At 72.2% G+C, this 57671-nt stretch carries 48 protein-coding genes and 1 tRNA gene (2 of these 49 only partly in view); 12 read left to right on the forward strand and 37 right to left on the reverse strand.

Annotated features, from left to right (window positions below):
- Positions 1–70: the 3' portion of a type II toxin-antitoxin system PemK/MazF family toxin gene (locus tag AC0VYN_RS31005; RefSeq protein WP_475533641.1), read on the forward strand. 389 nt of this gene lie to the left of the window's left edge; 70 of the gene's 459 nt are visible here — the last part of the coding sequence; the start codon falls outside the window, past its left edge; the stop codon is at positions 68–70.
- A gap of 4 nt (positions 71–74) precedes the next feature.
- Here AC0VYN_RS31005 and AC0VYN_RS31010 read toward each other — a convergent pair whose 3' ends face one another.
- The 7 genes from AC0VYN_RS31010 to clpS all read right to left on the reverse strand — a co-directional run bounded on the left by AC0VYN_RS31010 (position 75) and on the right by clpS (position 4847).
- Positions 75–1025 carry a PLP-dependent cysteine synthase family protein gene (locus AC0VYN_RS31010; protein ID WP_475533642.1) on the reverse strand — a complete coding sequence of 317 codons (951 nt, stop codon included), beginning with the start codon at positions 1023–1025 and terminating at the stop codon, positions 75–77.
- A gap of 5 nt (positions 1026–1030) precedes the next feature.
- Positions 1031–1318, reverse strand: a complete 288-nt coding sequence (locus AC0VYN_RS31015; RefSeq protein WP_475533643.1) for a MoaD/ThiS family protein — start codon at positions 1316–1318, stop codon at positions 1031–1033.
- Between the two features lie 100 nt (positions 1319–1418).
- Complete coding sequence (locus tag AC0VYN_RS31020; protein ID WP_475533644.1) at positions 1419–1514, reverse strand: putative leader peptide; 96 nt, start codon at positions 1512–1514, stop codon at positions 1419–1421.
- A gap of 79 nt (positions 1515–1593) precedes the next feature.
- A complete protein-coding gene (locus tag AC0VYN_RS31025; protein ID WP_475533645.1) occupies positions 1594–2016 on the reverse strand; it encodes a M67 family metallopeptidase in 423 nt (140 codons plus the stop codon).
- Between the two features lie 83 nt (positions 2017–2099).
- Positions 2100–3527, reverse strand: a complete 1428-nt coding sequence (locus AC0VYN_RS31030; protein WP_475533646.1) for an amino acid permease — start codon at positions 3525–3527, stop codon at positions 2100–2102.
- Between the two features lie 352 nt (positions 3528–3879).
- A complete protein-coding gene (locus AC0VYN_RS31035; protein WP_475533647.1) occupies positions 3880–4488 on the reverse strand; it encodes a DUF2017 domain-containing protein in 609 nt (202 codons plus the stop codon).
- 41 nt (positions 4489–4529) lie between these two features.
- The gene (gene clpS, locus AC0VYN_RS31040; RefSeq protein ID WP_385461416.1) at positions 4530–4847 is read right to left on the reverse strand and encodes an ATP-dependent Clp protease adapter ClpS; all 318 of its coding nucleotides are present in this window, start codon (positions 4845–4847) and stop codon (positions 4530–4532) included.
- Positions 4848–5027: 180 nt separating this feature from the next.
- Here clpS and AC0VYN_RS31045 point away from each other — a divergent pair, with 180 nt between their 5' ends.
- A complete protein-coding gene (locus AC0VYN_RS31045; protein ID WP_475533648.1) occupies positions 5028–6374 on the forward strand; it encodes a nicotinate phosphoribosyltransferase in 1347 nt (448 codons plus the stop codon).
- 96 nt (positions 6375–6470) lie between these two features.
- The gene (locus AC0VYN_RS31050) at positions 6471–7058 is read left to right on the forward strand and encodes a nicotinamidase (protein WP_451688185.1); all 588 of its coding nucleotides are present in this window, start codon (positions 6471–6473) and stop codon (positions 7056–7058) included.
- Positions 7059–7068: 10 nt separating this feature from the next.
- On the opposite strand, the gene AC0VYN_RS31055 is transcribed toward AC0VYN_RS31050, so the two are convergent.
- Positions 7069–7392, reverse strand: coding sequence for a hypothetical protein (locus AC0VYN_RS31055; RefSeq protein WP_385461425.1), 324 nt, complete (start codon positions 7390–7392; stop codon positions 7069–7071).
- Positions 7393–7526: 134 nt separating this feature from the next.
- The gene (locus AC0VYN_RS31060; RefSeq protein WP_475533649.1) at positions 7527–9878 is read right to left on the reverse strand and encodes an immune inhibitor A domain-containing protein; all 2352 of its coding nucleotides are present in this window, start codon (positions 9876–9878) and stop codon (positions 7527–7529) included.
- A gap of 397 nt (positions 9879–10275) precedes the next feature.
- On the opposite strand from AC0VYN_RS31060, the gene AC0VYN_RS31065 reads away from it, so the two are divergent.
- Positions 10276–10557 carry a hypothetical protein gene (locus AC0VYN_RS31065; RefSeq protein WP_475533650.1) on the forward strand — a complete coding sequence of 94 codons (282 nt, stop codon included), beginning with the start codon at positions 10276–10278 and terminating at the stop codon, positions 10555–10557.
- A gap of 18 nt (positions 10558–10575) precedes the next feature.
- Here AC0VYN_RS31065 and AC0VYN_RS31070 read toward each other — a convergent pair whose 3' ends face one another.
- The 3 genes from AC0VYN_RS31070 to AC0VYN_RS31080 all read right to left on the reverse strand — a co-directional run bounded on the left by AC0VYN_RS31070 (position 10576) and on the right by AC0VYN_RS31080 (position 14800).
- Positions 10576–11265: an RDD family protein gene (locus AC0VYN_RS31070; protein ID WP_475533651.1), complete on the reverse strand. Its 690-nt coding sequence runs from the start codon at positions 11263–11265 to the stop codon at positions 10576–10578.
- Between the two features lie 260 nt (positions 11266–11525).
- Positions 11526–13187: an RDD family protein gene (locus AC0VYN_RS31075; RefSeq protein WP_475533652.1), complete on the reverse strand. Its 1662-nt coding sequence runs from the start codon at positions 13185–13187 to the stop codon at positions 11526–11528.
- A 137-nt stretch (positions 13188–13324) separates the two neighbouring features.
- Complete coding sequence (locus AC0VYN_RS31080; protein WP_475533653.1) at positions 13325–14800, reverse strand: FAD-binding oxidoreductase; 1476 nt, start codon at positions 14798–14800, stop codon at positions 13325–13327.
- Between the two features lie 92 nt (positions 14801–14892).
- Here AC0VYN_RS31080 and AC0VYN_RS31085 point away from each other — a divergent pair, with 92 nt between their 5' ends.
- Entirely contained in the window at positions 14893–16305 is a 1413-nt protein-coding gene (locus AC0VYN_RS31085) for a tetratricopeptide repeat protein (RefSeq protein ID WP_475533654.1), read from the forward strand.
- Between the two features lie 13 nt (positions 16306–16318).
- Here AC0VYN_RS31085 and hppD read toward each other — a convergent pair whose 3' ends face one another.
- Positions 16319–17464, reverse strand: a complete 1146-nt coding sequence (hppD, locus tag AC0VYN_RS31090) for a 4-hydroxyphenylpyruvate dioxygenase (protein ID WP_475533655.1) — start codon at positions 17462–17464, stop codon at positions 16319–16321.
- 126 nt (positions 17465–17590) lie between these two features.
- Here hppD and AC0VYN_RS31095 point away from each other — a divergent pair, with 126 nt between their 5' ends.
- From AC0VYN_RS31095 to AC0VYN_RS31115, 5 genes are read left to right on the forward strand one after another with little or no spacing between them, the layout of a single operon-like run.
- Entirely contained in the window at positions 17591–18076 is a 486-nt protein-coding gene (locus AC0VYN_RS31095) for an Lrp/AsnC family transcriptional regulator (protein ID WP_475533656.1), read from the forward strand.
- A 28-nt stretch (positions 18077–18104) separates the two neighbouring features.
- A complete protein-coding gene (locus tag AC0VYN_RS31100) occupies positions 18105–18752 on the forward strand; it encodes an ABC transporter permease (protein ID WP_475533657.1) in 648 nt (215 codons plus the stop codon).
- A complete protein-coding gene (locus AC0VYN_RS31105; protein WP_475533658.1) occupies positions 18745–20019 on the forward strand; it encodes an ABC transporter ATP-binding protein in 1275 nt (424 codons plus the stop codon). Before AC0VYN_RS31100 ends, AC0VYN_RS31105 begins: the two co-directional genes overlap by 8 nt.
- Positions 20016–20873: an ABC transporter permease gene (locus AC0VYN_RS31110; protein ID WP_475533659.1), complete on the forward strand. Its 858-nt coding sequence runs from the start codon at positions 20016–20018 to the stop codon at positions 20871–20873. The genes AC0VYN_RS31105 and AC0VYN_RS31110 overlap by 4 nt, the downstream gene beginning before the upstream one ends.
- Complete coding sequence (locus tag AC0VYN_RS31115) at positions 20870–21835, forward strand: glycine betaine ABC transporter substrate-binding protein (protein WP_475533660.1); 966 nt, start codon at positions 20870–20872, stop codon at positions 21833–21835. The genes AC0VYN_RS31110 and AC0VYN_RS31115 overlap by 4 nt, the downstream gene beginning before the upstream one ends.
- 7 nt (positions 21836–21842) lie before the next feature.
- Here AC0VYN_RS31115 and AC0VYN_RS31120 read toward each other — a convergent pair whose 3' ends face one another.
- The 4 genes from AC0VYN_RS31120 to AC0VYN_RS31135 form a co-directional block, all read right to left on the reverse strand.
- Positions 21843–22634, reverse strand: a complete 792-nt coding sequence (locus AC0VYN_RS31120) for a S16 family serine protease (protein WP_451688205.1) — start codon at positions 22632–22634, stop codon at positions 21843–21845.
- Between the two features lie 87 nt (positions 22635–22721).
- Positions 22722–23372 (reverse strand): IclR family transcriptional regulator, encoded by a 651-nt coding sequence (locus AC0VYN_RS31125; RefSeq protein WP_385461467.1) that lies wholly within the window; start codon positions 23370–23372, stop codon positions 22722–22724.
- Between the two features lie 302 nt (positions 23373–23674).
- Positions 23675–25471, reverse strand: coding sequence for a DEAD/DEAH box helicase (locus AC0VYN_RS31130; RefSeq protein ID WP_475533661.1), 1797 nt, complete (start codon positions 25469–25471; stop codon positions 23675–23677).
- A gap of 162 nt (positions 25472–25633) precedes the next feature.
- On the reverse strand, positions 25634–27091 hold the full coding sequence (locus AC0VYN_RS31135; RefSeq protein WP_475533662.1) for an MFS transporter: 1458 nt from the start codon (positions 27089–27091) through the stop codon (positions 25634–25636).
- Positions 27092–27298: 207 nt separating this feature from the next.
- Here AC0VYN_RS31135 and AC0VYN_RS31140 point away from each other — a divergent pair.
- Positions 27299–27373, forward strand: a tRNA-Cys gene (locus AC0VYN_RS31140).
- A gap of 82 nt (positions 27374–27455) precedes the next feature.
- Here the strand turns inward: AC0VYN_RS31140 and AC0VYN_RS31145 are convergent.
- The 9 genes from AC0VYN_RS31145 to AC0VYN_RS31185 form a co-directional block, all read right to left on the reverse strand.
- Positions 27456–29768, reverse strand: a complete 2313-nt coding sequence (locus AC0VYN_RS31145) for a xanthine dehydrogenase family protein molybdopterin-binding subunit (protein WP_475533663.1) — start codon at positions 29766–29768, stop codon at positions 27456–27458.
- On the reverse strand, positions 29765–31723 hold the full coding sequence (locus AC0VYN_RS31150; protein ID WP_475533664.1) for a (2Fe-2S)-binding protein: 1959 nt from the start codon (positions 31721–31723) through the stop codon (positions 29765–29767). The genes AC0VYN_RS31145 and AC0VYN_RS31150 overlap by 4 nt, the downstream gene beginning before the upstream one ends.
- A complete protein-coding gene (locus tag AC0VYN_RS31155; protein WP_475533665.1) occupies positions 31720–32613 on the reverse strand; it encodes an FAD binding domain-containing protein in 894 nt (297 codons plus the stop codon). The genes AC0VYN_RS31150 and AC0VYN_RS31155 overlap by 4 nt, the downstream gene beginning before the upstream one ends.
- Positions 32614–32845: 232 nt before the next feature.
- Positions 32846–34459 (reverse strand): beta-N-acetylhexosaminidase, encoded by a 1614-nt coding sequence (locus tag AC0VYN_RS31160; protein ID WP_475533666.1) that lies wholly within the window; start codon positions 34457–34459, stop codon positions 32846–32848.
- 1 nt (position 34460) lies between these two features.
- Positions 34461–35306 carry a carbohydrate ABC transporter permease gene (locus AC0VYN_RS31165; protein WP_386919928.1) on the reverse strand — a complete coding sequence of 282 codons (846 nt, stop codon included), beginning with the start codon at positions 35304–35306 and terminating at the stop codon, positions 34461–34463.
- A complete protein-coding gene (locus tag AC0VYN_RS31170) occupies positions 35303–36295 on the reverse strand; it encodes a carbohydrate ABC transporter permease (RefSeq protein ID WP_475533667.1) in 993 nt (330 codons plus the stop codon). Before AC0VYN_RS31170 ends, AC0VYN_RS31165 begins: the two co-directional genes overlap by 4 nt.
- Positions 36292–37590: an extracellular solute-binding protein gene (locus AC0VYN_RS31175; RefSeq protein ID WP_475533668.1), complete on the reverse strand. Its 1299-nt coding sequence runs from the start codon at positions 37588–37590 to the stop codon at positions 36292–36294. The genes AC0VYN_RS31170 and AC0VYN_RS31175 overlap by 4 nt, the downstream gene beginning before the upstream one ends.
- Positions 37591–37796: 206 nt before the next feature.
- Positions 37797–38081, reverse strand: a complete 285-nt coding sequence (locus AC0VYN_RS31180) for a DUF3039 domain-containing protein (RefSeq protein ID WP_171991040.1) — start codon at positions 38079–38081, stop codon at positions 37797–37799.
- 30 nt (positions 38082–38111) lie between these two features.
- A complete protein-coding gene (locus AC0VYN_RS31185; RefSeq protein ID WP_475533669.1) occupies positions 38112–38684 on the reverse strand; it encodes a YqgE/AlgH family protein in 573 nt (190 codons plus the stop codon).
- Positions 38685–38917: 233 nt separating this feature from the next.
- Here AC0VYN_RS31185 and murA point away from each other — a divergent pair, with 233 nt between their 5' ends.
- Entirely contained in the window at positions 38918–40264 is a 1347-nt protein-coding gene (gene murA / locus AC0VYN_RS31190) for a UDP-N-acetylglucosamine 1-carboxyvinyltransferase (RefSeq protein WP_475533670.1), read from the forward strand.
- Positions 40265–40480: 216 nt separating this feature from the next.
- On the opposite strand, the gene AC0VYN_RS31195 is transcribed toward murA, so the two are convergent.
- From AC0VYN_RS31195 to AC0VYN_RS31245, 11 genes are all read right to left on the reverse strand, one after another.
- Positions 40481–40762, reverse strand: a complete 282-nt coding sequence (locus AC0VYN_RS31195) for an HU family DNA-binding protein (protein WP_003950507.1) — start codon at positions 40760–40762, stop codon at positions 40481–40483.
- A 357-nt stretch (positions 40763–41119) separates the two neighbouring features.
- Complete coding sequence (locus AC0VYN_RS31200) at positions 41120–42535, reverse strand: NAD-dependent malic enzyme (RefSeq protein ID WP_451688221.1); 1416 nt, start codon at positions 42533–42535, stop codon at positions 41120–41122.
- Positions 42536–42950: 415 nt separating this feature from the next.
- On the reverse strand, positions 42951–45248 hold the full coding sequence (locus AC0VYN_RS31205) for a HelD family protein (RefSeq protein WP_475533671.1): 2298 nt from the start codon (positions 45246–45248) through the stop codon (positions 42951–42953).
- A gap of 80 nt (positions 45249–45328) precedes the next feature.
- Positions 45329–46099, reverse strand: coding sequence for an anti-sigma factor family protein (locus AC0VYN_RS31210; RefSeq protein WP_386919920.1), 771 nt, complete (start codon positions 46097–46099; stop codon positions 45329–45331).
- Positions 46100–46158: 59 nt separating this feature from the next.
- Positions 46159–46683: a sigma-70 family RNA polymerase sigma factor gene (locus tag AC0VYN_RS31215; protein ID WP_385470469.1), complete on the reverse strand. Its 525-nt coding sequence runs from the start codon at positions 46681–46683 to the stop codon at positions 46159–46161.
- A 209-nt stretch (positions 46684–46892) separates the two neighbouring features.
- Positions 46893–47492: a CGNR zinc finger domain-containing protein gene (locus AC0VYN_RS31220; RefSeq protein ID WP_385470461.1), complete on the reverse strand. Its 600-nt coding sequence runs from the start codon at positions 47490–47492 to the stop codon at positions 46893–46895.
- A 144-nt stretch (positions 47493–47636) separates the two neighbouring features.
- Positions 47637–48788, reverse strand: coding sequence for a uroporphyrinogen-III synthase (locus AC0VYN_RS31225; RefSeq protein WP_475533672.1), 1152 nt, complete (start codon positions 48786–48788; stop codon positions 47637–47639).
- A gap of 96 nt (positions 48789–48884) precedes the next feature.
- The gene (locus AC0VYN_RS31230) at positions 48885–50246 is read right to left on the reverse strand and encodes a nitrate/nitrite transporter (RefSeq protein WP_475533673.1); all 1362 of its coding nucleotides are present in this window, start codon (positions 50244–50246) and stop codon (positions 48885–48887) included.
- Between the two features lie 191 nt (positions 50247–50437).
- Positions 50438–50893 carry a hypothetical protein gene (locus AC0VYN_RS31235; RefSeq protein ID WP_475533674.1) on the reverse strand — a complete coding sequence of 152 codons (456 nt, stop codon included), beginning with the start codon at positions 50891–50893 and terminating at the stop codon, positions 50438–50440.
- Positions 50894–50899: 6 nt separating this feature from the next.
- Entirely contained in the window at positions 50900–57319 is a 6420-nt protein-coding gene (locus AC0VYN_RS31240) for an RHS repeat domain-containing protein (protein WP_475533675.1), read from the reverse strand.
- Between the two features lie 242 nt (positions 57320–57561).
- Positions 57562–57671: the final stretch of a laminin G domain-containing protein gene (locus AC0VYN_RS31245; protein WP_475533676.1), read on the reverse strand. It continues 3499 nt past the right edge of the window; the window shows 110 of its 3609 coding nt (coding positions 3500–3609); the start codon falls outside the window, past its right edge; its stop codon occupies positions 57562–57564.

Genomic DNA, 57671 nt, shown 5'->3' on the forward strand with positions numbered 1-57671 from the left:
GGACTTCCGGCGCCGGGTGGGCGAGGTGGACCCGGCCCTGTGGGACCAGGTGCGGCACCTCGCCCGGTGAGACGTCAGGCCCAGAGCTGGCCGTGGAGGGTCTCGATGGCCTCTTCGGTGGTGGCGGCGGTGTAGACGCCGGTGGAGAGGTACTTCCAGCCGCCGTCGGCGACGACGAACACGATGTCCGCGCTCTCCCCCGCCTTGACCGCCTTCCTGCCGACGCCGATGGCGGCGTGCAGGGCGGCACCGGTGGAGACGCCCGCGAAGATGCCCTCCTGCTGGAGGAGTTCGCGGGTGCGGGTGACCGCGTCGGCCGAGCCCACCGAGAAGCGGGTGGTGAGCACGGAGGCGTCGTACAGCTCGGGCACGAAGCCCTCGTCGAGGTTGCGCAGGCCGTAGACCAGGTCGTCGTAGCGCGGTTCGGCGGCGACGATCCTGACGTCGGGCTTGTGCTCGCGCAGGTAGCGGCCGACGCCCATGAGGGTGCCGGTGGTGCCGAGGCCGGCCACGAAGTGGGTGATCGACGGCAGGTCGGCGAGGATCTCGGGGCCGGTGCCGGCGTAGTGGGCGCCGGCGTTGTCCGGGTTGCCGTACTGGTAGAGCATCACCCAGTCGGGGTGCTCGGCGGAGAGTTCCTTGGCGACCCGCACGGCGGTGTTGGAGCCGCCCGCGGCCGGGGAGGAGATGATCTCCGCGCCCCACATGGCGAGGAGGTCCCGGCGCTCCTGCGAGGTGTTCTCGGGCATCACGCAGACGATGCGGTAGCCCTTGAGCCTGGCGGCCATGGCCAGCGAGATGCCGGTGTTGCCGGAGGTGGGCTCGAGGATGGTACACCCGGGGGTGAGACGGCCGTCCTTCTCCGCCTGCTCGATCATGTGCAGGGCGGGGCGGTCCTTGATCGAACCGGTCGGGTTGCGGTCCTCCAGCTTGGCCCAGATGCGGACGTCGTCGGACGGCGAGAGCCGCGGCAGGCGCACCAGGGGGGTGTTGCCCACCGCGGCCAGCGGGGAGTCGTACCGCATCCCGATCAGGCCATACCGCCGGCGACGGCCGGCAGGATCGTGATGCTGTCGCCGTCGGCGAGCTTGGTGTTGACGCCGTCGAGGAAGCGGACGTCCTCGTCGTTCAGGTAGACGTTGACGAAGCGGCGCAGCTGGTCGCCGTTCGCCTTGTCGATGAGTCGGTCCTGAATGCCCGTGTGCCGGGTCTCGAGGTCGGCGAAGAGCTCGGTGAGGGTGTCCCCGTTGCCCTCCACCGCCTTCTGGCCGTCGGTGTACTGGCGGAGGATGGTCGGGATACGGACCTCGATGGCCATGGCTGAGGGCTCCTGTCGGAAGGTGTCGTGGGTTCGGTGGGGCGCGCTGCGGCACGCGGCGGCCCGCCGCGGCTCACGGCCGGACGGCGGCAGCGGACGATCAACAGATGGCGCTGTTCAGCCTGCACAGGTCGACGTGCAGCCGCGCCACGAGCAGCGTGCCCGGCGGCTTTTCGCTCACGTCGAGAAGAACCATGAACTCATCGTATCGATTCCCGGTCCGGCCCCCGGAGTGTGATCTCATCCTCCGGACGTTTTTCATCCGCGATACGAGATCAGTACGCCTCCACCACCTTGACCTCCTCCTCCGTGACCTCCCCTTCCAGGATCCGGAACGAGCGGAACTGGAAGTCGCCCGCGCCGTCGGTGTCCGCGGTGGAGACGAGGACGTAGTGGGCGCCGGGTTCGTTGGCGTAGGTGATGTCGGTGCGGGAGGGGTACGCCTCGGTGGCCGTGTGGGAGTGGTAGATGACCACCGGCTCCTCGTCGCGGTCGTCCATCTCCCGGTAGAGCTTGAGCAGGTCCTGCGAGTCGAACTCGTAGAAGGTGGGCGAGCGGGCGGCGTTGAGCATGGGGATGAACCGCTCCGCGCGGCCGGCGCCCACGGGACCGGCCACCACGCCGCACGCCTCGTCGGGGTGGTCCTCGCGCGCGTGGGCGACGATCTGGTCGTACAGGGCCTGGGTGATGGTCAGCATGCGGCCAGCATAAGCAGAAGGGCCGATCCGTACCGGTGGGTGGTACGGATCGGCCCATATGCCGGACATCCGGGGAGGAGAGGTCAGCCGATCTTCTCAAACTCCGGCTCGCCGCGGCGGTCGGTGATCCGCGGGTTGCGGGCCTTGAGCACGAACCAGCCGATGCCCAGGGCGGCGGCCCAGCCCGCCATCACGTACAGGCAGATCCGCGAGTCGGCGTCGTAGGCGATCAGGCCGGTGACGAAGAGCAGGAAGGCGATGGCGACGTAGGAGAAGACCGAGCCGCCCGGTGCCGGGAAGGAGGAGGCGGGCAGCCGCCCCGCGACCACGTGGCGGCGGTAGAGGACGTGGCTGACCAGGATCATCAGCCAGGTCCAGATGCCGGCGGCGGTGGCGACGGAGGTGACGTAGCCGAAGGCCTTCTCCGGGACGATGTAGTTCAGCACCACGCCGATGCCCATGAAGAAGACGGAGACCGTGATGCCGAACGCCGGGGTCTTGGTCGACGACAGCCGGCTGAAGACCCTGGGCGCCTCGCCGTTGTCCGCGAGGGTGCGCAGCATCCGGCCCGTGGAGTACATGCCGGAGTTGCAGGAGGACAGGGCGGCGGTGAGCACGACGAAGTTGACGATGCCTGCGCCGGCCGGGATGCCGATGACCGCGAACGCCTTGACGAAGGGGCTGACACCCTCGGCGAACTCGGTCCACTTCACGACGGCCAGGATGACGGTGAGGGCGCCGACGTAGAACAGCGCGATGCGCCACGGCAGGGTGTTGATCGCCTTGGGCAGGGTCTTCTCGGGGTTCTCCGACTCACCGGCGGTGACGCCGACCAGCTCGACGGCGAGGTAGGCGAACATGACGCCCTGGAGGGTCATCAGGGACGAGCCGATGCCCTTGGGGAAGAAGCCGTCGAACTCCCACAGGTTGGAGACGGCGGCGGTGTCGCCGGCCTGGCTGAAGCCGAGGGTGAGCACGCCGACGCCGATCACGATCATGCCGATGATCGCGGTGACCTTCACCATCGAGAACCAGAACTCGATCTCGCCGAAGAGCTTCACCGAGATCAGGTTGGCCGCGAACAGCACGACCAGGAAGACCAGGGCGGAGACCCACTGCGGGATGTCCGGGAACCAGTAGTGGATGTAGATGGCGGCGGCGGTGAGCTCCGCCATGCCGGTGACCACCCACATCAGCCAGTACGTCCAGCCGGTGAAGTAGCCGAAGAAGGGGCCGAGGAACTCGCGCGAGTACTCGGCGAAGGAGCCCGAGACGGGTCGGTAGAGCAGGAGCTCGCCGAGCGCCCGCATGATGAAGAAGATGACCACGCCCGCGATGGCGTACATGAGGATGATGCTGGGGCCGGCCTTGGCGATGTTGGCCCCGGCTCCCAGGAAGAGGCCGACGCCGATGGCGCCGCCGATGGCGATCATCTGGACCTGACGGCTGCCGAGCCCGCGCTCGTATCCCTCTTCGGGGGCCTTCTCCGTGTCGACCTGCGCAGAGGTCATGTGTGGTGCGCCTTTCTCCATGCCGACCCGGGCCTGTCGTCGGCCGCGGATCGGGTCTCGATCCCCCCGGATGATGGAGCTGAGCGGGCCTCGCGTACCGCTCGTGCCTGGCCGGCGGTCCGCCGGCTCGGTGGCGCACCCGGCCGAACATTCGGGTGGTGTTCGCCGGGCGGTCGTGAAGATTTACCACGGCCGCAGCACTGATCACAGGGGGCGCCTGTGACGTGTCCCACAGGCAGAAGCGGACAAAAGGACGCCGGAGGGTGCAAAGAAGGGCGCGGGTTTGACGCGATCGTTATCCGGATTTGAGGCTCCGCTGAGCGGACAGATGAGCCTCACCGACCGGGACGGATCAGGGCATAAGGGTCGCGACGAGCGTCTCCTGGAGCCCGCCGAGCCACAGGTACGCCATGACCATCGGCTTGCGCGGGTCCTCGTCGGGGAGCCGGAAGAGGAGGTCGGAGTCGTCCTCGTCGGCGATCTCCAGCCGGGAGCCGATCGCCAGGCGCAGGTCGTTCAGGGCACCCAGCCACTGCCGGGACTCGTCCGGCGACAGCTTCAGCACCGCGCCGTCCTCGCCCGCCGACTCGGACGCCAGGGCGTCCAGGGCGCGGATCACCGCCAGCGCGTTCTCACGCTTGCCGGCGCGCAGGTCGTTCTCGGTGTAGCGGCGGAACTCGGCGGAGTGCGCCCGCCGCTCCTCGGCCTCCCGGGCCTGCGGCGTCTCCTCGGGATCCCCGTAGGCGTCCGGGAACAGGCGGCGCAGCACCGGGTCGGAGGGCGGCTCGCTGGGGCCCTCGGCGAAGAGCTCCGCGAGCGGGTCGTCGGAGGCGTTCTCGGCGGGGCCGGGGCCGATCAGCTCCAGGAGCTGGACCGCCAGCGAACGGATGATGGAGATCTCGACGTCGTCGAGGGCGACGGCCGCGCCGCCGCCGGGGAGCGGTTCGAACTGTCCGGGCATGGAGGTGATTCAGCTGCTTCCGTCCTGCGGGCGGGCGTCGGTCATTTCCGGTCCTGCTGGAGAGTGGCCCACAGGCCGTAGCCGTGCATGGCCTGCACGTCCCGTTCCATCTCCTCGCGGCTGCCGCTGGAGACGACCGCCCGGCCCTTGTGGTGGACGTCGAGCATGAGCTTGGTGGCCTTGTCCTTCGAATAGCCGAAGTACGCCTGGAAGACGTAGGTCACATAGCTCATGAGGTTGACGGGGTCGTTGTGCACGATCGTCACCCAGGGCACGTCGGGCTCGGGTACGGCGAAGACCTCCTCCGCCGGCTCGGTCTTCTCGATCTCCATGGGTGCGGCTGCCGTCACAGAGCCCATGCTGCCACCACAGGGGGGCACCCGCACAAACGGGCCCGCGGGCCGCGCCGCGCGACCCCAAATCGTCAGACTGACGAAATGGGGGTAGCATCTGTCGTCGTACTGAAACCCGCCCGGGGACCTTCCCCGGAGCCCCGGCCTGCCCGGGGACGCCCGGAAAGTCACAGCTAGGAGAGTTCGGTGGACGTAGGGGACCTTGGGCTGCCGGTGGACGTGCCCTCCACGGCGCTCTTCACGGACCAGTACGAGCTGACCATGCTCCGGGCCGCCCTGGAGGCGGGCACGGCGGGGCGGCGGAGCGTGTTCGAGGTCTTCACCAGGCGACTGCCGAACGGGCGCCGCTACGGCGTCGTGGCGGGCACCGGCCGGGTGCTGGACGCGGTGGAGAACTTCCGCTTCGACGCCGGTGTCCTGCGCTTCCTGCGCGAGAAGGACATCGTCGACGACGCGACCCTGGACTGGCTCGCCGACTACCGCTTCAGCGGCGACATCTGGGGCTACCCGGAGGGCGAGGTGTACTTCCCCGGCTCGCCGATCATGCGGGTCGAGGGCACCTTCGGCGAGTGCGTGCTGCTGGAGACGGTGCTCCTGTCCATCCTCAACCACGACTCGGCGATCGCCGCCGCCGCCTCCCGCATGGCCTCGGCCGCCGGTGACCGGCCGCTGATCGAGATGGGCGCCCGCCGCACCCACGAGCTGGCCGCGGTGGCCGCCGCCCGCTCCGCCTACGTCGGCGGTTTCGCGACCACCTCCGACCTGGCCGCCGGCTTCCGCTACAACATCCCCACCGTCGGCACCTCCGCCCACGCCTTCACCCTGCTGCACGACACCGAGCGCGACGCCTTCCGGGCACAGGTGGACGCCCTCGGCGGTGACACCACGCTGCTCGTGGACACCTACGACGTCGCCGAGGCCGTCCGCACGGCCGTGGAGGTGGCCGGGCCCGGACTGGGCGCCGTGCGCATCGACTCGGGCGACCTGCTGCTGGTCGCGCACCGGGTGCGGCAGCAGCTCGACGAGCTGGGCGCCACCGGGACGAAGATCGTCGTCACCTCCGACCTGGACGAGTACGCCATCGCCTCGCTGGCGGCGGCGCCCGTGGACGCCTACGGCGTCGGCACCCAGCTCGTGACCGGGTCCGGGCACCCCACGGCCTCCATGGTCTACAAGCTGGTCGCCCGTGCGGAGTCCGGCGACGCCGGGGCGCCGCTGGTGCCGGTGGCCAAGAAGTCCAGCGGCGGCAAGACCTCGATCGGCGGCCGCAAGTGGGCCGCCCGGCGCCTGGACTCCGCCGGCCACGCCGAGGCCGAGGTCGTCGGCACCGGTCCGGTCCCCGCCGGCCTGGCCGACCGGCAGCTGCTGGTCCAGCTCGTCAAGGGCGGCGAGGTCGTCGCCCGCGAGCCGCTGGACGTCGCCCGGGACCGGCACGCCGCCGCGCGCGCCAACCTGCCGCTGTCCGCCACTCAGCTCTCCCGGGGGGAACCGGTCATTCCGACGGAGTACGTCCACGAGGGCTCGGGTAGCTAATGCTGGTGCGACGCGACAAGGCCCGCACCACCCGTCCGACCACGTCCCCCCTGCCCCCGCCGACCCCGTAGTCGACCCAGTCGAAGGACACCGCCCATGCGCCGCGCCCTGATCGTCGTAGACGTGCAGAACGACTTCTGCGAGGGAGGCAGTCTCGCGGTGACCGGCGGTGCCGACGTGGCCGCCGCCATCACCGAGCTGATCGGGCAGGCGCCCGCCGGCTACCGCCACGTCGTGGCCACCCGGGACCACCACATAGCGCCCGGCGGCCACTTCGCCGACAACCCCGACTACGTCCACTCCTGGCCGGCGCACTGCGTCGCCGGCACCGAGGGCGTGGGCTTCCACCCGAACTTCGCCCCCGCCGTCGCGTCCGGCGCCATCGACGCCGTCTTCGACAAGGGGGCGTACTCGGCGGCCTACAGCGGCTTCGAGGGCGCCGACGAGAACGGCACGTCGCTCGCCGACTGGCTGCGGGACCGGCAGATCGATGAGGTCGACGTCGTCGGCATCGCCACGGACCACTGCGTCCGGGCCACCGCCCTGGACGCCGCCCGGGAGGGCTTCCGTACGCAGGTGCTGCTCGACCTGACCGCCGGAGTCGCCCCGCGGACGACCGAGCGGGCGCTGGAGGAGCTGCGGGCGGCGGGCGTGGAGCTGTCGGGGAAGCCGGTCGTCCAGTAGGCCGCCCGTCCTAGGTCTGTGCCGCCGGGCGCCCGAGCAGGGCCCGGATCGGGTGCCACAGCTCCTGGACGAGGGCCCCGCCGACGGGGGCCGTGCGCCATATGAGGCCGTCGGGGTGGTGCAGGACCGCCGTGATCTCGTCCGGGGTGGGCGGTGCCGCGTTGCCCCGCAGGTAGACCGCGCGCAGCCCCAGATTGCGCAGCCTGGTCAGGGCGCGCGCCCGGTTGCGGGCGTGGACGAGGACGCGGACGTTGCCCTCGGCGGCGGGGCTGGGCAGGTTCAGCGCCACCACCACGGTGCCGTTCGGCAGCTTGCAGAAGCCTCCTGCGGCCATGCGGTCATACCCCCGTGTCGGTCGGTGCGGGTTCCGGTGTCAATAAGCGAGCCACAGGACGCACCTAAACACGGATCGGCGACGACCCGCCAGGGGGTCGCCGCCGATCACGCGCTGACCTGCGCAGATGCTACTTACCTACCTGCGGAGCCCACCTCGAGCTCGATCGTCGAGCCGTCCTTGGCCTCCTTGAGGATCTTGACCTGCGTGTTGGTGTCAGTGATCTTGACACCGCCGGTCGGGTTCGCCGGGTCGTAGTAGGTGTTCTTGCGGTCGTTGAAGACCGAGACGCCCTTCGAGCCCGGGAAGTACTTCGCCACGTCCGCCTTGTGCAGCGTGATGGCGTCCGTGCGGTACAGGCTGAACGGCGAGTCGTACGCCTGGATGCGGTTGCGCATCAGGGTGCCGTCCTTCCACTTCATCGCGGTCGGGTGCGAGTCGATGGGCAGGACCAGGCCGGTACCGGGGTGCTGGCTGGTGTTGTTGTCCGCCTGGGAGGTGTCCCACTTCCAGATCAGCAGGCCGTTCTGGTACGGGTAGTGCTCCACCCAGTCCGGACGCTCCGTGAAGCCGAAGTTGTACGGACCGGTCTGCAGCGTCTTGTCGTACGACACGTACTGCCGGTTCTCGGCGATGTAGTACTGCGCGTAGTCCTTGGTGAAGGACGCGCCCTGCCGGGTGAAGCCGTTGGCGGTCCACGCGGCGTCCGCCGTCTCGACGTCGTCCGTGAAGACGACGGCGCCGTCGGCCGTCAGCGTGATCTCGTCGGCGGCGAAGCCCTTCATCGCCAGACCACCGTCGGTCTGGTAGCGGAAGCGCAGGTCGAACTTCTTGCCGGCGTACGCGTCCAGCGGGTAGACGAGCTTGCCGTAGGCGTCGACGGAGGCGCTCAGCGCGGGCTTGTCACTGCCGTCGCGCTCGATCGGCCGGCCGTCGAACGTGCCGTCGAGGGCCGTCCAGTTGGCGCCGCCGTCGGTGGACACCTCGGCGTAGAGGTAGTCGTAGTTGGCCTCGATGTCGTACCAGGCGTCGAGGGACAGGGCGGCCGACGTCTTGCCGGTCAGGTCGACGCTGCGGGTCAGCGTGTTCTTGAGGTCGTCACCGCTGCCGCTCCACCACTGGGTCTGGCCCTGGGCGGGGGGAACGATCTCGGTGGTGACCGCCTTCTTCGGCAGCTCGACGACCAGGCCCTGCTTGTGCTTGGTGTTGTACTCGGCCAGGCCCAGCTTGTGCCAGGAGTTGACGCCCGCCTTGGCGGTGTCGTAGTTCAGCCAGCCCAGCTGGAGCTTGTCCCAGGCGTTCATGTCGCCGGGCAGGTCGCCGATCTCGTTGCGGCCGGTGCCGAGCCACGAGCCGGACGACATCAGCGTCCAGAAGCCGGTGGAGTTGTCGCCGCCGGCGGTGTCGTAGAGGTCCGGCAGACCGAGGTCGTGGCCGTACTCGTGGGCGTAGACGCCGAGTCCGCCGTTCTCCGGCTGGATGGTGTAGTCGCCGACCCAGATGCCGGTGCTGCCGATCTGGGCGCCGCCGAGCCGGTTCTGCGCCGGGCCGGTGGCGCCGGCGTCGGTGCCGAAGGCGTACCAGCGGTGGGCCCAGATCGCGTCGGTGCCCTGGACGCCGCCGCCCGCGGACTCGTCCTCGCCGGCGTGCACGATCTGGAAGTGGTCGATGTAGCCGTCGGGCTCGTTGAAGTCGCCGTCGCCGTCGAAGTCGTAACGGTCCCACTGGTCGAAGCGGGCGACGTCGGCCTGGATCTGGGCGTCGGTGCGGCCGGCCGCCTTCTGCTGGGCGACCCAGGCGTTCAGACCGTCGCTGACGACGTTCCACACGCTCGGGCAGTTGGTGTCGCCGCAGGCGTTGTTGCCGTACCGGGCCTCGTTGTACGGGACCTTGACCCAGTCGGACACCTCGCCGTCGACCGAGTAGCGGCCCGAGGACTGCTTCTCGTAGTACGTCTTGACGGAGTTGACGCCGCTGCCGGAACCGAAGTACAGGTCCTGGTAGTGCTGCTGGTCGTAGTCCTCCTGCCAGGCCGTGGAGTTGTCCTTCTTGCGGTTCGGCTTGGCTATCTGGTTGTGCAGCGGGCCGGCGTCGCCGCCGTAGCGGCTGTCGACCTTGTCGCCGAACTCGACCAGGATGGTGAAGATCTTGTCGGTCTTCTCCCGGCCCAGCTCGACGTACTTGGCGTCGCCCTTCTTGCTCTTGAGCTGGACGACATTGGAGCCGTCCTTCTTCCTGACCGAGGCCTTGCCCGCGATGACCTGGTTCAGCGCCTCCTGACGCTGCGCCTCCTGGGTCTTGCTGAGCGGGCCGTCGAGGTCGTGCGAGTCCACGCCCGTGGCCGGGTGCGGGTCGTTGCCCTCCGAGGCCGCCGGGCGGACGGGTACGTCCGCGTACGCCACGGTGGCGGTGGAGAGCGTGGCGCCCGCCGCAGCGAGCGCGACGGCGGTGGCCGCCGTTCTGAACGTCCAGGATCTACTGGTCACTTGAGTTCCTCCCCCGCGTCCACGCGCGCGGATCGGGGGACCAGGGCATGGCAAAGTCCGCGCACACGTGCTCAACGCGTGTATTCAAGTGACGACATTTGACTAGAGGTTCGCGGGAAAAGACAGACCTTGACTTGAGCAGAACAAGTGCACTATGCGGAGTCGCCGTTCGCTTTGCGGACACCGGCCACGGCCCGCGGGCGCGTGGGAGGGGTCCCGTGTCCGACACCATGAATCCGTGCGCCCCCCGTGCATCTGCCCTGTCGGTTAGGTCACGCTTACTATTTGTTCCACTCGGGCACACAGCCCGTTAGAGTCGTCTGGCGGAACGCCCGGAGGTCGGCGGAAAACCAGGCTGACAGCCGGTTCTACCCACAGATTGCCTTCCGAGGACACGATGGCCATGCCCCGTCCGACCGCCGCCCAGTTCGCCTACGGTTCGTGCACCGTGATCGTCTCGACGCTCGCCATGCTGCTGCTGTCACGGACTAGTTCGGGTCCGGGAGTCGCCGTCGTCGCCGTCGCCGCCCTCGCCCTCGGGTTGCTGGTCGCCATGACGGTCCCGCAGCCGAGGACCCGCCCGGTGGCCGCCGTACGGCCCGCCGCGACCGGCGAACCGGCGCGGACCGCCTCCAGGATCCACGCGACGGCCGGCGAGTCGCGGGGCCGGGCCGCCTGACCACGGGCCCGGCGTCCCTCAACGGGCGCTGACCACCACGGTCTTGGCCGCCTTGTCGTGCAGGCCCTGTTTGTAGGGCTTGTCGAAGAAGCTCCAGCCGCCCGCGATGATCGTCCACACACAGGCGCAGCAGAACGCGAACGGGATCCACAGCACGAGCGCGCGGATCAGCGACGTCTGCACGGAGGGCGTGGCGCCGTTGTCCAGGTTGGCCACCCGCATCCCGAGCCACCTCTTGCCGAGCGTCTGGCCGGTGCGGGAGATCCAGTAGGTGTCGTAGGCGACGTAGAGCACGGCGGCGATCAGGGACTGCCCGAAGGATTTGCCGACCGAGGCGTCGTCGCCGTTGACCTGGTACTCCTGGACGTTGAAGGCCCAGCTCAGCAGCCAGACCACGATGCCCACGAGGATCATGTCGATGATGCGGGCGAGCGTACGCCGGCCGCTGTCCGCGAGCGGCGGCATGCCGGCCAGCGGGTCGGAGGGGTAGGAGCCGCCGCCGTACGGGTCACCGCCGTAGGGACCGCCGCCGCCGTAAGGTCCGCCTCCACCGGAGGGCGGCGGCTCGCCGCCCCCGTACGGCGGCGGGTTGTCGTACGGCGAGCCCGCGCCCGGACCCTGGCCCGGTCCGTGGGGCGGGGGAGGCTTCCTGAACGGGTCGTCCTCGGGCGGCTGCCCGCCGGGGCCGTGGGGCGGTTCGCTGCTCATGTCCCGAGTGGACCTCGGACCCTTTTACGGCGCATCCGCCGAGGGGCCGTCCGGTGGACGGGGGTGCGACGTTCGGTGGACGGGGGTGCGGGTTTCGTCGGCGGTGCGGGTGGTGTGTGGCTGGTCGCGCAGTTCCCCGCGCCCCTTTCAGGGGCCGTTCAGTGGACGTGCCCCGAAGGGGCGCGGGGAACTGCGCGAGCAACCACAACGCACCCGCACCCGACCGCGAGACGGGAGCCCCACGGCCTCCGCCCGGCAAGCTAGCCCGCGACGAACGTGCCGGCCGCCTTGTCGTGCCAGCACTGGTGCCACGGACGGTCGAAGAGGCACCACGCGACGCCCACCACTCCGACCACCAGGAGGCCGGGGACCCCGTAGACCAGCCAGCGGCGCAGCGCGGCCCCGAAGGACGGGGGCTCGTGGGCCTCGATGTCCCGCACCTCGAGGCCCAGCAGCTTCTTGCCCAGGGTGCGGCCCCACTTGGCGGTGGGCAGCGCCTCGTAGACGACGCCGAGGAGCAGCAGGACGGCCAGCACGATGCCCAGGTACGTGGCCGTCGTGCCGTCGAGCAGCCACACGGTGACGGTCTCGCCGGAGAGCTTGGCCGCGTCGATCTTGTCGTTGACGTGGTCCAGCGCCTTGGTGCCGAGGGGTACGGCGGCCACGGCGGTCACGCCCGCCAGGAGGACGGTGTCGATCAGCCGGGCGGCCAGCCGCTTGCCGAGCCCGGCGGGGCGGGCCGATGCCTGGCGCCGGGCCGCCGCCTGGAACACGTCGTCGACCGGCGGCTTCCAGGGCGCGACGGGCCCCTCGTCCCCGCCGGCGCCGGCGAGCCGGTGCACCTGCTGCGGCCAGGAGGACTGCCCGCCCCCGGGGCCGACGGCGACCGGGGGCGAGGCGGCGTACTGAGGCTGGGCGGGCTGCTGGGCGGGCTGGGGCGCGGCGGTCTGCCGGGGGACGCCGGGCCCGGCCGGCCCTCCGGCCCGCTGCGGTCCGGAGGGGGCCGTCGGGGCGGCCGTGGGGGCCGGCTGCGGGTCCGCCGTGCCCTGGACGGCGGCCCGGGCGGCGGCGGCCCTTCCGGCGGCGAAGCCAAGACCGCCCGTGGCGGGTGAGGCGCCGGGGGCGTCCGGGGTGCCGGGCGCCGCCGGGCGCGGGGTGACCGCGCGGAAGGTGATGGTGCCCTCGTCGCCCCCCGGCGCGTCGGCAGCCGGTGCGGCCTGCGGCCCGGCCACCGGGCGGCGGAAGACGAAGGTGCTGCCCGCGTCGACGGGTGCGGACGGGGCGTCGGAACGGCCGTCGGCGGAGCCGTCGCCGGCGGGCCGGCGGGCGTCCGGGACGCCGTACGCCGCGGCGGCCGAAGCCCCGTCGGCCGCCGCGGCAGCCGGGTCCCCGTACCCGGCTCCGGCGCCGGCCGGTCCGGCCTGTGCCCCGGGCGCCGGACCGGTGGGCGTCGATGCGGCGGGCGTCGTCGCGCCGGGCCCGGCGGGTGCGGGACCGGAGCCGTCGCCGGCGGGCCCCGTGGCCGCGTCTCCGCCGGTGCGCGCGTGCGGCACCCTCGGGTCGGCTCCCTGTGCGTGGGGCCACGCGACGCTCCCGCTTCCCGGCCCCGCCGCGGGGTCGGCGCCCCAGGCCGAGGCGGGCTCCGGACGGCTGCCGTGCTGCGACGCGGCGGCGGGCGGCTCCTCGACCGGGTCCTCGTCGAAGAAGTGCGGCCCGGTCTCCTCCACGGAGGCCGCCGCGGGCGCCGCGGGCCGCACGCCGGGCGGCGGCGCGAGCGGCTCGCCGTCCTTGGGCGCCGGCCGGCTGGTGCCGGCCACCCAGGAGGCACCGTTCCAGTACCGGACGTATCCAGGAATGGACGGGTCCGGGTAATACCCTTCGCGGGGCCTGTCGTCGCCGGGGGCCGGGGTTGGGGCGCTCATGTCCGTCGTCCCGTATCTGCTCGGGGGTTGATTTGCGGGCCTCCACATCTATCAGACGGGCGCAACCCGCACGGCCGGTCCCGCCGTACCGGCCCCTTTCCGGGCAATCCCGTGCGCGGACCTTCACACGGAGGAGGTCAGAAGAGCTTGCCCGGGTTGAGGATGCCGAGCGGGTCGAAGACCTGCTTGACGGCCCGCTGCATCTCCAGTCCCACCGGGCCGATCTCGCGGGCCAGCCACTCCTTCTTCAGGACGCCCACGCCGTGCTCGCCGGTGATGGTGCCGCCGAGCTCCAGGCCGAGGGCCATGATCTCGTCGAAGGACTCGCGGGCGCGCCGGGACTCGTCGGGGTCCCGCGCGTCGAAGCAGACCGTGGGGTGGGTGTTGCCGTCGCCCGCGTGGGCGCAGACCCCGATGGTCAGGCCGTACTTGGCGGCGACGCGCTCGATGCCCTCCAGCATGTCGCCGAGCCGGGAGCGCGGCACGCACACGTCGTCGATCATGGTCGTGCCCTTCACCGCCTCCAGGGCCGTGAGGGACAGGCGCCGGGCCTGGAGGAGGAGTTCGGACTCGGCCGCGTCGTCGGCGAGGACCACCTGGGTGGCACCGGCGGCCTCGCACAGCGCGCCGACGGCGGCGAGGTCGGCGGCCGGGTCGGCGGTGTCGAAGGCGGCGAGCAGGAGCGCCTCGGTCGTCTCCGGCAGACCCATGTGGGCGAGATCGTTGACCGCCTTGACGGTCGTACGGTCCATCAGTTCGAGGAGCGACGGAACGTGCCCGCCCTCCCGTCGCCCGCCACCACCCTTCCGCGGATGCGCTGCGCGCCCTTCTGTTCTCATGATCCGGCAGATCGCGTCGCAGGCGGCGGACGCGGAGGGGAACTCGGCGGCCAGCACCAGCTGCTCGGGCGGCTTGGGCCGCAGCGCGAGGACGGCCCGTACGACGATGCCGAGGGAGCCCTCGGAGCCGACGAACAGGCGGGTGAGGTCGTACCCGGCGACGCCCTTGGCCGTGCGGCGGCCGGTGGACATCAGGCGGCCGTCGGCGAGGACGACGTCCAGGCCGAGGACGTACTCGGCGGTCACCCCGTACTTGACGCAGCACAGGCCGCCGGAGGCGGTGCCGATGTTGCCGCCGATCGTGCACGTCTCCCAGCTGGAGGGGTCGGGCGGGTAGTACAGCCCGTGCTCTCCGACCGCGCGCGACAGCGCCGCGTTGACGACGCCCGGTTCGACGACGGCGACGCGGTCGACGGGGTTGATCTCCAGGATGGCGTCCATCCTGGTCAGCGAGAGGACCACGCAGCCGTCGGTGGCGTTGGCCCCGCCGGACAGGCCGGTGCGGGCGCCCTGGGGGACGACGGGGACGCGCAGCGCGGTGGCGGTGCGCATGACGTGCTGGACGTGCTCCACGGTGCGCGGCAGGACGACCACGGCGGGGGCGCCGGCCGGGCAGAAGCTCGCCATGTCGTTGGCGTACGAGGCGGTGACGTCGGGGTCGGTGAGGACGGCCTCGGCGGGCAGCCCGGCGAGCAGCCGGTCGACGAGGGTGCCGGAGACCGCCGTGGCTGCGTCGTCTTCGTCGCGAGGCGCTTCGATACGGCTCATGATCACAGCGTCGCACCCGGGGCCATCGGTGTGAACCCCGTCGACGGCACCCTTCGCCTGCCCGGGTGTGCTCGTCGTACTGACGCACAGTGAGCGCCATGGACATCCAGACGTCGAGCGCCCGGCCGGGCCCGCGGGGGTGGCGCGCGCACCGGGTGCTGATCGCCTCGGCCGCGGGCTGCGCGGTCCTCGGCGGGGCGCTGGTGCTGCTGCCGGACGGACGGGGCTCCGCTCCCCCACCCGCGCCGGGCCCGGCGGCGCTGGCGCGGGGCGCGGTCACCGGTGGGACGCCGGCATCGCTGGGGGACCTGGCGGCGCTGATCGGCGACCGGGAGAGGCATCTGCGGGCGCATCCCCTGGACGGGCCGTCGTGGGCGGTGCTGGGCGCGGCTTACGTGGAGCGGGGCCGACGGACCGCGGACGCCGCGAACTGGCCGAAGGCCGAGGAGGCGCTGCGTACCTCGCTGCGGGTGGGGGCGCGCGGCAACGCGCAGGCCCTGGAGTCGCTGGCGGCGCTCGCGGTGGAGCGGCGGGACTTCCCCGCGGCGAGGAAGTGGGGCGAGAGCGCGGTGGGGCTGGCGCCGAAGCGGTGGACGGCGCACGCGGTGCTGGTCGAGGCGTACACCGGGCTCGGCGACCACGAGGCCGTGGGGCGGGCCCTGGACCGGATGCGGAGGCTGCGCCCGGGCCTGCCCGCCGTGCGGGCGCGGGCCGCCGCCGTCTACCGGGACCGGGGCTGGCGGGAGGACGCGGCGGCGCAGGTCTCCGACGCGGCGGCCGCGGCCACGGCGCCGGCTGAGCGGGCGGCGTACCTGGAGCAGGCCGGCCGGCTGGCGTTCGAGCGCGGGGACCGCGAAGAGGCGCTGCGGTACTTCCGGGAGGCGCTGCGCACCGACCCCGGCGAGCGGGCCGCGCGGGCCGGCGAGGCCAGGGCGCTGGCGGCGCTGGGGCGGACGACGGAGGCGCTGGCCGCCTACCGGACGGCGCTGGCCGAGCGGCCGTGCCCGCGGTACGCGCTGGAGCTGGGCGAGCTGTACCAGTCGCTGGGGCTGACGCGGGCGGCACGGGAGCGGTACGGCCTGCTGCGGGAGCGGGTGCGGGACGCCGAGGAGGCCGGGGCGGACGAGGAGCTGGTGGTGGGCCGGTTCGAGGCGGACCACGGGGACCCGGAGGCGGCGGTGGAGGGGCTGCGGGCCGAGTGGCGGCGGCAGCCGGGGATCGCGGTCGCCGACGCGCTGGGCTGGGCGCTGTACCGGACCGGTGGGCACGACGAGGCGCTGCGGTTCGCGGAGATCGCGACGGACGGCGAGCAGGGCGGCGGGGTACGCAGCGCCCCGCACATGTTCCACCGGGGGATGATCGAGCGGGCGCTGGAGCAGTACGGTCCCGCGCGGCGGCACCTCCGGGAGGCGCTGATGATCAATCCGTACTTCTCCCCGCTGGGCGCTCCCGAGGCGCGGCGGGCGCTGGCGGACCTGGGCGAGCCCTCCCTGGAGGACCCGCCCGGGTAGCCGCTCGCGGCCGTCAGAGGTTGCCGCGCTTCTCCTGCTCGCGCTCGATCGCCTCGAACAGGGCCTTGAAGTTGCCCTTGCCGAAGCCCATCGAGCCGTGCCGCTCGATCATCTCGAAGAAGACCGTCGGACGGTCCTGGACGGGCTTGGTGAAGATCTGCAGCAGGTAGCCGTCCTCGTCGCGGTCGACGAGGATCTTCAGTTCCCGGAGGATCTCGACGGGGACGCGGGTCTCGCCGGCCCACTCGCCGAGCGTGTCGTAGTACGAGTCGGGGGTGTCCAGGAACTCGACGCCGGCCGCCTTCATCGTGCGCACGGACTGCACGATGTCGTTGGTGTTCAGCGCGATGTGCTGGACGCCGGCGCCGCCGTAGAACTCCAGGTACTCGTCGATCTGGGACTTCTTCTTGGCGACGGCGGGCTCGTTGATCGGGAACTTGACCTTGAGCGTGCCGTCGGCGACGACCTTGGACATCAGCGCGCTGTACTCGGTGGCGATGTCGTCGCCCACGAACTCCTTCATGTTCGTGAAGCCCATGACCTTGTTGTAGAAGCCGACCCACTCGTTCATGCGGCCGAGTTCCACGTTGCCGACGCAGTGGTCGACGGCCTGGAAGGTGCGCTGCGCGGGCGGCTCGACCATCGGCGCGGCGGCGGCGTAGCCGGGCAGGTAGGGGCCGTCGTAGCCGGTGCGCTCGACCAGCGTGTGGCGGGTCTCGCCGTAGGTGGCGATGGCGGCGAGGACGACGGTGCCGTGCTCGTCCTTGACCTCGTACGGCTCGGCGACCGAGCGGGCGCCGTGCTCGACGGCGTAGGCGTGGGCGGCGCGGGCGTCCGGGACCTCGATGGCGAGGTCGACGACGCCGTCGCCGTGCTCGGCCACGTGCTGGGCGAGGAAGCGGCCCCACTCGGTGGAGGGCTTGATCACCGAGGTGAACACGAAACGGGCGGAGCCGTTCTCCAGGACGTAAGCAGCGGTCTCGCGGCTGCCGTTCTCCGGTCCGGAGTAGGCGACCAGCCGCATGCCGAAGGCGGTGGAGTAGTAGTGCGCCGCCTGCTTGGCGTTGCCCACGGCGAAGACGACCGCGTCCATTCCCTTGACCGGGAAGGGGTCGGCCTGCCGGGCGGTGTCGGGAGTGTGGTGTGTGGTCTGCGTCATAGCCGCAGGGTCTCCCGCGTCCGCAAGGTGCGCAATAGTTTGCGTCTTCACTGGACATCCTGCCCAGTGGAACACCGGTCGTGGCGGGCGATCCGTACAGGATGACCAGCCGGGAGGGTCGCGGGGATGGGGATAGATCGTCTGGACGGGCGGATCATCGGGCTGCTGGCGCGGGAGCCCCGGATCGGGGTGCTGGAGATGTCCCGGCGGCTGGGGGTGGCACGCGGCACGGCGCAGGCGCGGCTGGACCGGCTTCAGTCGAACGGAGTCATCCGCGGATTCGGGCCCGAGGTGGACCCGGCGGCGCTCGGCTACCCGGTGACGGCCTTCGCGACGCTGGAGATCCGGCAGGGTCAAGGGGCCGACGTCCGGGCGCACTTGGCGAGCGTGCCGGAGGTACTGGAGCTGCACACCACGACCGGCACCGGGGACATGCTGTGCCGGCTGGTGGCCCGCTCGAACGCCGATCTCCAGCGGGTGATCGACCGGGTTGTCGGTTTTGATGGCATCGTCCGGGCCGCCACGGCGATCGTGATGGAGAACCCGGTTCCGCTGCGGATCATCCCGCTGGTGGAGCAGGCGGCCGAGGACCACGACCGACGACGTGAGTGAGACCGCCCGAACCCGGAGGTGAGCCGACGTGGACTTCTGGGAGTTCGTCGGCAGCCGCCACCAGCAACTGCTCGCCGACGCCTACCAGCACGCCAGCGCCGTCTTCCAGTGCATGGTGGTGGCCACGCTGCTCGGGGTGCTGATCGGCGTCGCCACCTATCGCAGCGAGTGGGCGGGGAACCTGGCGACGCTCAGCACCGCCACCATCCTGACCATTCCGTCCCTGGCCATGATCGGCCTGCTGATCCCGCTCGTCGGGCTGGGCGTCCCGCCGACGGTGATCGCGCTGACCCTGTACGGGCTGCTGCCCATCGTGCGCAACGCGATCGTCGGGCTGCGCGGGGTGGACCCGGCGCTGGTGGAGGCGGCCCGGGGCATCGGGATGTCGCGGACGGCGCGGCTGCTGAGGGTGGAGCTGCCGCTGGCCTGGCCGCCGATCCTGACCGGCATCCGGGTGTCGACGCAGATGCTGATGGGCATCGCGGCGATCGCCGCCTTCGCCTCCGGGCCCGGCCTCGGCAACGAGATCTTCCGCGGGATCGCCTCGCTGGGCAGCAAGAACGCGCTCAACCTGGTCCTCTCGGGCACGCTCGGCATCATCGTCCTGGCCCTGCTGTTCGACGCCGCCTACGTCCTGCTGGGCCGGCTGACCATCTCCCGGGGGATCCGTGTCTGAGACGCCCGAGACCACCTCCGCCGACCCGACGGGCACCGCGGGTGCCACGGGCGCGACCATCGAGTTGGAGAACCTGACCAAGCGCTATCCCGGCAGCCCCCTGCCCGCCGTGGACAACGTCTCCATGGAGATCGGGGCGGGCGAGACGGTGATCCTCGTCGGCCCCTCGGGCTGCGGGAAGTCCACCACCCTGAAGATGATCAACCGGCTGATCGAGCCGAGCGGCGGACGCATCCGCATCGGCGGCGAGGACGTCACCGACATCGACCCGGTGAAGCTGCGCCGGAAGGTCGGGTACGCGATCCAGTCCTCCGGGCTCTTCCCGCACATGACGGTCGCCGACAACATCGCGCTGGTGCCCCGCATGACCGGCTGGCCGAAGGCGCGGATCCGGTCCCGGGTGGAGGAAATGCTCGACCTGGTCGGCCTGGACCCCGGGGAGTTCCGCGACCGGTATCCCCGCCAGCTCTCCGGCGGCCAGCAGCAGCGGGTCGGCGTGGCCCGGGCGCTGGCGGCGGATCCGCCGGTCCTGCTGATGGACGAGCCGTTCGGCGCGGTCGACCCGATCACCCGCGACCACCTCCAGGACGAGCTGATCCGCCTCCAGCGCGAGCTGCACAAGACCATCGTCTTCGTCACGCACGACTTCGACGAGGCGATCAAGCTGGGCGACCGGATCGCCGTGCTGCGCGAGCAGTCCCACATCGCGCAGTTCGACACCCCGGAGGCGATCCTCACCAACCCGGCCGACGACTTCGTCTCCGGTTTCGTGGGCGCCGGGGCCGCGCTGAAGCGGCTGAACCTGACCCGGGTGCGGGACGTGGAGATCACCGACTACCCGACGGCGACCGTGGACGACCCGCTCCAGCACATCTTCGACCGGCTGCGGACCGGCGGCACCAACGAGATCCTGCTGCTGGACCGGCGCGGCCGCCCGTACAAGTGGCTGCGACGCGGCGACCTGATGCTGGCCAGGACCTCGCTCGCGCGGGCCGGGACGCTGGTCAGCGACACGGTGACCCGGGACGCGACCCTGCGCGACGCCCTGGAGGCGGTGCTGACCGACAACGCCGGGCGGGTCGCGGTCACCGGGCGGCGGGGCGAATACACGGGCGTCGTCGACATGGAGACGCTGATGACCTCCGTGCAGGAGCTGCTGGAGGCGGACCGGCTGGACGCGCTGGAGCACCGGCACGACCTGGAGGAGGCCCGGGCCGAGCGGACCCATTCCGAGCAGGAGGGCTTCGGAGGGGCGGCGAAGGCGTGACGTCACCGACGGGCCGCCGCGACGAGGACGGGCACGGCGGCGGCGAGGCGCCCACCGCCCCGGACGAGGCCGGCGGGGAGCAGGGGCCGCGCCCGCCGGGGCCCGCCCGGACCGCACGGCGGATCAGCTGGCAGAAGCTGACCGTCCTGCCCGCGGTGCTCGTGGTGGTGCTGCTGGTGACCTGGCTGTGGTTCCGGCAGGCCGAGCTGGACGCGCTCAGCGAGAACGCCCTCGCGGGCGGTGCCGTCACCAAGGCCCTGTGGCAGCACATCCAGCTCACCGTGATCTCGACCTTCTTCGTGCTGATCATCGCCATCCCGCTGGGGATCCTCCTGACCCGCCGGATGTTCCGGAAGGCCACCCCGGTGGCGATGGCGTTCGCCAACATGGGCCAGGCGACGCCGGCGCTGGGTCTGCTGGCCCTGCTGGTGATCTGGCTCGGCATCGGCCGCCGGTCGGCCCTGATCGGCATCATCGTCTACGCCATCCTGCCGGTGCTCTCGAACACCATCGCGGGCCTGAAGGCCAACGACCCGACGCTGCTGGAGGCGGCCCGCGGGATCGGCATGTCCCCGACGGGCGTGCTCACCCGGGTGGAACTGCCGCTGGCGGTCCCGCTGATCCTGGCCGGGGTGCGCACCGCCCTCGTGCTGAACGTCGGCACGGCGACGCTGGCCGTGTTCGGGGGCGGCGGCGGCCTGGGCGTCCTGATCACCACCGGCATCACCAGCCAGCGCATGCCGGTGCTGGTGCTGGGCTCGATCCTCACCGTCGCCCTGGCACTGCTGGTGGACTGGCTGGCCTCGCTCGCCGAAGTGCTGCTGCGCCCCCGCGGCCTGGAGGTCGGCACATGAGGCGGCGTACCGGCCTGCTGGCCGCGGCGGTGCTGGTGGCGGCCTCCGGCTGCGGCCTGACCAGCGGCTCCCCCATGGTGGACGACGTCGATCCCGGCACGATCGGGCGGGGCCTGCCCCTGGAGGGCGCCGACCTCACCGTCGTCTCCAAGGAGTTCACCGAGCAGCTGATCCTCGGCGCGATCATGGGCATCGCCTTCGAGGCGGCCGGCGCGAACGTACTGGACCGCACCGGCATCCAGGGCTCCGTCGGCACCCGCGCGGCGGTGGAGAACGGCGACGGGGACGCGACCTACGAGTACACGGGCACCGCCTGGATCACGTACCTCGGCAACAGCAAGCCGATCCCGGATCCGCGGCGGCAGTGGGAGGCGGTGCGGGACGCGGACGCGAAGAAGGGGCTGACGTGGCTGCCGCCGGCACCGATGAACAACACCTACGCGCTGGCGATGAACCAGGCCAACTACCGCAAGTACCGCACCCGGACGATGTCGCAGGTGGCCGGGCTGGCCGAGAAGGACCCCGGCGCCGTGACGCTGTGCGTGGAGGGCGAGTTCGCCAACCGCGCGGACGGCCTGCCGGGTCTGGAGCGGGCGTACGGGATGAGCATCCCGCAGCGCAACATCACCCAGATGGACACCGGCATCATCTACACGCAGACCGCGAAGGGCACCTGCACCTACGGCGAGGTGTTCACCACCGACGGGCGGATCAAGTCGATGAACCTGGTGGTGATGGCGGACGACAGGAAGTTCTTCCCGAACTACAACGCGGCGCCCATGGTCAGGACCTCCACCCTGAAGAAGTGGCCGGCCATCGCCTCCGTCCTCGCCCCCGTCACCAGGGCCCTGAACAACGACGTCGCGCAGACCCTGAACGCGAAGGTCGACGTCGACGGGCAGGACCCGCACCAGGTGGCGCTGGACTGGATGAAGGAGAAGGGCTTCGTGAAGGGGGGCTGAGCGCCGCTCAGCAGGAGGGGACCCGTCCCTGGCCCGTGCTCAGGGCCCGCAGCGCGTCGACCGCGCCCTTCAGGGAGGTCACCGGGACCAGCCGCAGTCCCTGGGGGAGCTCGGCCTGCGCGTCCGAGCACTCCGCCTCCGGCACCAGGAAGACGGTGGCACCGTCCCGCCGGGCGGCCTGCGTCTTCAGCGGCACGCCGCCGACCGCGCCGACCTTGCCGCCGGCGCTGATCGTGCCGGTGCCGGCGATGTTCCGGCCGCCGGTCAGGTCGCCCCCGTGGCCGTCGCCCTTCAGCTTGTCGACGATGCCGAGGGAGAGCATCAGGCCGGCGCTGGGTCCGCCGACGTCCCCCAGATCCAGCTTGACGTCGATGCCGGACGCGTCGAGGTTCAGGTAGTCCAGCGCGGCCGTCGTCGCCGTGTCCTGGGACTCCCGCATCTGGTCCAGGTTGTACTTCTCGATCTCCTTGACGTCGTCGCCCTCGGGGTAGACGGCGTCCAGGGGCATGACGGCCCGGTCGGTGTCGAACCAGTTGCCCAGCACGTCGCCGAGCGAGACCCGGGTGTCGGGGCCGGTCGCCACGATCGTCGTCATCCGCAGCTGGCCCTCGGTGTCCCGGGTGGGCGCGCCCGAGATCGTGATCACCTCGTCGCCCTGGTACTCCTTCAGCACGTTCGCCGTCGAACCCGGCTGGGCGACGGCGAAGGGCAGGGGGGCGAACACCGCGGTGGCGAACAGCGCCACGACGGGCAGGGCGCAGACGGTCACAGCCTTGGGCCGCGTGAGACGAGAGAGCACGAGGCAAATCTAACGTGCCCCCACCCCCACCTCCGCTGCGGGCAGCCGGGTGCCCGACGGCCACGCCCAGCCGGCGGCCATGTCACGTCACCGCAGTGCCTCCGCCACCTCCCGCGCCGCCTCCATCACCCGCGTCCCCACCCGCTCCGGCACCACGTCGGACAGCATCACGACCCCCACACTGCCCTCCACTCCCGTCACCCCGAGCAGCGGCGCCGCGGCCCCGCACGCCCCCGCCTCCAGCTCCCCGTGCGTCAGCGTGTACCCGGGTCCCGGCTCCGCCACGGCGACCTGCTGCCGGGCCGACAGGATCGCCTTCCCCGCGGCCCCCCGCTCCAGCGGGTGCCGGAACCCGGCCCGGTAGGCCACGTGGTAGTCCGTCCAGGTCGGCTCGACGACGGCCACGGCGAGCGCCTCCGCGCCGTCCACCAGCGTCAGATGGGCCGTCGCCCCGATGTCCTCGGCCAGCGACCGCAGCGCCGGCATCGCCGCCTCGCGCACCAGCGGGTGCACCTGGCGGCCCAGCCCCAGCACCCCCAGCCCGACGCGGGCCCGTCCGCCCAGGTCACGGCGTACGAGCGCGTGCTGCTCCAGCGTGGCGAGCAACCGGTACACGACGGTCCGGTTGACGCCCAGTTTGTGGGACAGCTCGGTGACGGTCAGCCCGTGGTCCGTATCGGCCAGCAGTTTGAGGACCCGCAGTCCCCGGTCGAGCGTCTGAGAGGTCTCCGCGGTCACGACGCCCACTCCTTAGTGGTGAGGTCGACGGCCCCCTCGCGGCGGATGCGTCACCGAGTCCCGTCGGTCACGCGCTTCAGAGGCCGCCGATCGGCTGACGGCCCGGCCTTGTGCCCGGGCCCAGTCGCTTCACGGCTGCGCTCCGCGGCGGCGCTGCCACGGGGCGTGTGCGTAGCGGGACAGTAGCGAGCCGGTCCGCTCAGCGGAAGGCTCCGTCCAGAATCCGGTCAGCAATCCGCGGAGACCGACCGTGTTTGTCCCGATACGTACAGCACACGCCGTGGCTCCCTCGCGCCACCGTGTCACTTCATGCGCGTGGCCCACTCCTGCACCTTGGCGATGCGCTGGCGGAGCTGCCCGACGGTGGCCTCGGCGCTGGGCGGGCCGCCGCACACGCGGCGCAGTTCGGTGTGGATGACACCGTGCGGCTTGCCGCTCTGGTGGACGTAGGCACCGACCATGGTGTTGAGCTGCTTGCGCAGCTCCATCATCTCCTTGTGCGAGACGACCGGGCGCCGCTCGGCGGGCAGTTCGAGCAGGTCGGCCTCGTCGTCGGGCTTCTTGCGGCTGTGCGCGATCTGCCGGGCCTGCCGCTTCTGGAGCAGCAGCTGCACCTGGTCGGGCTCCAGCAGTCCGGGGATGCCGAGGTAGTCCTGCTCCTCCTCGCTCCCCGGGTGGGCCTGCATGCCGAACTCGGCGCCGTTGTACATGACCCGGTCGAAGACCGCGTCGGACTCCAGCGCCTCGAAGGGCAGCTGGTCCTGGTCGCCGGTGTCCTCGTCCTGCTCCCGGTTCGCCTCGTCCATCTCCTTCTCGGACTCGGCGTACGGGTCCTCCTCGCCCTCCTTCTTGGGCTTGTCGAGGACGTGGTCGCGCTCGCGCTCCATCTCGCCTGCGAAGGTGAGCAGGTCGGGCACGGTCGGCAGGAACACGGAGGCGGTCTCGCCGCGCCGCCGGGACCGTACGAAGCGGCCGACGGCCTGCGCGAAGAACAGCGGCGTGGAGATCGTCGTGGCGTAGACGCCGACCGCGAGGCGGGGCACGTCGACGCCCTCGGACACCATGCGGACGGCGACCATCCACCGGTCGGTGCCGGCGCTGAACGTGTCGATGTTCTTCGAGGCGCCGGTGTCGTCGGAGAGCACGACGGTGGCCTTGCTGCCGGTGATCTCCCGGATCAGCTTGGCGTAGGCGCGGGCGGAGTCCTGGTCGGCGGCGATGACGAGGGCGCCGGCGTCCGGGATGGCCTTCCTGACCTCGGTCAGCCGCTGGTCGGCGGCGCGCAGCACGGCGGGCATCCACTCGCCGCGCGGGTCCAGCGCGGTGCGCCAGGCCTGGCTGACGGCGTCCTTGGTCATGGGCTCGCCGAGCCGGGCGGCGATCTCGTCGCCGGCCTTGGTGCGCCAGCGCATGTTGCCGCTGTAGCTCATGAAGATGACGGGGCGCACGACGCCGTCGGCGAGCGCGGAGCCGTAGCCGTAGGTGTAGTCGGCGGCGGAGCGGCGGATGCCGTCGTTGCCCTCCTCGTACGTGACGAAGGGGATCGGGTTGGTGTCGGACCGGAACGGCGTACCGGTCAGCGCGAGCCGCCGCGTGGCCGGCTCGAAGGCCTCCAGGCAGGCCTCGCCCCAGGACTTCGAGTCACCTGCGTGGTGGATCTCGTCCAGGATCACGAGGGTCTTGCGCTGCTCGACCCGGTTGCGGTGCAGCATGGGCCGGACGCCGACACCGGCGTACGTGATGGCGATGCCCTGGTACTCGCGGCTGAGCGGGCCCGCGCTGTACTCCGGGTCCAGCCTGATGCCTATCCGGGCCGCGGCCTCCGCCCACTGCTTCTTCAGGTGCTCGGTGGGCGCGACCACGGTCACCTGCTGGACGACGTGGTGGTGCAGCAGCCAGGACGCCAGCGTCAGCGCGAACGTCGTCTTTCCGGCCCCCGGAGTGGCGACCGCCAGGAAGTCCCGGGGCTGCTCCTGGAGGTACTTCTCCATCGCCCCCTGCTGCCAGGCCCGCAGCTTGTTGGCGGTGCCCCACGGGGCACGGCCGGGGAAGGCCGGGGAGAGGTGGTGCGAGGTGCTGGGGCTGGCGGTGGTAGTCACGGTCTCCGAAGGGGTTGGAACGGCTCGGCCACGTATGACAACCGGGCCACCCTACCGGCGGGCCACCGCGATCGACGCGCGCACCGGGTCGGGTCACCCCCGGGTGGGATGGACGTCACAGCCGGCCCGATCGTCCCGCCGCCCCCTCGGGCCGCTCGCGGATCAGCGCTCCCGCAGGCGCGTCGTCACCCATGCTCCCGCCAGGGCCACGGCGGCCATCGGGAGGAAGACCGCGGCGAAGGCCGCCGGGTGGGAGCCGGTGGTCTCCGTCGCCGCGTGGGTCACCGTGCCGCCGCCGAGGGCCGCGAAGGCCGCTCCGCCGGCGGCCAGCAGGATCACGTTGGACAGGCCGTCGGAGATCTGGAGGGCGGCCGAGTTGGCGCCGGCCTCCTCGGGGGCGGAGAGCTGGAGCAGCAGGACACTGGTGGAGGAGATCACCAGGCCCATGCCGAGGCAGCCGAAGCCCCAGGCCACGGCCACCGTCCAGGCGGGCACGGCGTCGATCAGCACGCTCGGGGCGGTGGCGATGGCCGCCGCGACCAGCACCATGCCCAGCGTCATCAGCCGGTCCCGGTACGGCTCCGTGCGGGGCCGGGACTGGATCCAGGAGCCCGCCGCCCAGGTCGCGCCGCCCGCCGCCAGCGAGAGCCCGGCCAGCGTCGGGCTGAGTCCCCGCTGCGTGACCAGCATCAGCGGCACGAACGACTCGGCCGCGATGAAGGACCCGGCGGCGACGCCGCGCAGCAGGACCACGGAGGGCAGGCCGCGCGCCGCCCGGTAGGTACCGCGCGGGAGCAGCCCGAGGACGGCCGGGACGAGCAGCGCCACGCCCGCCGCGCCGGGCAGCAGCGAGATCCAGCGCAGGTCCTGGGCGGCGTACTGGAGCAGTCCGGCGCCCAGGGAGATGCCCAGGGCGAGGCGGATGCGGCGCCGGTCGAAGGAGGCCGGCGCCTCCCCGCCCCCCACCGGGCCGGACGCCTGGCTGCGTATCCGGGGCAGCGCGAGTGCCAGCGGGAACACCACCAGCACCGGTATGCCGACGAACACCCACCGCCAGCCGAGGTGCTCGGTGACGGCGCCGGAGGCCAGCGGCCCGACGACGGACGGCACGACCCAGCCCGCCGCGAACGCCGCCATGATCGCGGGCCGCAGCCGCTCCGGGTAGGCCCGCCCGACGACGACGTACAGCGCGACGATCACGAGCCCGCCGCCGAACCCCTGCACGGCCCGCCCGAGGATGAACAGCCACATCGCGCCCGCCGTCCCGGACAGCAGCAGCCCGGCCGCGAAGGCGGCGATCCCGCAGGTCAGCGGGGACAGCGGGCCCCGCCGGTCCGACCACTGACCGGACAGCACCATGCCGAACAGGCTGGTCGTGAAGTACGCCGAGAACGCGAACGCGTACAGCGACACCCCGTCCAGTTCCCGGGCCGCGACCGGCATCGCCGTGCCGACCGCCGTCGCCTCGAAGGCGATCAGCACGACGACGGAGACGATGCCGATGCTCAGCGCCCGGTAGGCGCGGCCCAGCACGGTGTCGGCGGGAACGGCGAACTCGGTGGCCGGGGCGGGGCCGGCGGGATCCGCGACATCGGTGTCGCGCGGGTCAGGGACGGTCATGGAGGCCAGAGTAAGGTCCGCAGCACACTTTGACCCCTGTCGGGAGGCGGTACGGGACCGGGACCTTGGTCGTACGACCGCGCCCCGTTCGTGAACGGCGTGTGGCAGTCGCGTTGCGGCCCCTGCGGATCCCTTGAGCCCCTCTCCCGCCCCGCCGTACGGTCGGTTCACCGAGTTCGGCACGGACACCGACGGAGTCCGGAACACGGCCGTGTGCCCGAGTGGCCCAGGGGCTCGCCTGCAAAGCGAGTTACACGGGTTCGAATCCCGTCACGGCCTCCACTGCCTGACGAGGCAGAACGAAGGGCGGCGCCCCCGCGAGGGTGCCGCCCTTCGTGTCGTCCGTGCCGTCCCCGCCGTCCGCTCAGCCGGTGACCACCGCGGCCTGGGGGCGGATCGGGAGGCGGTTGACCGGGCGGCCCGTGGCCGCGCGCACGGCGGAGGCGACGGCCGCCGGAGAGGCCACCACCGGCACCGCGCTGACCGCCTTCGCGCCGAAGGGCGCGACCACGTCCCGCTCCTCGACAAGCTTCACGATCCGGATGTCCGGGGCGTCGAGCGCCGTCGGCAGGGCGTAGCCGGTCAGGTCGGGGTGGCGGATCAGGCCGCGCGGGGTGCGCAGGTTCTCCGTCAGCGCGATGCCGACGCCCTGGGTGACGCCCGCCTCGATCCGCGCGGCCAGCTGGGCCGGGTTCAGCACCCGACCCACGTCCTGCGCGACGGCCAGCTCCACCACCCGTACGGAACCGATCTCGATGTCGACGTCCACCACCGCGCGGATCGCGCAGAAGGACATGCCGACGAACGCGTCGCCCTGGCCCGCCTCGTCCAGCGGCTCGGTCGGGTGCGGGCGGCACTGGGCGGTGGCCCACAGCTCCTTGCCGTCCAGCGCCTCCGCGACGGGGGTCGACAGCACGCCGTCGTACGAGGTGATCCGGCCGTCGGCGATCTGGAGCAGTTCGGTCGACATCCCGAACTGGTGGGCCAGGGGCTGGAGGAGCTGGGTGCGGACCATCTTGGCCGCCCGTTCCACGGCGCCGCCCGACACCCAGGTGTGGCGGCCCCGGCAGCCCGCGCCGGCCGGGGGCTGGTCGGTGTCGACGGGCGCGACGTGCACCTCCTCGACGCCGAGCGTCTCCTGCACGATCTGCCGGGCCAGCGTGGTGAAGCCCTGGCCGGTCTCGACGGCCGCGCACAGCACCGTCGCCACGCCGTCCTGGACCTTCACGGTGGCCGTGGAGACCTCGTCGGCGCCCTCGGCGCCCAGCATGTGCACCATGCCGATGCCGTAGCCGACGCCCCGGCGCACCGCGCCCGGTTCTCCCGCGCCCTCGGGTCCGCCCGGCAGCAGCCACTCGTCCTCGGGGGTGTCCTTGGGCAGGGCGGGCAGCGGCACGTCCCGTACCGCCTGGAGGAGTTCGGCGACCGGCGCCGGGCAGGTCACCGTCTGGCCGGTGGGCAGCACGTCGCCGGTGGCCAGTACGTTGCGCATCCGCACCTCGGCCGGGTCCAGGCCGAGCTTCTTGGCGATCTTGTCCATCTGCGCCTCGTACGCGGCGCAGACCTGCATGGCGCCCTCGCCCCGGACGTGGCCGGAGGGCGGGTTGTTGGTGCGCACGGCCCAGCCCTCGATGAAGGCGTTCGGGACGACGTACGGGCCGCAGGCGAACGCCACCGCGGCGGCCAGGGCCTCGGAGGAGGTGTCGGCGTAGGCGCCCGCGTCGAGCAGGATCTGCGCCTCGACCTTGACCACGCGGCCCTCGGCGTCCGCGTGGTGGCGGTAGCGCAGGAGGGTGGGGTGGCGGTGGGCGTGGCCGAGGAAGGACTCCTCGCGCGTGGCGGTCAGCTTGACGGGGCAGCCGGTCCGCAGCGCCAGCAGGCCGAGCGGAAGCTGGAAGCCCTGGTCCTCGCGGTCGGCGGTGGCGCCGGGCACACCGGTGACGACGATCTTCACCCGTTCGGGCTCGAGGCCGTAGCACGCGGCGGCCGTGTCCCGGTCGCCGTGCGGGTCGGTGGAGGCCAGGTACAGCTCCACTCCCCCGTCGGGCCGCGGCACCGCGAGGCCCGCCTCGGCGCCGATCGGGGCCGGGTCCTGGCGGCCGATGCGGTACAGGCCCTCGACGACGATCTCGCCCGCCGCCTCCGGGTCGCCGTGCCGCAGCGGGATGTGCCGGATCAGGTTGCCGTCGGGGTGCAGCGGCTCGGCCTCGAAGGCCTGCTCGGGGTCGGTCACCGGGTCGAGCACCTCGTACTCGACGATGACGGCGGCGGCGGCCATCCGCGCGGTGTCCGGGTGGTCCGCGGCGACGGCGGCGATGGGCTCGCCGTGGTGGCGCACGACGTCGGAGGCGAACACCGGGCGGTCGGCCCGGCCGCGGCCGTGCAGCGGGCTGCCGGGCACGTCCTCGTGCGTGACGACGGCGCGCACGCCGGGCATCTCGCGCGCGTGAGTGGTGTCGATGGACACGATGCGCGCGTGCGGGTGCGGTGAGCGCAGGACGGCCGCCCACAGCAGGCCCTCGGCCCACAGGTCGGCGGCGTACGGGAACGTGCCCTCCGTCTTGGCGCGGGCGTCGGCGGCCGGCAGGGAGACGCCGAGGCCGTGCGGGACCGGCTCGGGGGCGGGGGCGGCCTCCGCCGTCCCCGCGGCCTCGGCGGTGGCGGCTTCGTTGCTCACGCGTGGCCTCCGTCCTGGCCGTGGGGCCGGTCCCCGTAGGGCTGGTCGCCGTAGGGCTGGTCCTCGTAGGGCTGATCCTCGTAGGGCTGGTCGCCGTAGGGCTGATCCTCGTAGGGCTGGTCGCCGTAGGGCTGATCACCGTAGGAGCGGTCGTCGTGGGGCCCGTCGTGCGGTGCGTCCGGTGTACCGGGCGGACCCGGGGACTCGAACGCCGAGGCGTGGACGCCACCGGCGCCCGGGCCCGCCTGGTGCGGGATGCGGGGCTCGTCGGCGGCCGCCTCGGCCGCGTCGGCGGCGTGGGCCCCGCGCTCGGCGACGACCTCCCTGACCGCCTCCAGGACGCCCCGGTAGCCCGAGCAGCGGCACAGGTTGCCGCACAGGGCCTGCCGGGCCTCCAGGTCGGTCGGCGCGGGGTTGCCCTCCAGGAGGTTGTGCACGGTCATCGCCATGCCGGGCACGCAGAAACCGCACTGCACCGCCCCGCACCGGGCGAGCGCCCGCTGCACGTCCGAGGGCTGCCCGTCGGCGGCCAGGCCCTCGACGGTGCGCACCTCGCTGCCGGCGGAGGTGACGGCCGGGACCAGGCAGGAGGCGACGAGCCGTCCGTCGACCTGGACGTTGCAGGCCCCGCACTCCCCCTGCGAGCAGCCGTCCTTGGCGCCCGCGAGGCCGAGGCGCTCGCGCAGCACGTACAGCAGGGACTCGCCGATCCAGGCGTCGGTGACGGGGCGGTCGGCGCCGTTGACGCGGAGCACGTACGAGGCGAGGGGATGCTCCTCGTGCGGGCCGACGGGGTCCGCCGGGGGCTCCGGGCGCGGCTCGTCCTCCGCCGCGGGCGCGGCCACCGGGTCCGCGTGCGTGAGGGCGCCCTCGGGGGCCTCGGCGCCGGGTTCCGTCTCCTCGTCCCCGGCGGGCGCCGCGGAGGGCTCAGCGGGGCCCTCAGGGGCCTCCTCGGCCTCCGGCGCCTCACCGGTCACAGCGGTCACGGTCTCGTCGGCCGCCTCCTCGCCGGAGGGCGCCCCGTCGGGGTGCGTCTCGTCGAGGTGCGACTCGTCGGCGGCCGTCCCGTCGGGGCCCGTCCCGTCGAGGTCCGTCCCGTCGGTCGCCTCATCGCCGGTCGCGTCGGCGCCGGTCGCCGCCTCGTCCCGCGCGGAAGCCGGCGGCCCGGTCACGGCGGTGGGATCCTCGGGCGCATCCGGGTACGCCGCCGTGGCGGGCGCGGGCTCGGCGGCGCGGCCGTCGCCGGTCCCGTCCGGCTCGGCCGGCCCCTGGGCCCACGGCTGGGAGGCCCAGGGCGCCGGGGCGCCGCCGGGGAGCGTGGCCGGTGCGGTGCCGCCCCACTGCTCGGCCAGCGCCGACGCGGTGAACTCGCCCGACTCGTCCGGGAGGTCGCCGCCGGCCACGGGGATGGACCACTGCCCGGTGACGTCCTGGCCGGGCGCCTCGTGCCCCGGTCCGGCAGACGCCGCCGCGTCGTCCTGGGCGGCGTCGGGGAACGCCCACTGCCCGGTGGCACCCGGGTGGTACGTGAACCGGTCGTCGTGTCCCGCGCCGTACCCCGCGGCCTGGCCGTAGGGGTCCTGCTGGGCATACCCGGCGTGCTCCTGGTGTCCCGGGTGCTGCTGCGGGTCGTGCCCGTGGGCGCCGTGCTGCTCCCCGGCGGCGTCCGGGGTGTGCCACTGCGCGCCGTCGGCGGGGGCGGCCGGCATTGTCCAGCTGCCGGTGACGGCCGGGTCGGTCCCGGCCGTGGTGGCGGGCGCGACCGTGATCTGCGGCGGCACGTAACCGTGCCCGGGCGCGGCGAGCGGGCTGTCGGCCGAGGCCATCAGCGCGTCGATGCCGCCCTCGGGGAGCTTCACGAAGGCGGTCGCGCCGTCGTCGTAGTCGCCCTGGGGCAGCGGGTCCCAGCGTCCGCCGTTCCGGGGCGTGCCCTCTCCGTGCTGGTCGTCGGTCACGACAGCGCCCTCCCCAGTGCTCGTCGGGCCAGCGCGGCGACGGTGCGCCGCAGGTGCAGTACGGCGGGCGGAAGCTGCGGCACGGAGCCGTCCTCGGCCGGGGCCGCGTCGGGGATGCAGGCGGCGGCGACGTACTCGCCGAAGGCGCTCAGGGCCTCCGGGACGATCGCGCGGCCGTTGTCCCAGTCGATGAGCGAGGCCACCCACTGCTCGGCCTCCAGGGGCCGGAGCGGCATCGGCGCGATGGCGCCGACCGCGCAGCGCACGCCGCGCCGGCCGGGGTCGAGCACCAGGGACACGGACGCCATCGCGCGCCCCGGCCCGGTGCGGCCGGTCGCCTTGAGGAAGACCTGCGGCGCGTGCAGCAGCGGCACGCGCACGAAGCCGATGAGCTCGCCCGCGCGGAGCATCTCCATGCCGGCCAGCAGGTGCGAGACCGGAACCTCGCGGCGGACCCCGCCCGGGCCCGCGATGATCAGCGTCGCCTCCAGCGCGGCCAGCACGGGCAGCGCGTCCCCGGTGGGGGCGGCGGAGGCGATGTTGCCGCCCAGGGTGCCCGCGTTGCGGATCTGCGGCGGGCCGGCGGCGCGCGCGGCGGCGGCGAGCGCCGGGATGAGGGCCGCGAAGTCGGGGCGGCCCATGCGGGCGTGCGTGAGCCCGGCGCCGAGCAGCGCGTGACCGTCCTGGTACTGCCAGCCGCGGATCTCGTTGATCCGGCCGAGGCCGACCAGCGCGGCGGGCCTGAGCTGCCCCGAGTTGACGGCGGCCATCAGGTCGGTGCCGCCCGCCACCGGCACGGCGGCCGGCATGGCCGCGAGCGCCGCCACGGCCTCGTCCAGTGTCGCGGGCAGCGTGACGGCCTGCGCCGCCTGCGGTGCGTGCGTGGTCAACCCGACTGCCCCTTCCCGCTGTCCCACCTGGTCCCGCCCGTGTTGCCGTACGGTACGACCTGACAGGGCGGACGTGGCAACTCTGGCACATCTTCGCAGGGCCCGAACGCGGGGGTCCGCTAGGAGGCATTCGCCCACCTCGCCGACGAGATGGCCCGTTTCGTACGGGATCGCCGTCGGCCGGCGGTGCGCGCGAGTTGCCACTCTTCCGTGACGTTCCGGGGCGTTCTTCCTACTTGTTGGGCGGCGGCCCGTCGATCGGCCGGCCGAGCACGCCGGGCCGCCGCTGCCAGGGCAGGGGGCCGCCGGGCGGCCGGTAGGCGACGCCCAGGGCGTCGAGCCGCCTGTAGTGGGCGGCCATCCGCTGTTCGAAGGCGTCGAAGTCCCGTTCGTCCGGGGCGGGCAGGGCGCTCCAGGCGACCTCGGCGAAGGCGGCGAGCCGCGGGAAGACCTGGTAGTCCACGCGCGCCTGGGTCTCCATCACCTCCGTCCACACGTTCGCCTGGGTGCCGAGCACGTGTGCGGCCTCCTCGGGCGTCAGCTCCGGCGGAACCGGTTCGAACCGGTAGACGTCCTCCAGGGTGCGCACGAAACCGATCGGAACGGGCTCGTCCTCGCCCGCGGCCTGCCGGTGGTCCAAGTACACCTGCTGCTCAGGGCACATGACCACGTCGTGTCCGGCGCGCGCGGCGGCGACCCCGCCGGCGTACCCGCGCCAGGACGACACGGCCGCGCCCTCGGCCAGTCCGCCCTCGAGGATCTCGTCCCAGCCGATGAGCCTGCGCCCGCGCGCGGTCAGCCACCGGTCGAAGTGCTTGATGAACCACGCCTGGAGTTCGTCCTCGCCGGCGAGCCCGAGTTCCCTGATGCGCGCCTGCGCGGCGGGCGACCGCTGCCACTGTCCCTTGGGGCATTCGTCGCCGCCGACGTGGACGAACTGCGAGGGGAAGAGTTCCAGGAGTTCCTCGAACACGCCCTCGTAGAAGCGCAGGGTCCCGTCCGTCGGGGCGAGGACGTTCTCGCAGACGCCCCAGGTGTCCCAGACGGTGAGGGAGGCGGTGTCGACGACGTCGGTGTTGCCGAGTTCCGGATACGCGGCGATGGCGGCCTGCGAGTGCCCGGGCACGTCGATTTCGGGGACGACGGTGATGTGCCGTTCGGCGGCGTAGGCGACGATCTCCCGGATGTCGTCCCGGGTGTAGAAGCCGCCGTGCGGCTTGTCCTCCCACAGCGGTGACGCCCGGTGCCCGTATTTGGTGCGCGCCCGCCAGGAACCCGTCCCGGTGAGTTCCGGGTACCGCTCGATCTCGATCCGCCAGCCCTGGTCGTCCGTCAGGTGGAAGTGGAGGACGTTGAGTTTGTGCGCGGCCATCAGATCCAGGTAACGCAGGACGCCTTCCTTGGGCATGAAGTGCCGGGCGACGTCCAGCATGAGGCCGCGCCAGCGGAAGCGGGGCGCGTCCTCGACGCGCGTCAGTGGCAGCCGCCACCGGCGCCCGGGCAGCGGGGCACGCCGGAAGGCGTCCGGGCCGAGCAGTTGCCGCAGCGTCTGGGCGCCCCAGAAGAGGCCCGCCGGAGAGCCGCCGGCGAGGTCCACGCCGTCCGGTGCGACGACGAGGCGGTAGCCCTCGGCGTCCAGGTCGCCGTCGAGGGACAGCCGCACGGTGCCGGCGTCGCCCGGGCCGGGGGCCAGCGGCAGGCCGGTGGCCGCGCCCAGCGTGGCCCGCAGCCACCGCTCGGTGGACCCGGTGCCGTCGGCCGCCGCGATGCCGGTGTCCGGGCCGAGCTCGAGGAACGCGCCCTCCCGGGGCGTCACCTGCCGTGGCTGGGGAATCACGTCCGTCACGTCAGTCCTTTACCGCTCCGCCGAGTCCGGAGACGAGTCGTCGTTGCACGAGTACGAAGAAGACCAGCACCGGAATCGTCATCACGGTGGAGGCCGCCATGACACCGCCCCAGTCGGGGTCGTCCGGTTTGTAGAAGACCAGCAGCGCCATCGGCAGCGTCGACTGGGAGGTGTCGCTGATGATGAACGACTTGGCGAACAGGAAGTCGTTCCAGGTCGAGATGAAGGAGAAGACACTGGTCGCCACGAGCCCCGGGAAGACCAGCGGGAAAAGGATTTGCCACAGAAAGCGCGACCGGCTCGCGCCGTCGATGCAGGCGGCCTCCTCCAGTGCCTCCGGCACCGCTTTCACGAAGCCCCGCAGCATCCAGATCGCGAAGGGCAGCGAGAAGGCGATGTGGGGCAGGATCAGCGAACCCAGCGTGTTCAGCTGGCCGAAGTCCCGCATGAGGAAGAACAGCGGGATGGTGAGCGCCTCCACCGGCACCATCTGGGCCACCAGGAACATGATCAGCAGGGTGGTCCGGAAACGGAATCGGAAACGGGTCACCGCGGTCGCCGCGAGGAACGCGATGAGCGCCGAGGCGATCACGACGGTGCCCGCCACGATCAGGCTGTTGAGAAAGTACCGGCCGAATTCCTGCTGCCCGAAGACCCGCCGGAAGGAATCCAGCGTCGGCGTCAGCGTCCACGGCCGCGGCTCGCTCGACTCGATCTCCCCGGCCGGTTTGAAGGCGCTCAGCACCATCCAGTACAGCGGGAAGGCCACCACGACGGCGATCAGCAGCGCCGAGGCCTCGGCCGCCAGCCGCCACGGACGGCGCACCCGCGCGCGCGGAAGATTCACAGCTCCTCCCCCTGGCGGCGCAGCAGCCGCAGGTAGACCAGCGTCACGGCGAGCAGGATCAGCAGCATCACGACGCCGATCGCCGAGCCGAGGCTGTACTGCGAGGACGCGAACGCCTTCTGGTAGGCGTAGACGTTGAGGACGAGGTTCTGGCCGGCGATGCCGCCGCCGTTCGTCATGACGTAGATCTGGGTGAAGACCTTGAAGTCCCAGATGACCGACTGGATCGTCACGACCACGAGGATCGGACGGAGCATCGGCGCCAGCACCGAGCGCCAGATCCGCCACTGCGAGGCCCCGTCGAGCGCGGCGGCCTCCAGCACCTCGGCGGGGACTGCGCGGATGCCCGCGTAGACGGTGACCATGACGAACGGGAAGGAGCACCAGACCACTTCGAGCAGGACGAGCAGGAAGGCGCTGTAGCGCCCGTACGTCCATGAGTGGTCGCCGAGGCCCAGCATCCGGTTGACCGGCCCGAAGTCCGGGTCGAACAGCAGCAGCCAGACCGTCGACCCGGTGACCGCCGGGGTCGCCCAGGCGCCCAGGGCCGCCAGCATGAGCGCGAGCCGGGGCAGCGCCCGTATCCGGGTGAGCAGCACGGCGAGCGCGCAGCCGACCGCCAGCGTGGAGACGACGCAGGCGGCGGCGAACACGACGGTGGCGCCCAGCACCCGCCAGAACTCCTCGTCCCGGAACAGCTCGGCGTAGTTCCCGAAGCCCTGGAAGGTCGTCGGTTCCCCACCGCTGACCTGGGCCTGCGTGTACTCCAGGAAGGAGATCAGCCCGAGCTGGTACACGGGGTAGACGAGCAACCCGCCGAGGACGACGAGAGCGGGGGCGAGATACAGCCAGGGCGTGCCGGACCCGCGCCCGAAGGGGCGCGGGTCCGTACCGGACTTGCGGCTACCGCCGAGCGGGCGCGAGGGACCACGACGCACCGTCACCCGCGTACGCACCGCACCGTCCGCGCCGGAGGACGACACCGTCATCCCGCGGAGCCGAACGCGTCGTTCATCTTCTTCGCCGCGTCCCCCGTGGCGGCGTCGGCGTCCTTCTTGCCGCTGACCACCTCCTGGAACATGGTCGGCAGCACCAGCGACGAGTCGATCGTCGCCCACGCGGCCGACGCCGGGACGAACTTCGTGCCCGCGGCGAGGGTGTCGACGAACGGCTTCACGAACGGCTCCTTGGCCGCGACCTGCTGCCGCACGTCCGCGAAGGTCGGCAGGAAGCCCATCGCGTCGAACAGCTCACCCTGCGCCTGCTTCGACGCGAGCCGCTGCATCAGGTCGACGGCGAGGGAGCGGTGCGAGGTGCTCTTGAGGACGCCGATGTTGTTGCCGCCCGCGAAGGCCGGGGCGATCGAGCCGGGCTTCACGCCCGGCAGCGGCACGACCGCGTACTTGCCCTTGACCGAGCCGGCCTCCACGGCCTGGTGGCTGAAGTCGCCGCCGATCGCCATGGCCGCCTTGCCGGAGGCGAACGCGGTGACGGTGTCGTTGCCGCCCATGCCGGCGCACTTGGCGGCCGGGCAGTTGTCGTCACCGAAGAGGGACGTGTACTCCTCGACGCCCTTGCGGGCGGCGGGGCTGTCGATCGCCGAGGCGTACGAGCCGCCCTTGCCGGTGGCGAGTTCGCCGCCGTTGGCCCAGATGAAGGGCATCGCACCGTAGGTGTAGGCGCCGCCGACCGCGATGCCGTACATGCCGGGCTTCGCGGCGCGGACCGTCTTCGCGGTGGACGCCAGCTCCTCGAGCGACGTGGGGGGCTTCAGCCCCAGTTCGTCGAAGACGTCGGTGCGGTAGTACAGGGCGCGGACGCCGACGAAGTACGGGGCGCCGTAGACCTTGCCGTCCACGGTGACCGACTGGCGGGCGGTCGGGTCGGTGTCCTTGGCCTCGTCCCAGGCGCCGAACTCCTCGGTGACGTCGGCGAGTCCGCCGTCCTTCACGTAGCCGGCGGTGTCGGTGTTGCCGTACTCGATGACGTCGGGGGCGCTCTTCGGATCGTTGAAGGCGGCCTTGATGCGCTGGGCGCGGGTCTCGACGGGGATGTACTCGACGGAGACCTTCGTGTCCTCGTGGGCCTTCCGGAAGCCGGCGAGGACCTGGTCGACGACCTGTTCCTTGGGTTTGTTGTTGACCTCCTGGAAGAGCCAGACGCGCAGGGTGCCGCTCTTCTCGTCCTTGCCGGAGGAGGAGTTGTCGGACGTCTGCGGGGCGCAGGCCGCGGTGACGACGGCGGTGGCGGCCAGCAGGACGGCCAGCCGGGGGGAGAGCTTCATGGAGTTGTTCCTCCGGACGTGCGTTGCAACATATGCAATGACGGTTTCGCTCTGCACAACACCCAGGAGGTTATGGAGTACATGAACATGTCCACAAGAGGTCTCCACCACTTCGTGACCCGCGAGGGCCCCCGGACATGCGAAAGCCCCCGGAGCGCGCGCGGGCACGCTCCGGGGGCCTCGGAAGGTTCGGTCGGGCGGGGCTGCTACTTCTTGTCGCCGCCCTTGCCCTGGTCGCCACCGGCGCTCATGGACTCGTAGATCTCCTTGCACATGGGACACACGGGGTACTTCTTCGGGTCACGTCCCGGTACCCACACCTTGCCGCACAGCGCCACGACGGGCGTGCCGTCGAGGGCGCTCGCCATGATCTTGTCCTTCTGGACGTAATGGGCGAAGCGCTCGTGGTCGCCGTCGCCGTGGGACACCTGTGGCGTCGGCTCTACGAGGGTTCCCGTACCAGTCCCGCGCTCGGGCTCGAGAGTGCTCATAACCGCCAAGGGTACTGAAGCTCACACGCTTCAGTTGAGCGAAGGGTCGTCCGGATACGTCGCCACCATCGCCAGTTCACCGCGCTGGCGGCGCAGCACCTCGCGCCACAGCCGCTCGGGCGACGGGCAGGAGATGTCGCCCGGCTCGGACTCCACCACGTACCAGGCGCCCTCCGTGACCTCGTCCTCCAGCTGACCCGGCCCCCAGCCGGCGTATCCGGCGAAGATCCGCAGGGCCCCCAGGGCGGGGGCCAGCAGCTCCGGCGGCGCCTCCAGGTCGACCAGGCCGATCGCGCCGTGGACCCTGCGCCAGCCCAGCGGAGCCGCCTCCCCGGCCGCGCCGCCGGGAACGACGGCGACCCCGAGGGCGGAGTCCAGCGACACCGGGCCGCCCTGGAAGACGACCCCGGGCTCACCGGCGAAGTCCGCCCAGCCGTCCAGGATGTCGCCCACGCCGACCGGGGTGGGACGGTTGAGGACGACACCGAGGGAGCCCTCCTCGTCGTGGTCGAGGAGGAGCACCACCGCACGCTCGAAGTTCGGGTCCGCCAGGGCGGGCGTTGCCACGAGCAACCGCCCTGTGAGCGAGGACACCTCGGTCATGCCAGACATGATCCCGCATGTTCCCCTTCCATGGGGAGGCAATCGGGGGCACGGGAGTGAACAGGCACTTCGCGCGCGCCCCGTCCGGTGACCGCACGTGCCCGGCGCGGGACCCTTCGTGTTGTGACACACCTATGACGCTGCCGGACCCTCCTCGGGCTTACTGAAGGGGGGTCCGGGGCGACTACCCTTTCCCTTCTGGCCCCTGCCCCACCCCACGGAACGCGAGATTCATGACCGTCAACGGCGCTGATGACGTACTGCTTGTCCACGGCGGAACCCCGCTGGAGGGCGAGATCCGGGTCCGCGGTGCGAAGAACCTCGTGCCGAAGGCCATGGTCGCCGCCCTGCTGGGCAGTGCGCCGAGCCGGCTGCGCAACGTGCCGGACATCCGCGACGTGCGGGTCGTGCGCGGCCTGCTGCAGCTGCACGGGGTCACGGTCCGCCCGGGCGAGGAGCCCGGCGAGCTGGTCCTCGACCCCACCCACGTGGAGAGCGCGAACGTCGCCGACATCGATGCCCACGCGGGCTCGTCGCGCATCCCCATCCTGTTCTGCGGCCCGCTGCTGCACCGCCTCGGGCACGCGTTCATCCCCGGCCTGGGCGGCTGCGACATCGGCGGCCGGCCCATCGACTTCCACTTCGACGTGCTGCGGCAGTTCGGCGCGAAGATCGAGAAGCGCGCGGACGGCCAGTACCTGGAGGCCCCGCAGCGGCTGCGCGGCACGAAGATAAACCTGCCGTACCCGTCCGTCGGCGCGACGGAGCAGGTGCTCCTCACGGCGGTGCTCGCCGAGGGCGTCACGGAGCTGTCCAACGCCGCCGTGGAGCCGGAGATCGAGGACCTGATCTGCGTCCTGCAGAAAATGGGCGCGATCATCGCGATGGACACCGACCGCACGATCCGCATCACCGGTGTGGACCGGCTCGGCGGCTACACCCACCGTGCGCTGTCCGACCGCCTGGAGGCCGCCTCCTGGGCGTCCGCGGCGCTGGCGACCGAGGGGAACATCTACGTCCGCGGCGCCCAGCAGCGCTCGATGATGACGTTCCTGAACACCTACCGGAAGGTGGGCGGCGCCTTCGAGATCGACGACGAGGGCATCCGCTTCTGGCACCCGGGCGGTCAGCTGAAGTCCATCGCCCTGGAGACGGACGTGCACCCCGGCTTCCAGACCGACTGGCAGCAGCCCCTGGTGGTCGCCCTGACGCAGGCCACGGGCCTGTCCATCGTCCACGAGACGGTCTACGAGTCGCGGCTCGGCTTCACCTCCGCGCTCAACCAGATGGGCGCCCACATCCAGCTCTACCGCGAGTGCCTCGGCGGCTCCCACTGCCGCTTCGGCCAGCGCAACTTCCTCCACTCGGCCGTCGTCTCAGGACCGACCAAGCTGGAGGGCGGCGACCTGGTCATCCCGGACCTGCGCGGCGGCTTCTCCTACCTCATCGCCGCCCTCGCGGCCCAGGGCACGTCCCGGGTCCACGGCATCGACCTGATCAACCGGGGCTACGAGAACTTCATGGAGAAGCTCGTGGAACTGGGCGCCAAGGTCGAGCTGCCGGGCAAGGCGCTCGGCTAGACAGCGGCCGACAACGCCGATGGGGCGGTCACCCGGACTCGGGTGACCGCCCCATCGGCGTTGCGTGGTGCGCCCCGGAAGGGGCGCGGGGCTGTATCGATGTGCGGCTCCGCCGCGCGGGCGCGACCAGCCGCAACCGACCCGCAGCCGCGAGACGACCGCAGTCCGACCGAACGGTCCGCACAGCCCCCGGCACTCCGAGCGGAGCGCGGACGCTTACTTACCCTTGGCGGCTTCCTTGAGCTTCGAGCCCGCGGAGACCTTCACGCTGTAGCCGGCCGGGATCTGGATCGGCTCGCCGGTCTGCGGGTTGCGGGCGGTGCGAGCGGCACGGTGCGTGCGCTCGAAGGTCAGGAAGCCGGGGATGGTGACCTTCTCGTCGCCCTTGGAGACGATGTCGCCGACGACCTCGGCGAACGCGGCCAGAACGGCGTCGGCGTCCTTGCGGGTCACCTCGGCGCGGTCGGCCAGCGCGGCCACCAGCTCACTGCGGTTCATGTTGTTACTCCCGTGTTCTTCTTGCCGTTGAGGCGTGCCACGCGGCGGAGCCGCATGCGGGCACAGCGAAAGCCGATGCTGCCAGGGACCTCGGACAGTGCCCTCACCCGGGTCCGTCGTCGGGCCCTCGCGCCCAGACAGGCATCCTGCCTGCACCTGCGGCGGTAATGCCAATCCGGCACCCCCAGGAGTCGTGAGAACACCCTTGGGAGTCATACGGCGAGGGCCGGGGCCCTGGTCTGGCGCCACCCTAGAGGGCGCTCCGAGGCGCTCCGTTCCGCGACGCGCCGGTACGGCGGCCCGTCGTGGCGATCCTCACAGCCACGCCACGGGCCGCCGTGCCCCTGTCCCGGGTCCCTACGACGCCACGCCGGCGGCCTTGGCCGCCTCGCGCACGGCGCCCGCGACGGCACCGGCGACCTTGTCGTTGAAGACGCTGGGGATGATGTAGTTCGGGTTGATCTCGTCCTCGGTCACCACGTCCGCGAGGGCCTTCGCGGCGGCCAGCATCATCTCGGTGTTGACCGTGCGGGACTGGGCGTCCAGCAGGCCGCGGAAGACGCCCGGGAAGACCAGCACGTTGTTGATCTGGTTCGGGAAGTCGGAGCGGCCGGTGGCCACAACCGCCGCCGTCTGGCGGGCGATTGCCGGGTCCACCTCGGGGTCGGGGTTCGCGAGCGCGAACACGATCGCGCCGTCGGCCATGGCGGCCACGTCGTCGCCGTCCAGGACGTTGGGGGCGGAGACACCGATGAAGACGTCGGCGCCGTGCACCGCCTCCTTCAGGGTGCCGGTCAGGCCCTCCGGGTTGGTGTTGTCGGCGATCCAGCGCAGCGCCGACTCGGGCGCGGCGTCGACCAGGTCGGCGCGGCCGGAGTGGACGACGCCGTGGATGTCGGCGACGACGGCGTTCTTGACGCCCGCGGCGAGCAGCAGCTTGAGGATGGCCGTGCCGGCGGCGCCGGCGCCGGACATCACGACGCGCACGTTCTCGATGGGCTTGCCCACCACGCGCAGGGCGTTGGTGAGGGCGGCGAGGACGACGATCGCGGTGCCGTGCTGGTCGTCGTGGAAGACGGGGATGTCGAGGGCCTCGCGCAGCCGGGCCTCGATCTCGAAGCAGCGCGGCGCGGAGATGTCCTCGAGGTTGATGCCGGCGAAGCCCGGGGCGATGGCCTTGACGATCTCGACGATCGCGTCGGTGTCCTGGGTGTCGAGGCACAGCGGCCATGCGTCGATGCCGGCGAAGCGCTTGAACAGGGCCGCCTTGCCCTCCATGACCGGCAGCGCCGCCTTGGGGCCGATGTTGCCGAGGCCCAGCACCGCGGAGCCGTCCGTCACGACCGCAACGGAGTTGCGCTTGATGGTCAGGCGGCGGGCGTCCTCGGGGTTCTCGGCGATCGCCATGCAGACGCGGGCCACACCGGGCGTGTAGACCATGGACAGGTCGTCACGGTTGCGGATGGGGTGCTTCGACGCCATCTCGATCTTGCCGCCGAGGTGCATCAGGAACGTACGGTCGGAGACCTTGCCGAGGATGACGCCCTCGATGCCGCGCAGCTCCTCGACGATCTCGTCGGCGTGGGAGGTCGAGCCGGCCGCGATGGTGACGTCGATCCGCAGCTTGTCGTGGCCGGACGCGGTGACGTCGAGGCCGGTCACCGAGCCGCCGGAGGACTCCACGGCGGTGGTGAGCTGCGAGACGGCCGTTCCGCTCGCGGGCACCTCCAACCTGATGGTCATCGAGTAGGAGACGCTGGGCGCCGTTGCCATGGCCGACTTCCTCTGCTTTCACCGTGTCGCTTGTTGTGCCGTCCGATCGTCGCACCTACCACCGGGTACGTGGTAGCCGCCCCGGATTGCGAACTTTTTGTTCGCGCGCCGTCCGACCGGAGGAGAGCTTTTTTCGGAAAACGACTTCCACCATACGAGAAGCGGGGCGTCGACGGAAGAGGTTCCCCCGAGCGGCGGTCGCCCGCACGAAAGAAGTCGCGGGACGGGAATTGTCTTGCGGGGATCGTTTGTTACCTTGGACGTGGCACCGGCTCGATCCAAGCCCCCGGGCCCAACCATCGTCGCTACGAGCGACCACTTGCCGCGAGGCGAGCATGGCGGGTCGGTGCCACTTGAACATCGCGGAAGGCCCGCGCCGTACGACGGCGCGGGCCTTCTCGTCGTTCGCGTGCGCTCAGTCGCGCAGCAGGTCCGGCACCCCGGCCGCGTCCGGCTCGTCCCGGTCGCACGAGACGATCGTGAGCTGCTGGGTGGCCCGGGTCAGGGCGACGTAGAGCACCCGCAGCCCGGCGGGCGACTCGTCCGCGATCTCCGCCGGCGAGACGACGACGGTCGCGTCGTACTCCAGGCCCTTGGCCTCCAGGCTGCCCAGCGCCACCACCCGGTCACCGAGCCCGGCGAGCCAGCGCCGGGCCTCCTCGCGGCGGTTCATGGCCACGACGACGCCGACGGTGCCGTCGACGAGGTCCAGCAGCCGGGCCGCCTCCGCCCGCACGGTCGCCGCGAGGGCGTCCCCGGCGACGGCGAAGCGCGGCTCGACGCCGGTCGAGCGGACCGCCGTCGGCGCCTCGGACCCCGGCATGGCGAGGGCGAGCACCCGGGCCGCCAGCTCGGCGATCTCGGCCGGGTTGCGGTAGTTCACGGTGAGCTCGAAGCGCCGCCGGGGACGGCTGCCCAGGGCCTCGTCACGGGCCGCCGCCGCCTCGTCGGGGTCGGACCAGGAGGACTGGGCCGGGTCGCCGACGACGGTCCACGTGGCGTGCCGGCCGCGGCGGCCGACCATCCGCCACTGCATGGGCGTGAGGTCCTGCGCCTCGTCGACGATGACGTGCGCGTACTCGGTGCGCTCCTGCGCCAGCCGCTCGGCACGCTCCCACTGGGTCTCCTCGCGCTGCGGCATCAGCTCCTCGAGGCCGGTGAGCTGGTCCAAAGGGTCCAGCTCGCGCCGCCTGCGGGGTCGGGCCGGGGTGCCGAGGAGGGCCTGGAGCTCGTCGAGCAGCGCGATGTCGTGCACGGAGTGGCCGTCGCGGCGCAGCGACCGGGCCACCTTGCGGACCTCGCCGGGGTTGAGGATCCGCCGTGCCCAGCGGCCCAGCCGCTTCTCGTCCGCCATGGCCGCCAGCACGGCACCGGGCGTCAGCTCCGGCCACCAGGCGTCCAAGAAGGCGATGAAGGAGTCCTCGGCGCTGACGTCCTCGTCGAAGGACGAACGCAGCTCGGCGGCCAGCTCCGGGTCGCTGTGGCGGGAGGCGGCACCGGACCTGCCCCACAGGGCGTCCAGGAGCAGCCGGCGGGCCCGGGGGCGCAGCAGGTTGACGGGTGCCGTGCCGCCGAGCACCGTGCGGCGGACGGCGGCCAGCTCCTCCGCCTCCAGTTCGAGCCGCCGGCCGAAGGCGACGACCCGCAGCAGGGACGGCGCGCCGTCCGACTCCAGCGCCCCCCGCGCGGCCCTGCGCAGCACCCTGAGCATCCGCGAGGAGCCCTTGGCGCGGGCGACGGCCGGGGAGTCGTACAGCGTGGCCCCGGCGCCGTCGACGAGGGAGCCGATGGCGCGGATGGCGACCTGCCCCTCCTCGCCGAGGGAGGGCAGCACGCCCTCGGTGTACGCCACGAGCAGCGGGGTCGGCGAGACGATCAGGATGCCGCCCGAGTAGCGGCGCCGGTCCTGGTAGAGCAGGTACGCCGCCCGGTGCAGGGCGACGGCGGTCTTGCCGGTGCCGGGACCGCCCTCGACGTACGTCACGGAGGCGGCGGGGGCACGGATGACCAGGTCCTGCTCGGCCTGGATGGAGGCGACGATGTCCCGCATGCTGTGGGTGCGGGCCTGGCCGAGGGCGGCCATCAGGGCGCCGTCGCCGACGACGGGCAGCGCCTCGCCGTCCAGGTACGCCGTGATCTCGGGCCGCATCAGGTCGTCCTCGACGCCCAGGACGCGCCGGCCCTTGGACCGGATGACCCTGCGGCGCACGACCCGGCCCGGGTCGACGGGCGTGGAGCGGTAGAACGGCGCGGCGGCGGGCGCCCGCCAGTCGATGACCAGCGGCGCGTAGTCCTCGTCCAGGACGCCGATGCGGCCGATGTGCAGGGTCTCGGCGACATCGGCGGTGTCGTCGGCCCGTACCGCGCCCTCGGCCGGCTCGACGGCCGTGTACGCGCCGTCCGCGCCCTTCTTGCCGTCCTTGCCGAGGAGCAGGTCGATCCGGCCGAAGAGGAAGTCCTCGAACTCGTTGTTGAGGCGGTTCAGGTGGATGCCCGCCCGGAAGACCTGCGCGTCGCGCTCGGCGAGCGCGCCGGGGGTGCCGACGTGGCCGCGCCGGGCCGCGTCCTGCATGAGGAACTCCGCCTCGTGGATCTTCTCCTCGAGACGGCGGTACACCCGGTCCAGGTGTACCTGTTCCACGCTGATCTCTCGGTCGCGTACGGAGTCGTGCACCGATTCGACCGCCGAGTCCTGTTGTGCCTGTGCGGCCACCGGGCCCCCTTCTGACGTGCTGGGCAGCCGTCAACCGTACGCGAAGGGGGGCCGGGAGGCCACGGGGCGGTCCGAAGGGGCTACCGGTCCACCTCCACGAGCCGCTCGCCGTCGAAGGTCATGACCTCGAAGTGGTCGATCTCGTTGGGTTCGAGGGCGGCGCCGCCGTGCACGTAGAGCGGCTCCTTCGCCTTGTCCGTGGCGGCGCCCGGGATGCCGTACCCCCAGTTGGGGACCGACCAGGAGGCGAGCGTCTCGCGCTCGCCGTTCTTGCCGACGGCGATCAGGGAGCACTTCTCGGGGCCCTTGACGTTCTTCAGCTCCAGGACGGCGTCGGTGCCCCAGGCCTTCTTCTCCAGGGCCACGGTCGCGCTGACCTTGGTGGTCGGGTCGGTCGCGGTGACCCGGTCGGGCAGGGCGGCGAAGGCGGACGCGGCGGGGCCGGCGCTCTCCCGTGCCTCGGTCCGCCGGCCGCCGTCGTCACCGCCGCTGGTCGTCGCCACCGCGGCGAACGGGCCGCCGACGATCAGTGCGGCCGCGGTGCCCACCAGGTAGAAGTTGCGGCGGCGTTTGCGCGCACGGCGCTCGGCGACCTCGTCGACGAGCTTCTCGGCCAGCCGCGGGCCCGGCCTGGCGGTCAGCGACTCGGCGATCGCGGGGGTGCCCGTGCCCGGCAGGTCGGCGAGGGCGGCCATCATGGGCTCCAGGCCGGCCAGCTCGTCGAGCTGCTGGGCGCACCACTCGCAGCCGGCGAGATGCGCCTCGAAAGCGGTCGCTTCGGCGTCGTCGAGAATGCCGAGGGCGTAGGCGCCGACGGTCTCGTGTTCGTTCGGCACCGATGGTCCCTGCATGGGGGCAGAACTACCCGCGTCGCCCGCGCCGAACCCCTGGAATCCCCCGTACCCGCTCATCACGCCGTCACCCCCCGCTCCTCCAGAGCCAGCTTCATCGAACGCAGGGCGTAGAACACCCGGGAGCGAACGGTGCCGCTGGGTATGCCCAGTGTCTGCGCCGCCTCATTGACGGTACGCCCCTTGAAGTACGTCTCGACGAGGACCTCCCGGTGGGCCGGGGTCAGGTCGTCGAGCGCGTCCGACAGCGTCATCAGCCACAGCGCCTTGTCGATCTCGTCCTCCGCGGGGATGACCTCCAGCGGCGACGGATCGACCTCCTGCGGCCGGGCCTGCCGGCTGCGGTGGCCGTCGATGACGATGCGCCGTGCGACCGTCACCAGCCAGGGGCGTACCGATCCGGTCGCACGGTTGAGCTGACCGGCGTTCTTCCAGGCACGGATGAGCGTCTCCTGGACGACGTCCTCGGCGCGCTGCCGGTCCCCCGCGACCAGCCGCAGCACGTACGCCAGCAAGGGGCCCGCGTGCTCCCGGTACAGGGCGCGCATCAGGTCCTCGTCGGGCTCCGAGGAGGACTGGGACATGCGATGCCGGGCCCTCGCACCACGTTCACTGGCCACGACGGAATCCTTGCGCACGCCCACCTCCGGTGTCCGGGGGTTCCCCCAGTCAGGTCGCTCGCCCATCCGGTACGGACGCCGGGTGCGGGGTGTTCAAAGCGGCGTGACAGTTTTCTCGGGGGCGGCGCGACGAAGGGGGCAGGGGCGGACACGGGGGTACATCCCGCCCCGCCTCAGCGGGCGAGGGCGGCGCGGCGGCGGTGCCGGGCGACGCGTTCGCGGTTCCCGCAGATCTCGCTGGAGCACCAGCGCCTGCGGCGGCCCCGGGAGGTGTCCACGTACACGATCGGGCAGTTGTCGCCCGCGCACTGCCGCAGGCACGCCCGCGCGACGGGATCGGTGAGCAGTTCGACGGCGTCCCGGGCAAGCGCGCCGAGCAGCGCGGCGCACTCCACGGGCGCCGTCAGTTCCCGCACCAGCAGGCCGTCCTCGCCGCGCACCGCGCGGGGGGCCGGGGGCGCGGCGCGGGCGAGGTCGTTGACGCGGGCGAGCGCGAGGTCGCGGGGCCCGCCGGGGGCGGGGGCGCGCGGGGCGCGGGCGCGCACCAGCCGGGCGGTCTGGCAGCGCAGTTCGCGGAAGGCCGCCAGCCAGGAGCCGTCGGCGTGGGCCAGGGGCGTGCCCGGCGGGACGATCCCGGAACCGGTGATCCAGGCGCGCAGCGCCGCGACGGAGTCGAGCCGTTCGACGGGGTGGGTGGTGGCGAGGAGGTCCAGACAGACCCGCCCGGTGTCGAACCGCAGCTCGTAGGCGTCTGTCACCGTACCCAGTGCCATGTTCCTGTCACCGCCTAGGAGTTGCCCGGGTGGAACGGGCCGGGGAGGGGAGCAGGTGGACCGCTCCCTCTACAGTGCCCGTCCGTCCCCCCGCCCGGAACCCCTCGTACCGCCCGCGCCGTGCGGGGTGGCGCGGCCCCGGGGTCAGTCGTCGGCGTACTTCGCGTCGGTGGCCGGGTCCAGGGCCAGCCGGTAGCCGCGCTTGACCACCGTCTGGATCAGCTTCGGCGTCCCGAGGGCCGTCCGCAGCCGGGCCATCGCCGTCTCCACGGCGTGTTCGTTGCGCCCGGCACCCGGCAGCGCCCGCAGCAGTTCGGCGCGGGGCACGACCCAGCCCGGCCGCCGGGACAGCGTCCGCAGCAGGGACATCCCGGCGGGCGGCACCGACTTGAGCTCCCCGTCGACCAGCACGGCGTGGCCGCGGATCTCCACCCGGTGCCCGGCGACCGGCAGCGAGCGGGCCCGGGCCGGCAGTTCCTGGCACAGCAACTGCACGAGGGGCCCGAGCCGGAAGCGCTCGGGCTGGAGGGTGCCGACGCCGTGCGCCTGGAGCGGCACCGCGGTGACCGGCCCGACGCAGGCGGGCAGCACGTCGTGGCCGAGGGCGGCGAGCAGCCCGGGCAGCAGACCGCGCTCCTCGGCGCGGCCCAGGAAGGAGGCGGCGGCGGGCGCGCTGGTGAACGTCAGGGCGTCCACGCCCCGCGCGACGACGGCGTCCAGCAGCCGGTCCACGGGCCCGAGGTCCTCCGGCGGCAGCCACCGGTACACGGGCACCCCGACGACCACGGCGCCGCCCTCCCGCAGCGCCTCCACGAACCCCGGCAGCGGCTCGCCGTGGAGCTGTACGGCGACCCGGCGGCCGTCGACGCCCTGGCCCAGGAGCCGGTCCAGCACCTCGGCCATGGACTCGGAGGACGGCGACCACCGCTCCGTCAGACCGGCGGCGCGCACCGCTCCCTTGACCTTGGGGCCGCGTGCGAGCAGCTCCACCGTGCGCAGCCGCGCCAGCAGGGCGTCGCCGAGCCCCCAGCCGTCGGCGGCCTCCACCCAGCCCCGGAAGCCGATGGCGGTGGTGGCCACCACGACGTCCGGCGCCTGGTCGATCAGCTGTTTGGTCGCGGCCAGCAGCTCGCTGTCGTCGGCGAGCGGCACGATCCGCAGCGCCGGGGCGTGCAGGACGGCGGCGCCGCGCCGCCGGAGCAGCGCGCCCAGCTCGTCGGCGCGGCGCGCGGCGGTCACGCCCACGGTGAATCCGGCGAGGGGGCCGTGGTCCGGTTGCCGCTGTTCGTCGTCCATCGCTCTCGTTCCGGTCGTCGTACCTGCCTGTACGGCGACCGAGCCTGTCAACGGCGCGTGACGGGCCCGGTTCCACCGCGTGTCCCCAGTGTTACGTCATACCCGGGCGTAGCCGGGCCGGTCCGTCGCCCGCGCCGGGTCGCCGGGCCCGTCCGGCGTCCGTACGGCGGGGCGGCGAAGGTATACCGCCCAGGTGACGGCGAAGCAGACGGCGTAGAAGGCGAGGAACGCGACGAAGGCGCCGGTGCCGGAGCCGAGGGAGAGGAACGACTGCCGGAAGGCGAGGTTGATGGCGACGCCGCCGAGCGCGCCCACGGCGCCGATCAGCCCCATGGCGGCACCCGAGAGCCGTCGCCCGTACGCCACGGCCTCCTCCCCCGTCAGTCCCCGGGCGAGCGCCTTGTTCTGGAAGATCCCGGGGATCATCTTGAACGTCGACCCGTTGCCGAGCCCGCTGAGCACGAACAGCACCACGAACGCGGTCACGAACAGCGCGAGGGACCTGGCCGTGCTGGCCGCGACGAGCACGGCGGTGGCGGCGGCCATGGCCACGAAGTTGCCCAGCGTGATGCGCGCGCCGCCGTAGCGGTCGGCGAGCCTGCCGCCCAGCGGCCGGATCAGGGAGCCGAGCAGCGGGCCGATGAAGGTGAGGTACGCGGCCTGGAGCGGGGTGCGCCCGAACTGGGTCTGGAGCACCTGCCCGAAGGCGAAGCTGTAGCCGATGAACGAGCCGAACGTGCCGATGTACAGCACGGACATGATCCAGGTGTGCGGGTCACGGGCCGCGTCCCTGGCGGCCCCGGTGTCGTTCCTGACGGACGCGAGGTTGTCCATGAAGCGGGCGGTGAGGACGGCGGCCACCAGGATCAGCGGGATGTAGATGCCGAGCAGCACCCGGGGTCCGCCGCTCGCCCCGATGATCGCCAGCGCGGCGAGCTGGATGACCGGCACGCCGATGTTCCCGCCCCCGGCGTTGAGGCCGAGCGCCCAGCCCTTCCTCCGGAGCGGGAAGAAGGCGTTGATGTTGGTCATGGAGGAGGCGAAGTTGCCGCCGCCGATGCCGGCCAGCAGCCCGACCAGGAGGAAGGTCCCGAAGGACGTCCCCGGCTCCATGACCGCGAAGGCCGCGACGGTCGGGACGAGCAGCAGCCCGGCGGAGACGACCGTCCAGTTCCGCCCGCCGAAGACCGCCACGGCGAAGGTGTAGGGCACCCGCACGACGGCACCGACCAGCGTCACCACGGACGTCAGCAGGAACTTGTCGGCCGGCGTCAGCCCGTACTCGGGCCCCATGAAGAGCACCAGGACGGACCACAGCGTCCACACCGAGAACCCGATGTGCTCGGAGAGGACGGAGAAGAACAGGTTGCGCCGGGCGACCCGCTCCCCCGTCTCCTTCCAGAAGGTCTCGTCCTCGGGATCCCAGTGCTGGATCCAGCGGCCGCCAGGGACTGTCATGACGCCTCCACGCGCTCCGGGGCTCGGTCGCACACACGCTAGGAAGGCCGCGTTTCGTGCCGGTGGGGCTACGGGTGACCGGCAGGGAACGTCGCTCTCACCCCGCACGGCGCCGGGGTGAGAGGTCGCCGCGTCCCCGCGGTACGACAGCGGCCCGGCCCCCTCGTCGTGAGGGGACCGGGCCGGGCCGTTCACCGCTGTGCGACGCGCCGTACCTCGTAGCCGTACGCCTTGTCGGCGTCGGTGTCGAAGTAGAGCACGGGACGGTCGCCCGCCTCCTTCACCTGGAGGAGCGTGGACTCCCCGTCGCCGGAGAAGGAGCCTCCGGCGTCGAAGCCGAGCTCGACGGTGCCGCCCGTGCCGCCGCCGTCGAGCTCCCACTCGCCCGCGCCGGAGAGCCGTCCGCCCCCCGGCGGGGGGTCGCTGAAGCTGAAGACGACGGCGTCGCGCGGGATGCCCGTCATCTCGAACCGCCCGTCGGCCCCGAACTCCACGGTGCCTCCCCCGGCGCCCTGCCAGACGCCCGTGAGCTGCTCGCTGCCGAGTTCGGCCCCCTCGTCCCGCCCGCACCCCGCCAGGGCGGAGATGCCGAGCAGGACGAGACAGGGAAGGACCGCGATCGCCGTGCCTGTACGTCGTACCTTCACGTCAACCTACTGGTAGATGGTTTCCTGCCACTTGACGTCGACCCGGAAGCCGGCGAAGTAGCCACCCGTGTACTGCGGCGTCTTGTTGAACACCTGCTGCCACTTCTGGTGTCCCGGCGCGAACGACTCGTTGTCGATGTCGGTCCAGGCATGGTACTGAACGGTCAGGGTGTCCCCCTTGGTCTTGGTGATCTCGTAGCTGAGCGCGTAGGAGCCCAGCACGCCCTGGGCCTTGCGGTCCTCCTTGCCGACGATCAGGCCGCCCAGGTCGGAGGCGTAGACACCGGCCATCTGGAGGTAGTTGAGGTCGTCCTTGTTCCGGTTCTTCGTGGTGCTGTAGTCCGCCCGGCCCTTCTTCTTGCCGTTCCAGGCGTACTCGGCGGCGATGGTGGAGCGCGCGTCCGCCATGCTGGTGCTCTTGATCAGGGACTGCGTCAGCTCGTCGTCGCCGTCGTAGGAGACGTCGGACGTGCGGTTCTTCATCTCCGGGCTGCCCCACAGCCAGCGGAAGGCCAGGGTCCAGGGGCCGCCGCTGCGCACCTTTCCGTCGCCGCCGTGCTCGTTGCTGGCGAGCTGGCCGATCGGCGGGCGGTTGTGGATCTGCCGCTCCATCATCATCCTGAGCAGCTTGGTGATCATCGGGTCCATGTTGTACTCGACCGGCAGCGGGTCCGGGCCCATCAGCAGCGGCACGGACTGGAACGGCTGGAGCTGGCTCGGGTTGAGCCCGCCCGGGGGCACGATCGAGGTCGCGCCGGCGGTGCCGGAGCCGCCGCCGGACCCGCCCCCCGCGTCGAACGGCGGGGCGGCGAACATGTCGCTGAGGATCATGTCCATGCTGCAGTCCACGCCCATGGTGCACTTGATCTGGTTGCTCTGGCCGGAGGGGTCGGACAGGGTCACCGGGTTGTTCTCGGCGTACCCGTACCCGTTGAGGGACTGGTGCTTCGCCGTCTCCAGCAGCGGGTCCACGCTGATGAAGACGCCGAGCACGGGGTCGTACTCACGCGCCCCGACGTGGGTCAGGCCGGTGTCCTTGTCGTGCGTCTTGCCGAGGAACCCGCGGTCGTCGACCCAGGTGCCGCCGCCGGCCTGCGCGCGCTCCTCGCCGAAGGCGTTGAGGTAGCGCCGGGTGATGGCCTGCGTCCCCGCCTCGAGGGCCAGGTTCGTCGTGCCGTGGTGGTCGGCGGCGAGGTAGTAGAGCTTGACGGCGCCGCCCTGGTTGGTGCGCAGGGCGACGGTCGTCTCCTCGGTGCCGTACCGGCGCTGGGCCCAGGTGGTGCCGTCCTTGCGGAGGTGGACCTCGGTGGCACCGGCGTACAGCACCCGCTCACCGTTCGAGGCGGCACGGACCAGCAGGGTGCCGTCGGCGTCGTAGACGTAGTCGGTCGCCTGCGTGCCCTGCGCGAGCTTGCTGAGCCTGCCCTCGGCGGACCAGGTGAGCTCCTGCGTGCCGCCGGCACCGGGGCGGTGCCAGGTGTTCCCGGTGGGCGTGTAGTCGTAGGTCTTCTCCGGGGCGGTGCAGTCGCCCTTCGTGGTCGTGCCGGTCACCGCGTGCTCGGCCGTGCCCGTGCGGCAGTAGGTCGTGGTCGTGTCACCGGCGGCGGTGTGCTCCGTCTCGGTCCTGCGCTGTCCGCCGTCGTCGTAGGTGTAGCCGGTCCAGTACGGAGCCGGGCCCCCGAGGGCGGCGGCGGACCGCTGGTCGGAGCAGTTCCGGGAGGCCGGGGTCCATGCCTCCGTGAGGCGGCGGAAGCCGTCGTAGGCGAAGCACTGGGTCTCGGGCGGGGCACCGGGGGCCGTGCTCGAGTCGCCGACCGCGGTGACGTTCCCGGCCTCGTCGAAGGTGTAGTTCAGGTCCATGACCAGACCGTGCGTCTGGTCGGTGACGCGGCTGCGCAGCAGCCGGCCGGTGCCCTCCTCGTAGGTGTGGTTGACGTAGGCCTTCTTGTGCTCCTCGGTGTCGGCGGTGCCGAGGACGAGCTGCTGCGGCTGGCCGAGCTCCGAGTAGTCGGTGTCCAGCAGGTACCCGCTGGCGCCGTTGAGGGACTTCACCTGGCCGAGCTGGGTGTAGCCCCGCTTGACGGTTTCCGCGGGCAGCCCGCCGAGGGCGGGTTCGGTGCTGTTCTGGAGGGTGCCGTCCAGGTTGTAGTAGCTGGTGTTCGACAGGGTCTGCGGCACTCCGGCCTTGACCAGGGGGTCGTCGGCGGGGAGCGCGAGCTCCGTGGCCACCGCCCGGTCGAGGCTGTCGTACTCGGTGACCCGGCGCGTGTAGGCCTTGCCGGCCGCACCGCCGACGTAGCGGACCGACTCCGCCGGCTTGCCCTTGGCGACCTCGTCGTACGTGTGCTTCGTCAGCTGGTTGGCCTCGGTCCTGCTGCCGGCCCAGGTGGCGGTGATGCGCCCGATCTCGTCGTACTCGGTCAGCACCGACTTCTGGCCCGCGTCCGTGACCTTCATGGCCTGGTCGAGGGCGTTGTACTCCGTGTGGGCCTGGCCCTTGTCGGGGTCGGTGATGTCCGTCCGCCGGCCGAAGAGGTCGTACCCGTAGCTCCACTCGGCCCCGTCGGGGCCGGTGACCAGACGCTCCTTGCCGTCGAGCGTCCAGGCGGTGCGCACGGAGGTGTGGGCGGCCCCGCCGGTGCCGCCGAAGTCGGCGTCCGCGGGGCTCTGCCCGGCGTACTCCCGGGTCTCGACGGTCCGGCCGCGCGCGTCCACGACGGTGCGCCGGGCGGTGCCGCCCTTGAGGGCCGAGGTCGCGGAGGAGTCGCCGGTGTAGCTGCTCGTGCTCGTCCACCGCTTCTGGCCGAAGAAGTAGACGGTACGGCTGGTCTCCCGCTCGGCACCGTCGTACTCGGTGATGGTCTGCGTGGGCGACTCACCGTACTCGGAGCGCGTGTAGGTGCCGGTGGGCGCGCTCGTGCTGTCGAAGATGTCGTCGGACGTCTCGTACGCCAGTCCGCGGCTGTCGTAGCGGGTGTCGGTGAGGAGGCGTCCGTTGCCCGACGGGGTCGGCGACTGGGTCTGGAGCTTGCGCAGCAGCGCGTCGTAGAGGTCGTAGGTGGTGTTGTAGGTCTTGCCGTCGGCCCTGAGCCTGGCGGTGGACACCCAGGACGGCTTGGCCGCGCTGAGCTGGTAGCCGAACGTGCTGTTCGCCGTGTCGCCCGCGCCCCGGTTGCGGTTGGGCAGCCACACGGCGGTCAGCCGGCCCATCGCGTCGTAGGTCAGCTCGGTCTTGCGGCGGTTCGCGTCGTAGGTGCGCTCGGCGAGCCCGCGCCGCGGGTCGAGGTAGGTGATGGTCTCGTGGCCCTTGGCGTTCGTGACGACGGTCTTCGTCAACGGACCGGCGGCGGCCGGGGTGTACGCGGTCGTGGTGGTGTAGCCTCCGGCGTCCGTGACGTCCTCGGTGCGGCCCAGGGCGTCGTAGGTCGTCGTGCTGGTCGTCTGCCAGCCGGTCGGCATGCGCCGGCCCTGCGTGTCGGCCGTGGCGGCGTACCCGGTCGCCCGCCCGGTCCAGGTGACCTGGCCCGTGACGGGTTCCTGCACGGCCTTCCACGTGGTGGCCCGCGGGTCGTCGTAGACCGAGGCGGTGTCGGACAGGACGTCGCCGCGCTTGTCGCTGCCGGCGGGCAGGGACAGGGAGGCGTCGATGACGGAGCAGGCCTTGCCCACGGTCCGGGTGCGGGAGACCAGGCTGGTGAGACCGGCGTCGTCGTTGCGCGCGTACCAGGTGCGGGCGCACGTCTCGTCGCCGCTCGCGGCGGTGTCGCCGGTGTCGTCGACCGAGGTGATCATGCCGTGGTCGTCGTAGGAGTTGGTGACGGTGCGGGACCGCCAGGACTTCGACGCCGTCAGATAGGTGTACGTCGTGGACTGTCCGGCCCGTACGTAGCGGGCGTCGTGGTCGGCGGCGCCGGGGACCGTCTGGTGGGCCGTGTCCTTGGACCACGGCTTGTGCGCGGTGGCCGTCACGGCCGTGGCGCCGGAGTACACGACCTGTTCGCGCAGCTGCCCGGCGTACTGCGGGCTGTCGGTCAGCGTGGCCAGGCCGAGGACGGGGCCGGCGAGCGGGGCGACGGAGACCGAGCGGGTCGTGCCGTCCGCCTTCCTGTCGCCGTCCATGCCCTGCAGGAACAGCGAGACGGTCCGGGACCGGGTGGTGCCGATCGCGCCCTTGTACACGGTCACCTGGCGGTAGCCGCGCCAGTCGGACCAGGTCCGCTCGTCGGCGGGGGTGAACGGGTCGTCGCTGTGGTGCCAGGCCGCCCCGGAGTAGTCGTACGCGTTCTCCACCGCGTCGTTGTTGCCCGCGGGGTCGGAGGTGCTCACGGCGAGGACGCGGTACTTGTGGAACCAGTCGACGGCGGCCTTCTCGGCCCCGTTGATGTTCCAGTACTGCGGGTAGCAGGAGCGGGTGTTGGTGTCCTCGGGGGCCTTGATGACCTCGCTGCGGACGCACTCCTCGGAGGACAGCGTCACCGTCGTCAGGGCGCCGGTCTCCGAGGTGATCGTCGCGATGCGCGGACGGTGCAGCGGGAGGATGTCGTCGGTCGCGTCGACCCGGTTGGGCCGCATCTGGTAGGTGAAGGAGATGGGGTCGTTGAGGATCGCCGTCCCGGCCTTGGCCGTGCGCCGCAGGGACATCAGGGCCAGGGTCTGGTCGCTGCTGTCGCCGATGTCGCCGCCGTCCAGGTACTTCTGGGTGAAGTCCCAGGTGTCCACGGGCTTGTAGGCGGACTCGGCGGCCGACCAGGAGAAGGTGCTGACGCCCGTCACCCGCTTGCGGGTGAAGAAGGCGGGGCCGGCGGCGTCGCACTCCTTGTCGCCGTCGGAGCAGATGGCGTCGAACGGCACGTCGGGCCAGTTCTTCGCGGTGTCCTTCGTCAGCTTCGCGCAGTCGTCGGCGGTGCAGCGCTCGGCGTGCGCGAAGGTGACCTTCGCGTCGGCCTTGTCCGTGAACAGCGCACCCTTGCGCAGGCCGTACTGGATCTCCTTGAGGTAGCCGCCCCGCGTGTACGCGGTGTCGGCGGTCTCGGACTTGTTCTTCTTGTAGTAGTTGGCCTCCTTGGCGTACCAGTAGGTGGCGGCGCCCCCGCGGGTGTTCTCGACGTAGTCGAGGTTCCACCGCCAGGCCTGGGTCGCCGCACGGTCGGCGAAGGCGTCGCCCTTGTCGTAACCGGGCTCGCCGGAGTCGTCGCCGAAGACCGGCACGGTCCACACCGAGTCGGTGCGCACGTCGGCGGCCGCCCCGTCTAGCTTGTTCAGGCCGAAGACGTACTTGGTGCCGTCGCCGGTGACGACGGTCCAGTACTCGCCGTTGTCGTCGTCGTTGTCGGCCCCGGTGGACCGGACGACCTTGGACGCGTCGTCGTCCTCCAGTCGCCACTGGCCGCTGTCGTCGTCCTTGATCAGGCGGGTGGACTTGCCGTTCAGGACGAGACGCGCGTTGTCGTACTTCCAGCAGTGGTCGAAGACGTCCGTGTGGCCGTCGTCGTCGCAGCTTCCGTACGCCCGCTCCACGTAGGAGTCGGTGAGGGTGAAGCCCTCGCCGACCGCGGTGCCCTGGTTGTTGGTGGTCGCGGTGCGTCCGTCCACGCTGCCGGAGTCGTACGACAGCGACAGCGTCGGCGTCGGGTCGGTCGCGGCCGGCGGGAGCGGGAAGTCGTGCGACCAGGTGAAGGAGCCGGAGCTGCCGCCCGCCTCCCAGGACGAGGCCGCGGACAGCTCGGTCGCCGAGTAGTCACCGGTGCCGGAGGGGGACTCCCCGGAGCCCGCCGCGAGAGCGGTGACGGCCAGCACCGTCGGCGCCGCCGCGGCGCCGCCCGACGGGGCCGTCCTCCCGGCACCGGACGCCGCCACGGGCGCCTGCGCCGAGACGGTCTGCGTCCTGGTGTCGTTATGCGAGGCCAGCGGGGTGGTCCGGCGGCACTCGGCCCGGTCCGGCGTGGTCAGCGCGCACGCCGGCAGCCGGACCAGCCTCAGCCGGCCTGCCCAGCCGCCGCCGACCATGCTGGCGAACGAGCTGTAGTCGACACTGACCTGGGCCCCGGGGGTGCCGGCGTCCACGGTGAACAGCACACCGGTGAGGCCGGCCCGGCGCGCCGCCTTCTGGTCCAGGACGGTGATGCGGGCCTCGGGGTCCGCCCCGGCCGGCGCCTGGGCTCCGGGCCGCACCTTCACGGGCACGCCGGCCGGCGCGGCGGCCACCTCGCGCTTTCCGTCCAGCGCGACGACGGCCTCGCCCGGTCCGGGCCACCCGCCCCTGCGCTCGTCCGCCGCCCGCTTCGCCTGTCCGTCGTTGGCCTTCCGGTACGCGGCCGCCTTCTCCCGGGCCTTCTCCGCCCCGGCGGTGCGCACCTCGTACACCTTGCTGACGCGCTGGTCGGGCACGTCGGGCCGCCCCGGGGAGCCGGGTGCCGCCTGAGCCATCGTGGTGAGGCCGAGCGGTGTCAGCAAACAGAGTGACACCGCGACGGCCAGGGGTCGCGCGCCCCGCCACTGACGTGACGCGCTCCTGCCAAGTCTCATGTTGTCCGCCCCACGTTTGTCGTCGAACTCGTCGTTCGGAATGCGGTGACCATCGGGCCGCACGTCGTCGCGGCGGCCGCACCGGACCGGCGGCCGAGGATCGCCTCGGCCGCCGTGGGCACCGTGTGCCGGGCCGGTTCCCGTCAGTCCCCGACCATCTCGTCGATCTGGTCACTGCCCGCCATGGCGCCGGCCCAGAGCCGCACGTCCATGACGCGGGCCGGCAGGCGGTGCTGCCAGGCGCCGGAGGTGA

The sequence above is a fragment of the Streptomyces sp. 63XJN7_1_ISO-PGPR-S23-121 genome, from assembly GCF_056173025.1.

Excerpts from the sequence above, each read along its gene's own strand:
- AC0VYN_RS31095 (WP_475533656.1), top strand. The coding sequence starts at position 17,591 with ATGGGGATAGATCGTCTGGACGGGCGGATCATCGGGCTGCTGGCGCGG.
- AC0VYN_RS31085 (WP_475533654.1), top strand. The coding sequence starts at position 14,893 with ATGGACATCCAGACGTCGAGCGCCCGGCCGGGCCCGCGGGGGTGGCGC.
- AC0VYN_RS31240 (WP_475533675.1), bottom strand. The coding sequence starts at position 57,319 with ATGGCTCAGGCGGCACCCGGCTCCCCGGGGCGGCCCGACGTGCCCGAC.
- AC0VYN_RS31050 (WP_451688185.1), top strand. The coding sequence starts at position 6,471 with ATGCGCCGCGCCCTGATCGTCGTAGACGTGCAGAACGACTTCTGCGAG.
- AC0VYN_RS31215 (WP_385470469.1), bottom strand. The coding sequence starts at position 46,683 with ATGTCCCAGTCCTCCTCGGAGCCCGACGAGGACCTGATGCGCGCCCTG.
- AC0VYN_RS31025 (WP_475533645.1), bottom strand. The coding sequence starts at position 2,016 with ATGCTGACCATCACCCAGGCCCTGTACGACCAGATCGTCGCCCACGCG.
- AC0VYN_RS31065 (WP_475533650.1), top strand. The coding sequence starts at position 10,276 with ATGGCCATGCCCCGTCCGACCGCCGCCCAGTTCGCCTACGGTTCGTGC.
- AC0VYN_RS31180 (WP_171991040.1), bottom strand. The coding sequence starts at position 38,081 with ATGAGCACTCTCGAGCCCGAGCGCGGGACTGGTACGGGAACCCTCGTA.
- AC0VYN_RS31020 (WP_475533644.1), bottom strand. The coding sequence starts at position 1,514 with ATGGTTCTTCTCGACGTGAGCGAAAAGCCGCCGGGCACGCTGCTCGTG.
- AC0VYN_RS31185 (WP_475533669.1), bottom strand. The coding sequence starts at position 38,684 with ATGACCGAGGTGTCCTCGCTCACAGGGCGGTTGCTCGTGGCAACGCCC.
- murA (WP_475533670.1), top strand. The coding sequence starts at position 38,918 with ATGACCGTCAACGGCGCTGATGACGTACTGCTTGTCCACGGCGGAACC.
- hppD (WP_475533655.1), bottom strand. The coding sequence starts at position 17,464 with ATGACGCAGACCACACACCACACTCCCGACACCGCCCGGCAGGCCGAC.
- AC0VYN_RS31030 (WP_475533646.1), bottom strand. The coding sequence starts at position 3,527 with ATGACCTCTGCGCAGGTCGACACGGAGAAGGCCCCCGAAGAGGGATAC.
- clpS (WP_385461416.1), bottom strand. The coding sequence starts at position 4,847 with ATGGGCTCTGTGACGGCAGCCGCACCCATGGAGATCGAGAAGACCGAG.
- AC0VYN_RS31200 (WP_451688221.1), bottom strand. The coding sequence starts at position 42,535 with ATGGCAACGGCGCCCAGCGTCTCCTACTCGATGACCATCAGGTTGGAG.
- AC0VYN_RS31115 (WP_475533660.1), top strand. The coding sequence starts at position 20,870 with ATGAGGCGGCGTACCGGCCTGCTGGCCGCGGCGGTGCTGGTGGCGGCC.
- AC0VYN_RS31055 (WP_385461425.1), bottom strand. The coding sequence starts at position 7,392 with ATGGCCGCAGGAGGCTTCTGCAAGCTGCCGAACGGCACCGTGGTGGTG.
- AC0VYN_RS31195 (WP_003950507.1), bottom strand. The coding sequence starts at position 40,762 with ATGAACCGCAGTGAGCTGGTGGCCGCGCTGGCCGACCGCGCCGAGGTG.
- AC0VYN_RS31170 (WP_475533667.1), bottom strand. The coding sequence starts at position 36,295 with ATGACGGTGTCGTCCTCCGGCGCGGACGGTGCGGTGCGTACGCGGGTG.
- AC0VYN_RS31070 (WP_475533651.1), bottom strand. The coding sequence starts at position 11,265 with ATGAGCAGCGAACCGCCCCACGGCCCCGGCGGGCAGCCGCCCGAGGAC.
- AC0VYN_RS31175 (WP_475533668.1), bottom strand. The coding sequence starts at position 37,590 with ATGAAGCTCTCCCCCCGGCTGGCCGTCCTGCTGGCCGCCACCGCCGTC.
- AC0VYN_RS31225 (WP_475533672.1), bottom strand. The coding sequence starts at position 48,788 with ATGGACGACGAACAGCGGCAACCGGACCACGGCCCCCTCGCCGGATTC.
- AC0VYN_RS31010 (WP_475533642.1), bottom strand. The coding sequence starts at position 1,025 with ATGCGGTACGACTCCCCGCTGGCCGCGGTGGGCAACACCCCCCTGGTG.
- AC0VYN_RS31015 (WP_475533643.1), bottom strand. The coding sequence starts at position 1,318 with ATGGCCATCGAGGTCCGTATCCCGACCATCCTCCGCCAGTACACCGAC.
- AC0VYN_RS31230 (WP_475533673.1), bottom strand. The coding sequence starts at position 50,246 with ATGACAGTCCCTGGCGGCCGCTGGATCCAGCACTGGGATCCCGAGGAC.
- AC0VYN_RS31135 (WP_475533662.1), bottom strand. The coding sequence starts at position 27,091 with ATGACCGTCCCTGACCCGCGCGACACCGATGTCGCGGATCCCGCCGGC.
- AC0VYN_RS31210 (WP_386919920.1), bottom strand. The coding sequence starts at position 46,099 with ATGCAGGGACCATCGGTGCCGAACGAACACGAGACCGTCGGCGCCTAC.
- AC0VYN_RS31220 (WP_385470461.1), bottom strand. The coding sequence starts at position 47,492 with ATGGCACTGGGTACGGTGACAGACGCCTACGAGCTGCGGTTCGACACC.
- AC0VYN_RS31075 (WP_475533652.1), bottom strand. The coding sequence starts at position 13,187 with ATGAGCGCCCCAACCCCGGCCCCCGGCGACGACAGGCCCCGCGAAGGG.
- AC0VYN_RS31035 (WP_475533647.1), bottom strand. The coding sequence starts at position 4,488 with ATGCCCGGACAGTTCGAACCGCTCCCCGGCGGCGGCGCGGCCGTCGCC.